This is a genomic window from Myroides sp. C4067 (genome assembly GCF_038039665.1).
Taxonomy (GTDB): Bacteria; Bacteroidota; Bacteroidia; order Flavobacteriales; family Flavobacteriaceae; genus Flavobacterium; species Flavobacterium odoratimimum.
In genome coordinates this window covers 1-57,671 of record NZ_JBBPHJ010000020.1, presented here as the reverse complement: position 1 = coordinate 57,671, position 57,671 = coordinate 1, and the positions used below count along the sequence as shown (strand labels likewise).

Annotated in this window: 57 protein-coding genes, 1 tRNA gene and 1 riboswitch (1 of these 59 running past the window's edge); of the genes, 36 read left to right on the top strand and 22 right to left on the bottom strand. The window is 34.0% G+C overall.

Annotation, left to right across the window (positions count from 1 at the left end):
* The 5 genes in view from AABL87_RS13515 to AABL87_RS13495 are tightly spaced (at most 20 nt apart) and all read left to right on the top strand, a layout consistent with a single transcriptional unit that may run on beyond the window.
* Nucleotides 1–2,552, top strand: partial view of a SusC/RagA family TonB-linked outer membrane protein gene (locus AABL87_RS13515; RefSeq protein ID WP_006265502.1) — the 3' portion only. 865 nt of this gene lie to the left of the window's left edge; only the last 2,552 of its 3,417 coding nucleotides appear in the window; its start codon lies off the left edge, out of view; it ends in the stop codon at nt 2,550–2,552.
* Nucleotides 2,553–2,562: 10 nt separating this feature from the next.
* Nucleotides 2,563–4,239 (top strand): RagB/SusD family nutrient uptake outer membrane protein, encoded by a 1,677-nt coding sequence (locus AABL87_RS13510; RefSeq protein ID WP_006265501.1) that lies wholly within the window; start codon nt 2,563–2,565, stop codon nt 4,237–4,239.
* A gap of 20 nt (nt 4,240–4,259) precedes the next feature.
* Nucleotides 4,260–5,498 (top strand): YdcF family protein, encoded by a 1,239-nt coding sequence (locus AABL87_RS13505; protein ID WP_286382619.1) that lies wholly within the window; start codon nt 4,260–4,262, stop codon nt 5,496–5,498.
* Nucleotide 5,499: 1 nt separating this feature from the next.
* Complete coding sequence (locus AABL87_RS13500; protein WP_006265499.1) at nt 5,500–7,530, top strand: glycoside hydrolase domain-containing protein; 2,031 nt, start codon at nt 5,500–5,502, stop codon at nt 7,528–7,530.
* Nucleotides 7,523–8,728, top strand: coding sequence for a Ca2+-dependent phosphoinositide-specific phospholipase C (locus AABL87_RS13495; RefSeq protein WP_006265498.1), 1,206 nt, complete (start codon nt 7,523–7,525; stop codon nt 8,726–8,728). The genes AABL87_RS13500 and AABL87_RS13495 overlap by 8 nt, the downstream gene beginning before the upstream one ends.
* A 68-nt stretch (nt 8,729–8,796) precedes the next feature.
* Here the strand turns inward: AABL87_RS13495 and AABL87_RS13490 are convergent, their stop codons facing one another.
* Together AABL87_RS13490 and AABL87_RS13485 are read right to left on the bottom strand one after the other, a co-directional pair.
* On the bottom strand, nt 8,797–9,978 hold the full coding sequence (locus tag AABL87_RS13490; RefSeq protein ID WP_006265496.1) for a multidrug effflux MFS transporter: 1,182 nt from the start codon (nt 9,976–9,978) through the stop codon (nt 8,797–8,799).
* Nucleotides 9,979–10,044: 66 nt separating this feature from the next.
* Nucleotides 10,045–10,884, bottom strand: a complete 840-nt coding sequence (locus tag AABL87_RS13485) for an AraC family transcriptional regulator (protein ID WP_006265495.1) — start codon at nt 10,882–10,884, stop codon at nt 10,045–10,047.
* Between the two features lie 235 nt (nt 10,885–11,119).
* Here AABL87_RS13485 and AABL87_RS13480 point away from each other — a divergent pair, with 235 nt between their 5' ends.
* Nucleotides 11,120–11,947 (top strand): HipA family kinase, encoded by an 828-nt coding sequence (locus AABL87_RS13480; RefSeq protein WP_006259972.1) that lies wholly within the window; start codon nt 11,120–11,122, stop codon nt 11,945–11,947.
* On the top strand, nt 11,944–12,816 hold the full coding sequence (locus AABL87_RS13475; protein WP_006259973.1) for a hypothetical protein: 873 nt from the start codon (nt 11,944–11,946) through the stop codon (nt 12,814–12,816). The genes AABL87_RS13480 and AABL87_RS13475 overlap by 4 nt, the downstream gene beginning before the upstream one ends.
* A 91-nt stretch (nt 12,817–12,907) precedes the next feature.
* Here the strand turns inward: AABL87_RS13475 and AABL87_RS13470 are convergent, their stop codons facing one another.
* The 8 genes from AABL87_RS13470 to AABL87_RS13435 form a co-directional block, all read right to left on the bottom strand.
* Nucleotides 12,908–13,642, bottom strand: a complete 735-nt coding sequence (locus tag AABL87_RS13470) for an acyl-[acyl-carrier-protein] thioesterase (RefSeq protein ID WP_006265493.1) — start codon at nt 13,640–13,642, stop codon at nt 12,908–12,910.
* Between the two features lie 82 nt (nt 13,643–13,724).
* Nucleotides 13,725–14,645 (bottom strand): tRNA (adenosine(37)-N6)-dimethylallyltransferase MiaA, encoded by a 921-nt coding sequence (miaA, locus tag AABL87_RS13465; RefSeq protein WP_006265492.1) that lies wholly within the window; start codon nt 14,643–14,645, stop codon nt 13,725–13,727.
* Entirely contained in the window at nt 14,629–15,480 is an 852-nt protein-coding gene (locus AABL87_RS13460; RefSeq protein ID WP_006265491.1) for an ion transporter, read from the bottom strand. Before AABL87_RS13460 ends, miaA begins: the two co-directional genes overlap by 17 nt.
* Before the next feature lie 11 nt (nt 15,481–15,491).
* Nucleotides 15,492–16,841 carry an exonuclease domain-containing protein gene (locus AABL87_RS13455; RefSeq protein WP_006265490.1) on the bottom strand — a complete coding sequence of 450 codons (1,350 nt, stop codon included), beginning with the start codon at nt 16,839–16,841 and terminating at the stop codon, nt 15,492–15,494.
* Nucleotides 16,842–16,858: 17 nt separating this feature from the next.
* Nucleotides 16,859–17,530, bottom strand: coding sequence for a YggS family pyridoxal phosphate-dependent enzyme (locus AABL87_RS13450; protein ID WP_341277490.1), 672 nt, complete (start codon nt 17,528–17,530; stop codon nt 16,859–16,861).
* A gap of 15 nt (nt 17,531–17,545) precedes the next feature.
* Nucleotides 17,546–18,763, bottom strand: a complete 1,218-nt coding sequence (locus AABL87_RS13445; RefSeq protein WP_006263757.1) for a DUF1015 domain-containing protein — start codon at nt 18,761–18,763, stop codon at nt 17,546–17,548.
* A gap of 92 nt (nt 18,764–18,855) precedes the next feature.
* Complete coding sequence (locus AABL87_RS13440; RefSeq protein ID WP_286419293.1) at nt 18,856–19,743, bottom strand: 3-hydroxyacyl-CoA dehydrogenase family protein; 888 nt, start codon at nt 19,741–19,743, stop codon at nt 18,856–18,858.
* Nucleotides 19,744–19,773: 30 nt separating this feature from the next.
* Nucleotides 19,774–20,742, bottom strand: coding sequence for a Gfo/Idh/MocA family protein (locus tag AABL87_RS13435; RefSeq protein ID WP_006259982.1), 969 nt, complete (start codon nt 20,740–20,742; stop codon nt 19,774–19,776).
* Between the two features lie 150 nt (nt 20,743–20,892).
* Here AABL87_RS13435 and AABL87_RS13430 point away from each other — a divergent pair, with 150 nt between their 5' ends.
* The 3 genes from AABL87_RS13430 (at nt 20,893) to AABL87_RS13420 (ending at nt 22,861) form a co-directional block, all read left to right on the top strand.
* Nucleotides 20,893–21,534 (top strand): protein-L-isoaspartate(D-aspartate) O-methyltransferase, encoded by a 642-nt coding sequence (locus AABL87_RS13430; RefSeq protein WP_025124812.1) that lies wholly within the window; start codon nt 20,893–20,895, stop codon nt 21,532–21,534.
* Nucleotides 21,535–21,638: 104 nt separating this feature from the next.
* A complete protein-coding gene (locus AABL87_RS13425; protein ID WP_006263753.1) occupies nt 21,639–21,938 on the top strand; it encodes a hypothetical protein in 300 nt (99 codons plus the stop codon).
* A gap of 500 nt (nt 21,939–22,438) precedes the next feature.
* Nucleotides 22,439–22,861 (top strand): hypothetical protein, encoded by a 423-nt coding sequence (locus tag AABL87_RS13420; RefSeq protein WP_016649293.1) that lies wholly within the window; start codon nt 22,439–22,441, stop codon nt 22,859–22,861.
* Between the two features lie 228 nt (nt 22,862–23,089).
* On the opposite strand, the gene smpB is transcribed toward AABL87_RS13420, so the two are convergent.
* Entirely contained in the window at nt 23,090–23,542 is a 453-nt protein-coding gene (smpB, locus tag AABL87_RS13415) for an SsrA-binding protein SmpB (RefSeq protein WP_006259985.1), read from the bottom strand.
* Nucleotides 23,543–23,642: 100 nt separating this feature from the next.
* Nucleotides 23,643–24,236, bottom strand: a complete 594-nt coding sequence (locus AABL87_RS13410) for a porin family protein (RefSeq protein ID WP_006265488.1) — start codon at nt 24,234–24,236, stop codon at nt 23,643–23,645.
* A 453-nt stretch (nt 24,237–24,689) separates the two neighbouring features.
* Here AABL87_RS13410 and AABL87_RS13405 point away from each other — a divergent pair, with 453 nt between their 5' ends.
* Complete coding sequence (locus tag AABL87_RS13405) at nt 24,690–25,544, top strand: GNAT family N-acetyltransferase (RefSeq protein WP_016649294.1); 855 nt, start codon at nt 24,690–24,692, stop codon at nt 25,542–25,544.
* 109 nt (nt 25,545–25,653) lie between these two features.
* Here the strand turns inward: AABL87_RS13405 and AABL87_RS13400 are convergent, their stop codons facing one another.
* Nucleotides 25,654–26,229, bottom strand: a complete 576-nt coding sequence (locus tag AABL87_RS13400; RefSeq protein WP_016649295.1) for a porin family protein — start codon at nt 26,227–26,229, stop codon at nt 25,654–25,656.
* A gap of 177 nt (nt 26,230–26,406) precedes the next feature.
* On the opposite strand from AABL87_RS13400, the gene AABL87_RS13395 reads away from it, so the two are divergent.
* The 6 genes from AABL87_RS13395 to AABL87_RS13370 all read left to right on the top strand — a co-directional run bounded on the left by AABL87_RS13395 (nt 26,407) and on the right by AABL87_RS13370 (nt 31,649).
* The gene (locus AABL87_RS13395) at nt 26,407–28,191 is read left to right on the top strand and encodes an ABC transporter ATP-binding protein (protein ID WP_016649296.1); all 1,785 of its coding nucleotides are present in this window, start codon (nt 26,407–26,409) and stop codon (nt 28,189–28,191) included.
* 407 nt (nt 28,192–28,598) lie between these two features.
* Complete coding sequence (locus AABL87_RS13390) at nt 28,599–28,820, top strand: DUF2798 domain-containing protein (protein ID WP_006259990.1); 222 nt, start codon at nt 28,599–28,601, stop codon at nt 28,818–28,820.
* A gap of 3 nt (nt 28,821–28,823) precedes the next feature.
* Nucleotides 28,824–29,480 (top strand): 3,4-dihydroxy-2-butanone-4-phosphate synthase, encoded by a 657-nt coding sequence (gene ribB, locus AABL87_RS13385; RefSeq protein WP_006263747.1) that lies wholly within the window; start codon nt 28,824–28,826, stop codon nt 29,478–29,480.
* A 6-nt stretch (nt 29,481–29,486) separates the two neighbouring features.
* Nucleotides 29,487–30,050: a Crp/Fnr family transcriptional regulator gene (locus AABL87_RS13380; RefSeq protein WP_006265484.1), complete on the top strand. Its 564-nt coding sequence runs from the start codon at nt 29,487–29,489 to the stop codon at nt 30,048–30,050.
* A 283-nt stretch (nt 30,051–30,333) separates the two neighbouring features.
* Complete coding sequence (locus tag AABL87_RS13375; protein WP_071307440.1) at nt 30,334–30,954, top strand: DUF4240 domain-containing protein; 621 nt, start codon at nt 30,334–30,336, stop codon at nt 30,952–30,954.
* Between the two features lie 95 nt (nt 30,955–31,049).
* Nucleotides 31,050–31,649 carry a hypothetical protein gene (locus AABL87_RS13370; RefSeq protein WP_341277489.1) on the top strand — a complete coding sequence of 200 codons (600 nt, stop codon included), beginning with the start codon at nt 31,050–31,052 and terminating at the stop codon, nt 31,647–31,649.
* 148 nt (nt 31,650–31,797) lie between these two features.
* Here the strand turns inward: AABL87_RS13370 and AABL87_RS13365 are convergent, their stop codons facing one another.
* Nucleotides 31,798–32,046 carry a hypothetical protein gene (locus AABL87_RS13365; protein WP_006259995.1) on the bottom strand — a complete coding sequence of 83 codons (249 nt, stop codon included), beginning with the start codon at nt 32,044–32,046 and terminating at the stop codon, nt 31,798–31,800.
* Between the two features lie 205 nt (nt 32,047–32,251).
* Here AABL87_RS13365 and AABL87_RS13360 point away from each other — a divergent pair, with 205 nt between their 5' ends.
* Together AABL87_RS13360 and AABL87_RS13355 are read left to right on the top strand one after the other, a co-directional pair.
* Nucleotides 32,252–32,740, top strand: a complete 489-nt coding sequence (locus AABL87_RS13360) for an RNA polymerase sigma factor (protein ID WP_006259996.1) — start codon at nt 32,252–32,254, stop codon at nt 32,738–32,740.
* Complete coding sequence (locus tag AABL87_RS13355) at nt 32,730–33,338, top strand: hypothetical protein (protein ID WP_341277488.1); 609 nt, start codon at nt 32,730–32,732, stop codon at nt 33,336–33,338. The genes AABL87_RS13360 and AABL87_RS13355 overlap by 11 nt, the downstream gene beginning before the upstream one ends.
* 65 nt (nt 33,339–33,403) lie before the next feature.
* On the opposite strand, the gene AABL87_RS13350 is transcribed toward AABL87_RS13355, so the two are convergent.
* Nucleotides 33,404–33,901 carry a hypothetical protein gene (locus tag AABL87_RS13350; protein ID WP_259638241.1) on the bottom strand — a complete coding sequence of 166 codons (498 nt, stop codon included), beginning with the start codon at nt 33,899–33,901 and terminating at the stop codon, nt 33,404–33,406.
* A gap of 359 nt (nt 33,902–34,260) precedes the next feature.
* Here AABL87_RS13350 and AABL87_RS13345 point away from each other — a divergent pair, with 359 nt between their 5' ends.
* Nucleotides 34,261–35,223: an NAD(P)H-dependent flavin oxidoreductase gene (locus AABL87_RS13345; RefSeq protein WP_341277487.1), complete on the top strand. Its 963-nt coding sequence runs from the start codon at nt 34,261–34,263 to the stop codon at nt 35,221–35,223.
* A 94-nt stretch (nt 35,224–35,317) separates the two neighbouring features.
* Here AABL87_RS13345 and AABL87_RS13340 read toward each other — a convergent pair whose 3' ends face one another.
* Entirely contained in the window at nt 35,318–37,468 is a 2,151-nt protein-coding gene (locus AABL87_RS13340; protein WP_341277486.1) for a TonB-dependent receptor, read from the bottom strand.
* A 338-nt stretch (nt 37,469–37,806) separates the two neighbouring features.
* A riboswitch (SAM-I-IV-variant riboswitch) is annotated at nt 37,807–37,914 on the top strand.
* A 61-nt stretch (nt 37,915–37,975) separates the two neighbouring features.
* Between AABL87_RS13340 and AABL87_RS13335 the strand changes: the two genes are divergently transcribed.
* From AABL87_RS13335 to AABL87_RS13300, 8 genes are all read left to right on the top strand, one after another.
* On the top strand, nt 37,976–39,277 hold the full coding sequence (locus tag AABL87_RS13335) for a Na+/H+ antiporter NhaC family protein (RefSeq protein ID WP_341277485.1): 1,302 nt from the start codon (nt 37,976–37,978) through the stop codon (nt 39,275–39,277).
* A gap of 68 nt (nt 39,278–39,345) precedes the next feature.
* Nucleotides 39,346–40,092, top strand: coding sequence for a 3-oxoacyl-[acyl-carrier-protein] reductase (gene fabG, locus AABL87_RS13330; RefSeq protein WP_006260004.1), 747 nt, complete (start codon nt 39,346–39,348; stop codon nt 40,090–40,092).
* A 415-nt stretch (nt 40,093–40,507) separates the two neighbouring features.
* Complete coding sequence (locus AABL87_RS13325) at nt 40,508–42,592, top strand: outer membrane beta-barrel protein (protein ID WP_341277484.1); 2,085 nt, start codon at nt 40,508–40,510, stop codon at nt 42,590–42,592.
* 193 nt (nt 42,593–42,785) lie between these two features.
* On the top strand, nt 42,786–43,040 hold the full coding sequence (locus tag AABL87_RS13320) for a toxin-antitoxin system HicB family antitoxin (protein WP_039329698.1): 255 nt from the start codon (nt 42,786–42,788) through the stop codon (nt 43,038–43,040).
* Between the two features lie 11 nt (nt 43,041–43,051).
* Nucleotides 43,052–43,339 (top strand): type II toxin-antitoxin system YafQ family toxin, encoded by a 288-nt coding sequence (locus AABL87_RS13315; protein ID WP_039329696.1) that lies wholly within the window; start codon nt 43,052–43,054, stop codon nt 43,337–43,339.
* Nucleotides 43,340–43,441: 102 nt separating this feature from the next.
* Nucleotides 43,442–44,110 carry a hypothetical protein gene (locus tag AABL87_RS13310; protein WP_006263734.1) on the top strand — a complete coding sequence of 223 codons (669 nt, stop codon included), beginning with the start codon at nt 43,442–43,444 and terminating at the stop codon, nt 44,108–44,110.
* Between the two features lie 6 nt (nt 44,111–44,116).
* The gene (locus tag AABL87_RS13305) at nt 44,117–44,836 is read left to right on the top strand and encodes a hypothetical protein (protein ID WP_039329692.1); all 720 of its coding nucleotides are present in this window, start codon (nt 44,117–44,119) and stop codon (nt 44,834–44,836) included.
* A gap of 38 nt (nt 44,837–44,874) precedes the next feature.
* Nucleotides 44,875–45,411: a GRAM domain-containing protein gene (locus AABL87_RS13300; RefSeq protein ID WP_006265476.1), complete on the top strand. Its 537-nt coding sequence runs from the start codon at nt 44,875–44,877 to the stop codon at nt 45,409–45,411.
* A gap of 6 nt (nt 45,412–45,417) precedes the next feature.
* Here the strand turns inward: AABL87_RS13300 and AABL87_RS13295 are convergent, their stop codons facing one another.
* The gene (locus AABL87_RS13295; protein ID WP_341277483.1) at nt 45,418–45,690 is read right to left on the bottom strand and encodes a hypothetical protein; all 273 of its coding nucleotides are present in this window, start codon (nt 45,688–45,690) and stop codon (nt 45,418–45,420) included.
* Nucleotides 45,691–45,911: 221 nt separating this feature from the next.
* On the opposite strand from AABL87_RS13295, the gene AABL87_RS13290 reads away from it, so the two are divergent.
* The 3 genes from AABL87_RS13290 to AABL87_RS13280 are packed head-to-tail and all read left to right on the top strand — an operon-like array spanning nt 45,912 to nt 47,748.
* Nucleotides 45,912–46,397 carry a 3'-5' exonuclease gene (locus AABL87_RS13290; RefSeq protein WP_006263731.1) on the top strand — a complete coding sequence of 162 codons (486 nt, stop codon included), beginning with the start codon at nt 45,912–45,914 and terminating at the stop codon, nt 46,395–46,397.
* 12 nt (nt 46,398–46,409) lie between these two features.
* Complete coding sequence (locus AABL87_RS13285) at nt 46,410–47,201, top strand: class I SAM-dependent methyltransferase (protein WP_341277482.1); 792 nt, start codon at nt 46,410–46,412, stop codon at nt 47,199–47,201.
* 1 nt (nt 47,202) lies between these two features.
* Nucleotides 47,203–47,748 (top strand): putative glycolipid-binding domain-containing protein, encoded by a 546-nt coding sequence (locus AABL87_RS13280; protein WP_006261372.1) that lies wholly within the window; start codon nt 47,203–47,205, stop codon nt 47,746–47,748.
* Between the two features lie 56 nt (nt 47,749–47,804).
* Here AABL87_RS13280 and AABL87_RS13275 read toward each other — a convergent pair whose 3' ends face one another.
* On the bottom strand, nt 47,805–48,677 hold the full coding sequence (locus tag AABL87_RS13275; protein ID WP_071307435.1) for a DUF6048 family protein: 873 nt from the start codon (nt 48,675–48,677) through the stop codon (nt 47,805–47,807).
* Entirely contained in the window at nt 48,631–49,149 is a 519-nt protein-coding gene (locus tag AABL87_RS13270) for a DUF6452 family protein (protein ID WP_006261370.1), read from the bottom strand. The genes AABL87_RS13275 and AABL87_RS13270 overlap by 47 nt, the downstream gene beginning before the upstream one ends.
* A gap of 253 nt (nt 49,150–49,402) precedes the next feature.
* Between AABL87_RS13270 and AABL87_RS13265 the strand changes: the two genes are divergently transcribed.
* Genes AABL87_RS13265 through AABL87_RS13250 form a run of 4 tightly spaced genes read left to right on the top strand, consistent with a single transcriptional unit; the run spans nt 49,403 to nt 53,657 of the window.
* Complete coding sequence (locus AABL87_RS13265; RefSeq protein WP_016649298.1) at nt 49,403–50,935, top strand: L-lactate permease; 1,533 nt, start codon at nt 49,403–49,405, stop codon at nt 50,933–50,935.
* A 19-nt stretch (nt 50,936–50,954) separates the two neighbouring features.
* Nucleotides 50,955–51,695, top strand: coding sequence for a (Fe-S)-binding protein (locus AABL87_RS13260; protein ID WP_006261368.1), 741 nt, complete (start codon nt 50,955–50,957; stop codon nt 51,693–51,695).
* Between the two features lie 2 nt (nt 51,696–51,697).
* Entirely contained in the window at nt 51,698–53,071 is a 1,374-nt protein-coding gene (locus AABL87_RS13255) for a lactate utilization protein B (protein WP_071307434.1), read from the top strand.
* A gap of 7 nt (nt 53,072–53,078) precedes the next feature.
* Entirely contained in the window at nt 53,079–53,657 is a 579-nt protein-coding gene (locus AABL87_RS13250; RefSeq protein WP_071307433.1) for a LutC/YkgG family protein, read from the top strand.
* Between the two features lie 290 nt (nt 53,658–53,947).
* Here the strand turns inward: AABL87_RS13250 and AABL87_RS13245 are convergent, their stop codons facing one another.
* Nucleotides 53,948–54,277, bottom strand: a complete 330-nt coding sequence (locus AABL87_RS13245; protein WP_006265470.1) for a DUF2185 domain-containing protein — start codon at nt 54,275–54,277, stop codon at nt 53,948–53,950.
* A gap of 65 nt (nt 54,278–54,342) precedes the next feature.
* Nucleotides 54,343–55,755: a 23S rRNA (uracil(1939)-C(5))-methyltransferase RlmD gene (rlmD, locus tag AABL87_RS13240; protein ID WP_006263723.1), complete on the bottom strand. Its 1,413-nt coding sequence runs from the start codon at nt 55,753–55,755 to the stop codon at nt 54,343–54,345.
* A 303-nt stretch (nt 55,756–56,058) separates the two neighbouring features.
* Between rlmD and AABL87_RS13235 the strand changes: the two genes are divergently transcribed.
* Nucleotides 56,059–57,180 carry an aspartyl protease family protein gene (locus tag AABL87_RS13235; protein ID WP_006263722.1) on the top strand — a complete coding sequence of 374 codons (1,122 nt, stop codon included), beginning with the start codon at nt 56,059–56,061 and terminating at the stop codon, nt 57,178–57,180.
* 312 nt (nt 57,181–57,492) lie between these two features.
* Here the strand turns inward: AABL87_RS13235 and AABL87_RS13230 are convergent.
* Nucleotides 57,493–57,573, bottom strand: a tRNA-Tyr gene (locus AABL87_RS13230).
* Nucleotides 57,574–57,671: the final 98 nt, after the last annotated feature.

The following is a 57,671-nucleotide window of genomic DNA, read 5'->3' as shown; positions in this document are numbered from 1 at the left end:
ATGGAGTACCTGTAGCTAATGGGTTGAATTCGATTAATAGTAATGATATAGCTTCAATGCAAGTATTAAAAGATGCTGCTTCATCTTCTATTTATGGTTCTAGAGCAGCTAATGGAGTGATTTTAATTACAACAAAGTCAGGAGGTAGAAGTGAAAAGATATCTATAGATGTAAGTAGTTTTACAGGTGTTCAAAGTGCTTTTAACCTACCTAAGATGCTTGATGCTCAGGAATATGGAGATATGTTATGGCAAGCTTATAAAAATGATGGTGTTGCTCCTAAACATGATATTTATGGAAATAATCCTACTGGGGCGACTATACCTCTTTATTTAAATAAAGATAAAACTATTAAAAGTGGTAATGTAGATTGGGTTAAAGAAATATTTAATCCTGCTACGATTCAATCTCACAATATATCATTAGCAAAAGGAGGGGAATACTCTAGTCAACTTTTTTCGTTAGGGTACTTTGATCAACAGGGAATAATAAAAGACACTTATTTTAAGAGATTCTCAGGCCGCTTTAATTCAGATTATAGATTCTTTGATGGGATCTTGACAATAGGGGAGAATCTTAATGCCTCATATACAGAAAATGTTGGTATCGGTACTAATGCCGCATTAGGGTCAATAGTATATAATGCATTTATGTATCCTTCTATAGTACCTGTTTATAATGAGTTAGGAGAGTTCTCAGGGAATCCATTAAATGATATTCAAAATCCTAGAGGACGTTTAGATCGAAATAAAAATAATAAAACAAAAGAGCTGAGACTATTAGGTAATTTATTCGGAGAGTTAAACCTAAGTGATTTTACCTTTAGGTCGTCTATAGGGCTTGATTATGTAAATATTAATGGAAGGAACTTTTCACCAAAGTTTAATGAAATATTAGTTATTAATCCAGTTAATTCACTTTCTACTAGAAATTCGTTTAATTATCAATTTACTTTTACTAATACACTTAGTTATAAAAAACAATTAGGCAATCATAATTTTGATGTATTATTAGGACAAGAAGCAGTTGAGTATTACTATGAAGGGTTCTCTGCTTCAAGACAGAACTTTATGTACGAAGATCCTAATTATTGGTTTTTAGATTATGGTACAGCCAATCAACTAAATGGAGGTAACGCTAATGGGTGGTCATTAAATTCCTTCTTTGGTAAAGTTCATTATAATTATGATGGAAAGTATATTGTATCTGCTACAATGCGTAGAGATGGAACTTCGCGATTAGCTAATCATAAATGGGATACTTTTCCTGCTGTTTCACTTGGTTGGAGGATAGATAAAGAAGAGTTTTTTGATTTAGGAGATACTTTTACTTCATTTTTACTTCGTGGTGGCTGGGGAGTTACAGGAAATCAGCAGGTACCCTCTTATTCTACTATAAAAAGTTATTCTAGTAATAGTTACAATTCAAATTATGATATTAATGGAGGACAGTCATCTGTTGAGACAGGTTTGATTCAATCTAGAGTACCTAATCCAGAATTAAAATGGGAAACTACTACACAGAGTTCTTTAGGAGTTGATTTAGGCTTTTTTAATGATAAACTAAATGTAACAGCAGATATCTATGACAAGAAAACAAAAGATATTTTGGTCTATAAATCTTTGCCTTTGACTTATGGTGGTACTAATGATGGACAATGGGTAAATGACGGAGAGATGACAAATAGAGGTTTAGAATTAAATCTATCTTATCAAGATAATATAAAGGATCTTCACTATAATATTAATTTCAATTTTACAACTTATAAAAATGAATTGACAGCATTAAACTCTGTTAATTATCTAGGTATACCTTCTTCATCTTTACACAGTGTAAATTTTGGACAAGAAATTTCTAGATCTGCTATAGGTCAACCAATAGGCTCATTCTTTGGTTATGTTAATGATGGAATATTTAAAAGTCAACAGCAGATCGATCAGTATAAATTACAACCTAATGCAAAACCAGGTGATTTAATCTTTAGAGATGTAAATAATGATGGTGTAATAGATGACAATGATAGAACATTTATAGGTTCTCCTCACCCTGATTTTATTCTTGGCTTTAATGTAGATTTAAAATATAAAGGGTTTGATTTAAGTATGTTTTTTAATGGAAGTTTTGGCAATAAGATTTATAACTTAACAAAATATAACTCTCATTTCTTTAATCAATCAGCTTATAATAAGTCTTCTGATGTATTAGGGGCATGGACACCTGACAATCCGAATGCTTCTATACCAAGATTATCATTAGATGATACTAATAACAATATACGCCCTTCATCTTATTATGTGGAGAATGGCTCATATTTCAAGTTAAATAATTTACAACTAGGTTACTCTTTTGGAGAAAAACTTCATAAAAAGCTGAAAATGAGAGTTTATCTACAAGCAACAAATGTATTTACGATTACTAACTATAGTGGATTAACTCCAGAAGTGGGACTACAAAGTTATTCTAAGAGTAATAAAAATTTAGATATAGGTATTGATCGTGGGCTTTATCCACCTGCACGTACTTTCTCTATGGGATTAAGTATTAATTATTAAAATACAAGTAATGAAAAGATATATTTCAAATAAAACATATAAGATACTATTTGTCACAACTATTATGGCAGGTGTAATGAGTTCATGTTCTAAAGACTTTTTAGACGAAACTACTTATGGAGAAGTATCACCAGACAAGATGACAGATCCTAAGAATGTGGAAAGAGTAATTATAGGGGCTTATAAGATGCTGAATGGACAGATGGATAATGCTTCAAATGCAATGAATTCTCCAGCGTCTAATTGGAGTTTTGGAGATGTGACTTCTGATGATGCATATAAAGGAGGTGGAGGTACTGGTGATCAAGGGCAAATCCACAGAATGGAGTTATACCAGACAGACCCAACAGTAATAGATATAGAAAGAAAGTGGAGTGCATTATATGAAGGTATTAAAAGGGTAAATGACGCTCTACGATTATTAAATCAATCAGTAGCATTTGATCCTGAACTAAAGAAGCAGAGACAGGGAGAATTATTCTTTCTTAGAGGACATTACTACTTTGAATTAAAGAAGATTTACAATAGAATTCCTTATATAGATGAAAAAGTTGTTAACGTAGAGGATTATAATCGATCAAATGTAGAGTTTACTTCTGAACAGTTATGGCAAAAAATAGCAACAGATTTTGATAATGCATCAAAAGTATTGCCTTCTAAGCAAGCACAAATAGGAAGACCTACTAGCATTGCTGCTAAAGCTTATCTGATGAAGACAATGATATATCAAAAGAAATGGCAAGAGGCTTATACAATCTCAGAAGAGGTGATGTCAAGTCAATATAAACTTCTGTCTAATTTTGAAGATGTGTTTTTACCAGAAAATGACAATAGTTCAGAAGTAATATTTGCAGTACAACATTCTATTAATGATGGTGATCCTAATAACTATAATGGAAGTATAGGAGATCGTCTTACAGCTCCAGGAGGCCCTTTTTATCCTCAGTATGGTTTTCATAGACCTTCTCAAAATCTAGTTAATGCTTTTAAGACAGATGCTAACGGATTACCTGTAAAAGATAATGTAGATGTAAACAGTCAAGATTTCGTAGATCCAAGATTAGATTATACCATAGGTAGACCAGGTATAACATATAAAGATTTAGGAGTGACATATGATGCATCTTGGGCAAGGGATGTAGCTACTTATGGAGTATATGCACCAAAGAAACGTATAGTTTCTGCTAAATCACCTTATTATGGCGCAACTTGGCCTTATGTTTCTGCGTTGAATTATTATATTATTCGTTATGCAGAAGTAATGTTATGGAAGGCGGAAGCAGCTGTAGAGTTAGGTAAATTAGAAGAAGCTCGAAGTATCGTAAATGCGATTAGAAATAGAGCAAAAGAGTCAAAGTATGTGATGGCTTTAGATGGTAAGTCATACGCTGCTAATTATAAAATAGGCTTGTATAATGATAGCTGGAGTGATGTAAACAAGGCTAGAGAGGCTGTACAATTAGAGAGTAGATTAGAGTTGGCGATGGAAGGAGAACGATTCTTTAATTTAGTGCGTTGGGGGATAGCAGATAAGGTCATTAATCAAGAGTATCTAGAAGCAGAGAAACATAAACGTTCATTTTTGACAAATGCTCATTTTACTAAAGGAAAGAATGAATATTTTCCTATTCCACAAAGATATGTAGATGGGGCTACTTCTAAAGTTGAACAAAATCCTAATTATTAATATTAAGTAATATAAAAAAAATGAGAAAAATAGTAGTAGGTTTTTTACTCGCTGTATGTACTTTTTCTTTCGGACAACGTGGTGATAATAAAAGTGTAACATTGTTAAGAAATAGTAATTTTTATTTTTTAGATCAGCTTTCTAAACAACCTAGTCTTGTTAAGTTGCTCAATGATAATAAGACTTTTACAGAAATAAAACATAATAGATTAGATCTAATAAGTAAGTTAGTAAATGGTGAAACTTTTCCTAAGAGCGAAGAATTGGTTCATTCTTATATTTTTACAGACGATCAGATAAAAAGTATCTCTGATGAGTTAGTTGCTTTAAATAATAAGGAGAAGAAAGTAGAAACTTTTTTTGAAGAATTAAAGCAGTCTAAAAAATACATTAATTACAATGAGATGAATCAGAAAGATTTTATCTCTAATGTAGTGAAGTTAAACTTTAGTGGATTAAATCATACCTTAAAAGTATATGGATTAGGAGAGAAGCCTTTTTATCCAAACATTGATTCAGTATCTTATGATAAGAATTCACGCTATTTTAAAAGTGCTATTTTATTTTGGGCAAAGCATTTAGCAAATGAATCAGATTATTCTAAGGCGAGCTTCTTTGAACCAATGTTGGATTATGGACTGTATTTGATGTATATGAACCACAGGGATGAAGGTATTAGATATGAGCCTCTAGTTGCATTGTATAATAAGAGCGCTATAGAATATGTTAAACGCATTGATTTTAAAAAGTATGAATACAATGCATTAATCGTCTTAGGGGATGGACCAGAGAATTATAGAGATCCTTTGGGGGCGTTAGGAAAATTGAATCTAAAATTAGCAGTAGAACAGTATAGACAGGGTAAGGCGCCTTTTATTATTGTTTCAGGTGGACACGTACACCCAAATCGTACAGAGACTTGTGAAGCTATAGAAATGAAAAAAGAATTAATAGGGTTATATAATATCCCGGAAGAGGTAATTATTGTAGAACCTTATGCTAGACATACGACTACTAATCTTAGAAATGCTACTCGTTTAATGATAGAGTACGGTTTTGATATTAAACAAAAAAGTATGATTGTCTCTTATGAGTTACACACAAAATCAATAGCAGATAAGAAGTTCTTAGAACGTTTTATGCGTGAATTAGGTTATTTACCAGGAAAAATAGTTAAGCAGAAAAAAGGAGAGTTATTAGACTTTTATCCATCGGAATTACTATTACAAATAAATCCTTTAGAGCCGTTAGATCCATAAGATGAGGAAGTTTCTTATTTTATTGCTTATAGCAACTCAATGTGGTTATGGACAAAAAAGTAAATTACGTGATAAAGTGAATGTTTTTTTAGGAACTTCAGGGGATTATGGACAGTTATCTCCTGGAGCTTCTTTTCCATTTAGTATGCTATGTATTTCTCCAGAGACATATCCTTATAATCATACAGGATATGATAATAGAGCAAAACAATTTGAAGGTGTAACTCATACTAGACTTCAGGGAGTGGGATGTAAGGGAAGTGGAGGTAATATTCTGATCAAACCAATTATAGGAAGTAATATTGGAACGGAGTTAATCAAAGAGAGAGAAAAGGGAATGCCTGGTTACTACAAGGTGGAATTTATAAACAACATTAAGGCTGATTTTACTGTAGGGCATAATTATGGAGTGCATCGATATTCCTTCCCTAATAATGGGCAACTATTTGTGGATTTATCTAGTGCTACTAATGATGCTTTTATCAGTGCTGAATATGAAGTATCTAATCAGGTTATTCAGGGAAAGATTAGTTCTAAAACAACATGCTCTGCTGGGATATATCATTTTTATTTTAGTATAGATTTAGGAAATGGAGCCATCTTAAGAAAGGTAGGAGAATATCAATTTATCGTTGATTTTCCCTCTTCTAAAGTCGAATTACAGATTGGTTTTTCATCTGTTTCAGAACACTATGCAAAGAGCAGAATAGCAATGGGGCAAAGTTTTGATTTAACAAGAACTTTAGCTACAGAGCGATGGAATGAATTATTATCTGTTGTTGAGGTTAGTGATAAGGATGATGAGAGGGTAAAGCTTTTTTATTCTTTGCTTTACAGGACTCTTCAGGCGCCTTATCTGATATCTGAAGCAGATGGGACTTATAGAACAATTAGTGGTGAGGTGAAAAAAGCTGATTTTAATGTATATCATGGTTGGGCGCTATGGGATAATTATAGAGAAGTTATTCCTATGTATTCTATATTATATCCTGAAGTGTATAAAGATGTAGTTCACTCTATTGCTAATATGTATCCATACGGCAAAAAAGACTTCTCTACACTCAATGAACCTGGTCCTACAGTGAGGACAGAGCACGCTTTAGTTGTTTTGGCTGATGCAGTGAATAAAGGATATCAGTTACCTATAGATTCCATTAAGGAGTACCTTGTTAAGGAAGCTGAGCAACTTGATTTTTCTTCTCCTGATAAGACATTAGAATCATCTTATGATTATTGGGCATTGAGTGAAATATTTAAAAGTATTCAAGATACTGTATCTGCAAACTATTATTTAGAAAAAGCAAAAGAGTATAAGAAATATTGGCTAAAGGATTTTAAGGATATTCAGATTCACGATGTGGATAAAATGCAAGCAAGAGGATTATATCAAGGAACTATCTGGCAATATAGATGGTTAGTACCTTATGATATAAAAGGCTTAATTAGTCTTATAGGTTCTGAAAAAGAGTTTGAAGACCAATTAGATACCTTTTTTGAAGGTCATTATTATAATCACGCCAATCAGCCAGATCTTCAGGTGTCTAGTTTGTACAATGCTACTAGAAGTGTTCATAAGAGTCAGAAATTGATCCATGATTTACTACTAGGAGAGAGTATTCAGTTCTACTTTAACGATAATAGTAAAGGAATTGATCCTTACATCGGGAGGATTTATAAGAATGCATCTCAAGCTTTTTTACGGACTATGGATGATGATTTAGGGACAATGTCAGCATGGTTTGTTTTAAGGAGTTTAGGATTCAGCGCTGCTAATGTGGGGTCGGATACTTTTTATCTCAATGCTCCTATTTTTGAAAAAACAATCATACGCAATAATTTGGTAATTAGTAATAAAGAAAGAAGCTCTTATATACAAGAGGTAGCGTATAATAATAAGGATTATCAAAGGAACTATATTACTTATAAAGAATTTTTGAAGGCATCAAAAATCATATTCAAAACAAGTGATGAACCTAATAAACAATGGCCGTCAGAACCATTGTGGATTTCAAATATAAAAGAAGATGAATAGAAATATAAAGTTAAGTAGTATTCTGTTAGGTATACTATTACCTATAGTGATGTATGGGCAAATAAATTTACCTAGTGATTTACGCATTAATCAGATTCAAGTTTTAGGTACACATAATAGTTATGCAGAACCAGTAGATCCTAATCTCCTTGATTATGTATCTAAAATTGTAGATCAGTCAAAAGGGAAGTTATTAGAGGGAATGAGTAAAGAGCAGTTAGACTTTTTTAAAGAGTATCACCCTAATGAAATTAGTTTTAAGGAGAGTTTGTTTTATGAGCACCCAAGCTTTGAGATTCAGTTAGACAGTGGATTGAGAAGTTTGGAACTAGATGTGTATTATGATTCAACAGGCAATAGATATACAAATCCAGCAGGCTATGAATATTTAAAAACAGTAGGAGTGAAGCAGCTAGCAAAGCATAACATAACAGATTTAGATAAGCCTGGATTTAAAGTTTTGCATATGGCAGATGTAGATTTTAGGTCTAAATATCCAACGTTAAAATTAGCATTACAAAGTATAAAAAAATGGTCTGATCAGCATGTAGATCACATCCCTTTATTTATCATGATTGAAGCAAAAGATTCAAATTGGCCTTTGTTTAAGAATCCAACAGAAGTATTGAAATATGATGAATATGCATTTGACCTATTAGATCAAGAGATTGTTGATATTATAGGTAGAGAGAAGTTGATTACACCTGATGATTTAAGAGGAAATTATAAAACGCTTAAAGAGGCTGTGGCTAATCATAACTGGCCACTAGTATCTCAGTCTAAAGGGAAACTGTTGTTTATGTTATTACCTTCTACAGGAGGGGTAAATCAAGGTGAGTCCGCTTATGTACACAATCGTCCAAATTTAGAAGGTAGAATAATGTTTGTACAGTCTAAACCAACGGATACTTATGGTGTGTTTTTACTCTTAGATAATGCTATTGTACGCCAAGAGGATATAAAAGAATACGTGACTAAAGGTTATCTTGTGAGAACTAGATCAGATATAGATACGTATGAAGCGAAAGTCAATGATCATACTCGTGCCAAAGCTGCTTTTTCTAGTGGTGCTCAAGTTATATCAACAGACTTCTTCTCTAAAGTTTACAACCCTTATCGATCAGGATATTTTGTAGAGCTGCCAGATAATCTTAAGCAGATTAGGATAAACCCAGTAAATTATAAAAAAAGTAATTAGTATAATATAATTTTAATACAAAAAGCCTTGTAACTTACAGTCACAAGGCTTTTTGTATTAAAATTATATTATTCAGCTTGTTTCTCTTTAATCAGATAACACCCTAAATACAATACATGACAGGCAAGTAATGAATAGGCTGTTAATGTCATGATATCTGCAGGAATTAGATTCGTTACTGCTGATATAATAAAGGTTAGCAACAACTGTAATGTACCTAATAGAGCTGACGCAGATCCACTATTAGTAGTGAACGGTGCTAAGGCTAATTTAGTAGTTGTAGGGAATAGTACTCCAAGAGTTAGTACAATGAAGAACAACGGAACTAATAAGGCCTCAATAGGTTCTTTTAGTACACACATTACTAAGAAGGCTATTGTCCAAGCAATACCAAAATAGACAGTGTATTTTACGACTTGTTCTACAGTCCACCAACGTGACAATACAGAGTTAGCCAGCCACGCACCAAGGATTAATCCAATGGCATTAAAAGCAAATATACCACTAAACATATCTGAAGACATTCCTCCATACTCCATAATAAGGTAAGGGGCATTGGCTAGGTAGATCATTAAGATACTATAGGTTAAACTTCCGATTAATGTATATTTGACAAAGACATTATTTTGTACTATTTCTTTAAAGTCTGCCATAAGGTTAACATCTCTTTTCTCAGTTACAATACGCGTTTCAGGCAAGAAGAAGATAACAGCTAATAGGCAGATGATACCTAATATCACTAAGGTAACGAAAGTAGATTGCCATACGAAATGACTAATCAGAAAGTTACCAGCGATAGGACCTACGATAGGTGCTACTCCTGCTATGATAGCTAGTAGAGAGAAGACATTCATACTTTGGTCAGCAGAGTAGTATTCATTCACTACGGCACGAGCGATAACTACCCCTGCACACCCTGCAAAAGCTTGAAAGAATCGAGCTGCCCAGAACTGTTCTATGGTCTCTGCATAGATACAGGCTACTGATGCTAGAATAAAGATGATTAAAGAGGCAATAGTCGGAAGTTTACGACCATAGCGATCAGAGATAATTCCCCAAAATAGCTGTCCTGCTGCGAATCCTCCTAAAAAGAAAGAAAGGGACAACTGTACATTTTTTAGATCTGTATTAAAGGTCTGTGAGATTTTTAAGAAACCAGGTAAGTACAGATCTATACTAAAAGGTTCGATAGCAGATAGTAATGATAAAATAATCACGACTATAAACTGAGCTTTTGTTAACTTATTCATATTGATATTTTGATGGGGCAAAAGTAAACCTGTTGATTCACTTAGACCTTGGCAAAACAAGTACTCTTATTGGACTTTTTTCACATTTTCTCTAAAAGCTAATGGAGCCAAACCTGTACTTTTTTTAAAGAAGCGGTTAAAATAGTTGACCTCACTAAAGCCTAATTCGGCTGAAATCTCTTGGATATTCAAGTCAGCATATCCTATTAGCCTCTTTGCTTCTAGAAGTATTCTGTTGTGAATATGTTGATTAAGGGTATAGTCAGTAGCCTTTATTACCAGTTCATTCATTCGTTTTACAGACAGAGCTATTTTATCTGCATAAAAGGAAGTAGGGTAGTGTGCTGTATAGTGTTCTTCTACCAGTTCAAGCAGTTTTAATACACGTGTATCCATTAGAGGATTGTCCTGTGATAGCTCTTTTAAGCCTTGAATATGGGAAATATAGATATTGAGGTACTTCTCTAGTATATAAGTTCGTTTCTGTGTATCCCATTCTTGTTGGAATAAAAACATGATTGCTTTAAAGACTTCTTTTTTATCTTCTGATAACTCAAACCATAAGGGAGGATTAAATCTAAACTTGTGCTCGTTAAATTCTTTGGCGAGAATGCGGTTAAAGAAATCCTTATTGACAGAGATAAAATATCCCTTTACCCCGTCGGGATTAATATTGTGCATTTGCCCGGGATAGATGACCCATATCTGATCATCAGAGATAGGGTAGGACTCAAAGTCAACTTTCTGTGTTGTCTCCTTGGTTTGGGTAAACCAGTAGATCTGATAGAAGTTACATTGATAGTGGTAATCAAAGTTGAATAGATGACTATTGTCTTCTAGCATAAAGAATTCAATAGGTACATCTTGATCAAATTGTTTGGCTTTAATTACCTTGTGTGTAGACATCTTAGATTAATTAGGGCGTAAAGGTAGTTTATTTTGCCTAGTTGTAATTTAAAAGTGTTTTAAGAATGTGTTTATATTGTATAAACAGTTGATTGTAAAGAGACATTCTTTAAAAAATATAATATATACATCTGTTTTTTGGGTAAGTATCTGTTTTATAGGTTATATTTACATATAAGCGGTGTATTAAGTGGTATAAATAAGGCTAGTAAAACGAAATAAATACTGAATTGATATGGAGGTAATTGGCGCTATACAGATTCTCGAGATATTAGAAACTAATAGTATTCCAATAAAAATATTAGGAGCTGATACTGATATCTATTATGCAAAAACTATTTTTAAAACCCATCCTCCTTTGGAAGATATCATTAATGAATTGATCGGAAATGAGGTTTATAAAAGTTGGGGAATAAGAGTGCCAGATATCAAGATAATAAAGATTGAGAATAAGTTACTTCAAGAGTTTTTGATCGCCAATAATATCATATCTAAATACAGTCAGTTTGATATTGAAGAGTTGTTTATTATTGGCTCCAAAGAGATTCATAATCAAACAGAACTTGACTATCATAACTTAGTTCTATCTAATAAGAATGATTTTAATCAATACTTAGATCCTTATAAATTTTTAGATATAGCCTTTTGTGATGTATGGTTAGCTAATAGAGATCGTCGAATCAACAATCCTAATCTTTTGTTAGTTGAGGATCAAGGAAAAATAGACTTTGTTGCTATTGATCATACACAACTTTTTGGTAATCAAACTAACTATAAAGGGTTGAAAATTAATGTAATGGATGTCAGTCTTGTAAATATGTTAATTGCTTCAAAATTCACCAAAAAGATTTGTAATTTTGCTGAGAATGAAGTACTTTCAAAATTCAATAGTAGAATTATTGAAAAAATTAACACAACACTAGTGGTCTTGCCAGAGGTGTTAGATAGCCTTCCGTCAAAAGTAGGACTGAGTAAGGCAGGTAAGCTTAAAATAATAGAGATACTTAGTAATCAAGAACGAAATACTAGAATTTCCAACATATTAAACAAACTATTAAAATGAAATCGTATTACAGTTTAATTAGATACTTTAATAACTCCTTGTCTAGGGAGAATATTGTTATTGGACTAATAGCGGTTTCTTCAACCAATAATGTGTTTTATAAGTTTTCTGAATCAAAGATTAGTTTTATTACTAGATTCTATGACAATAAGAGTAAGTTATTAAATTTCAATATAAAGAAGATTAGTGAAGTTTTGGAACTAAATGCTAAGGAAGATTTATTTATTGAAGAGAATACTAATATTTTAAAGAAGTACTTAGATCGTTTAGCAGTTTATAATAACGGAATAATTCAATTTGACAAACCAGTTGAATTAAATATGAATATAGATGCAGCTTTCTTTAGTAAATTCTATGAGAAATATATAGGTGACTTGAGGACAAGTACTAAGAGTAACAAAAAAGATGAGGTGTTTTATAATCGTATTAATAGTCACTTTAGAGAACCTCTAGAAGACATCATAGATATTGATTATAAGATTGAAAAGAAGGTAATTCCTTCCTTGTTTTTTGATTATAAATTAAATGGGATAGGAGGAAATGGATCTATTTATAGTGTAAAGTGTATTGATATTAATTCGAATAGAACAATAGATACTATTCAGAAAGATATATCTGAATTAGAAAGCTTAAACTTTAGATTAAATGATTTTTCTAAGCAATTAGTAGAATATCCTGAACAGAATAAGTATTATCTAGTTATAGATCAGTATAAAGGTATTGATGAGAAGTATCTAGAATTATATGATACATTAAGTAACCAAGAAAATGAACTATATCGATTGATTAATTCAAATCAACTAGAAGAAGTAACTGCTGATATTCTTAGAACAGGAGCATCTAAATTCTCTGAACTGATTTTGCGATAATATTATTAAGAACTAAATAATAAAACAAAGGCTAGTACATCTCGATGTATTAGCCTTTGTTATTTATGATAATAAGTATGTTCTCTTCTATCTACTCTATCACACATTGGAAGTTAAGGTCTCCTTCATTAGATTTGATTACAAAGTGGTTGTTATTAGCAACACATTGTTCTATGGTATACTCCTGATTAAAACGAAGTTCTTTATTAAAGTGCATATCAACTACAGAAATGTCTTTAGAAGTGTTTTCCGATACTTTTAAGGCATTAATAACCCATTCAAGGTATTTGATATTAGTCACATGATTTACCATGTCTAAATCAGAGTATCTTACCTTGTCAGTAATTAAATGAGTCGTTTCAGGTTTCTTCTGAAAAGTAGTGAACTCTCCTTTAATACTTTTTTTGTCCTTGTGTTTAGTAAAGTGGTCATGAGGGATAGCCATCATCTCAGGACGACGTCTTACCGTATTCATAATCACCCACATCGAGCTAGCACTTGCGACAAGTTCTCCGTTACAGTGTACCTCAAAGTTGCGCACAGAGCGAATACCATCTAGTGTCTCTATCCAAGTAGACACCTCAATGCGGTCTTGCCACTTAGGCATTTTGTCTATCTCAACTCTAAACTTATAAACTACCCATGATTGGTTTGCTTCTTGCAGATCCCAAAAGCTTATTCCTCCTAAGACTGCATGATTAGAAGAAGCCATCTGTATCATCTTACATAAATCTACTGTTTTTAACTGAGCATTGATATCGCAATCAAAGTAATCAACATCGAAGCTTTGTGTAAATATAGATGTAAAGTTGGGTGATATTGGCATGGTTTGTTTTTTTGTGAATTTGTTTTTTTGTGAATTTGTGAAATCGTTGTTTTCAGTTCCCCGTTCTCGGTTTTCTGTTTCCTTAAAACTGTATTTTATCTTCTACAGCTTTTAAGATTTGTTCTGGTGCAGTAAGATAGTCAAACCACATAACATCAGGAGTACGTTTAAACCAAGTAATCTGACGTTTAGCAAAGCGGCGTGTATTCTTTTTGATTTCCTCAATAGCAAACTCTAATGTGAATTCGTTGTCAAAGTACGCAAATAATTCTCGATAGCCAACGGTTTGTAACGCATTGTTATCGCGATACGGATATAATTCTTGAGCTTCCTTTAGAAGACCATTGTCTAGCATGATATCCACACGTTTATTAATGCGCTCATACATCTTCTCTCTATCAGCTTCAAGTCCTATTACGATAGGAGTGAAGTTGCGAGTGTGTTGTTTTATATTTAAGAAACTAGAGTAGGGCTTACCAGTACCTATACAGATCTCTAATGCTCGAGTTACTCTTTGAGGATTGTCTATCGCTACTTTTTCATAGTGAATAGGATCCAATTCCTTTAGCATATTTTGCAAATAAGGAAGGCCTTTTTCTGCTAAGTCTTGATTTAATTGTTCTCTGACACTTGGTTCTACATCAGGGAAATCATCAAGCCCGTTTAGGATTGCATTGACAAAGAGCCCCGATCCACCTACCATAACTTGTACAGGGTTATCTGTAAAGAGCTCATCTAGCTTAGCCAGTGCCTCTCTTTCAAAATCTCCTACAGAGTAAGTATCGTGAATGCTGATATTCTGAATAAAGTGATGTGGAGCAGCAGCTAGTTCTTCCTTAGAAGGCACAGCTGTTCCTATCGCCATTTCCTTATAGAATTGGCGGCTATCACATGATATTATATTGGTATTAAAATGTTGTGCAAGTTTGATTCCTAAAGCTGTTTTTCCAATCGCTGTAGGTCCAATGACAACAATAAGATAATTGTTATTTTTCGTAGACATCTCCTAATTTTTGACCGCAGTTATAGCAGTAATTTGCATCATCATCGTAGATTGTAGTAGTACATGTAGAGCAGTTTCTTCTTCTCTTCGCATCTAATCTGTTGCGTTTAATATTAGAGAACTCTGCTGTCACAATACCTGTAGGAACGGCGATAATACCGTAACCCATAATCATGATAAAAGATGCTATCATCTGACCTAGTGGGGTCTGTGGAGCGATATCTCCATATCCCACTGTAGTAAGCGTTACGATACACCAATAGATACTTCTAGGTATACTCGTAAAGCCACTTTCTTTACTCTCAATAACATACATTAGCGAACCTAATAAGATCGACATCACAAGCACAAAGTATACGAATACAATAATTTTCGTTCTACTAGACTTAAGAGCTAGCTTTAAGTGTGACTGTTGTCCAATGTATGGAACAAGGTTTAAGATACCAAATAAACGTAGTAAACGCAGTGCTCTTACAACAGTAAGTGCTCTAGAACCAGGAATAAAGAACGATAAATACATCGGTAGGATAGAGATAAGATCTACTATTCCATAAAAACTAAAGATGTACTTAAGCGGTTTTTTATTACAAAGAATCCTAAGGATATACTCTATGGTAAAAAACACAGTGATAATCCACTCACAGACTACTAGACCTGTGTGGTGCTTCATATCATAGCTCTCTATCGATTCAAGCATCACTAGAAGTACACTCATCAGAATAACCGCTAGTAGTGCAATATCAAATAATTTACCTGCAAAAGTATTTGAACCATAAATAATGATGTAAATCTTCTGCTGTAGGATATCCCATTTGTTTTTTAATCTGCGTCTCACAAAAACTGTTTTTAGTAGTGAATTAATTTGTAACCGATCTTCTTATTTAGATAATTAAGAATGATATTTCTGTTGTTTCTATTAAATAAAATTGGCGTTAAATTGGCTGCTATTCGTTCTGGGGCGTTGATTTGGTGGTTTAAGTTATAGAAGCAATATCCGTTTAGCTTCCCTTTTTCTAAAGCGACAGCACTCTTCTCATCTACTTTACGGCCTTTGTCTAAGATTAGAACATGGTCTTTATCTATATCATAAGGTTTAAATAGTTCAAGTATATTAGCATTGAACTCTTCTCTTGTCGAGGTAAAGTTGGTGAAGAAATTATCAGCTGTTATTTTAGTTGATTTTTTCTCATATATAAACTCTACATAAGGTAACTCCTGTTGACCTTGGAATATCTTATGTAAGAATTTTCTAGCTTCGTTAGGCGATGTAAACGCCATTAGATTTCTCTTTCTACCATCTGTCTTTTCGATAGATAGGTATAAGTATCCCTCTAGATTAGTTTTTAAATAAATAGAGTAGGGGAATACACTTTTCTTACTGACCTTATTGTACTTTGGTTTATTGGTATTGATTTCTTCAGCCTCTTTTAGAAGCGCGATGAGTTCAGTACCTGTTTTTTCGAAAGTGACAGTATAGGTTTCTTGTTGTATTTTCTTGAATATAGGCGAATTACTTGTAAAGTGCTGTAAGACTTTCTTTCTAATATTCTTGCTCTTACCGATGAAGATAATATTACCTTCTTTGTCCAAGATATAATAAATACCTACAGTAGAAGGCAAAGTGTCTACGATATCCAAAAACTTAGGACTAATCCCCGTTTTGATATCCGACTTAATCATAGAGGTTAAGATGGTCTTCTCTTTATCTTTTGATAGAAGTAATTTGAATAGCTTTTCTGTAGCCATAGCATCTCCATTAGCGCGATGTCTATCTGCGATGGGAATACCAAGTGATCGCACTAGTTTACCTAAGCTATAAGAAGGCATATCAGGCAGTAACTTCTGTGATAGTTCTACTGTACACAGTGTATTGCGACTGTATTCATAACCTAGTCGTTTAAACTCATTGCGCAGTACTCGATAATCAAATTCAGCATTATGAGCTACGATGACACAGTTGTCCGTTATTTCTATGATGCGCTTAGCTATCTCGTAGAACTTCGGAGCTAGCCGTAGCATAGCATTATTGATTCCCGTAAGTTTCACTACGAAAGGTTGTATTTCCATCTCTGGATTAACTAAGCTAATAAACTGATCTACGATCTGATTACCATCAAATCGATATATAGCAATTTCGGTGATTCCTTCTTCATTAAACTGCCCACCAGTTGTTTCTATATCTAAAACTGCGTACAACTTGTCCTTTTAATAAATTAATAATTACGACTACCGAAGATATTACTACCTATTCTAACCATCGTACTTCCACATTCTATTGCTAGTGGATAATCGTTACTCATCCCCATAGAGACAATGTTTAGGTCTAGGTTATCCTTCGTGCCGTATTTCTCTTTACACATTGCAAATATATTACTTAGTTGTGTAAATTCTTTCTTTACTTGTATTTGATTATCGGTAAAAGTAGCCATACCCATAAGTCCAACTACTTTAATATTCTTAAGTCCAGCAAATTCCTCACTCGAAAGAATTTCTAACAATTCTGTCTCATCTAAGCCGAACTTTGTATCTTCTTCTGCGATGAACATTTGCAACAAGCATTCTATAACACGGTTATTACGCTTCGCTTGTTTATCGATCTCTTGTAAGAGTCTGAAGCTATCCACTCCATGGATAAGTGATACAAAGGGAGCCATATACTTCACTTTATTGCGCTGTACATGTCCGATCATGTGCCACTTAATATCTTTAGGAAGAGTTTCATATTTATCAGTCATTTCCTGAATCTTATTCTCACCGAATACACGTTGTCCTGCTTCATATGCTTCTAGAATATCCTCATTGGGTTTCGTTTTAGAAACAGCAACAAGGGTAACATGAGCAGGTAATGTGTTCTTAACGTGTTTTAAATTCTCTGTAATAGACATAATTTTTATCTTTTTTTAAATTTCGTATATAAAGAGACCATTCATAAACTTAGGCTCTATATATGTGCTTTTTGGAGGCATGATAAGGTCGTTGTCTGCCACTTGTTTGATCTCACTTACATTTGTAGGATAAAGCATAAATCCTACTTCGTATTCACCATCATCTACTAGTTCTTTGATCGTAACGATAGACTCATTACCAGGAACATAGTCTATACGAGCATCATTTCTCAAGTCATCTAATCCTAATATAGGATGTAGTACTTCATCGTATAGTATTTGCGCATCTAATTGTTGTAAGATGCAGTCTGTTTGTTTGATGTCTTTTAGCGTTAAGGCATAGAAGTCACCGTCTAAGTACATTCCGAATTCCATCTTCTTAGTAGGTTTCCAAAGTTGTTGTTCTTTATTGACAACGTGAAACTTCTCTTTTAGAAGGTTTAAGAATTCTCCTTTGCTATGGTTGTTTAAATCGTGTATAATACGATTAAACTCATAGATTTTAATATTGTTTTCAGCGATTAAATACGTCATCACTGTATTGTTATGAGCAGGAGTTCCGTTAGAATGTTCTGCTTGTAACAGTTCTGCAGAAGCAAAACGGTGATGTCCATCTGCGATATACAGTTCTTTAATATCTGCAAATTGTTCTGTTAACCACTTGATATCGGTATCCTCATCTATCTTCCAGATCGTATGTCTTTCTCTAGTTACAGTACTAAAGTCATACAGGGGTTTCTCATGTTTCTTCGTGATAATCCACTTTTCTATATCTTCCTGATCAGGATACATCATTAGTACGGGTTCAGTATTGAACTTACTGTGATATAAGTATTCCTTAAATAATCTTACGCGAAACTCTAAGGTGTCTTCATGTTTTTTGATCACATTACTTTGGTAGTCATCTATAGAAGTTCCTGCCACTATCCCTGTAAAACTCCAACTTTTTGTACTGATCTGATACAGATAATAAATCGGTTTATCTTCTGTAATCAGAATACCTTCTTTCTTAAAGTCGTTTAACTTGGCTGCAACCATTTTATAACGTTTATCATACGTTACTTTTGAAGGGTTTACATAAGCAGGATTTAATACGTGCAAAAAAGAGAAGGGGTTGTAGTCTAAAAGATAAGCAATCTCAACAGCATTGTAGTCTTCGAATGATCTACAGCTTACTAAGCTTACTTTATCTCGGGTAGGGCGCAAGCCTTTAAAAGGAATTATTTTAGCCATTATAAGTATGGTTTCAAAAATATCAAAGACAACCAAACTAAACTTTGGTTGTCTTTTATTAGTATTTACTAGTTTACAATAACAGTGGAGGGTTAAGCGAACATTTTCGCTACTTTCTCAGCTTTTTTGCTTTCGCTATAGTCGTAGAATCCTTCTCCAGATTTAACTCCTAATTTACCAGCCATTACCATATTTACTAATAGTGGGCATGGAGCATATTTAGGGTTTTTAAATCCGTCATACATTACATTAAGGATAGAAAGACATACATCTAATCCGATAAAGTCAGCTAGCTGTAATGGTCCCATAGGATGAGCCATACCTAACTTCATCACAGTATCGATTTCTTCTACACCAGCTACACCGTTGTATAATGTTTCGATAGCTTCATTGATCATCGGCATTAAGATACGGTTCGCTACGAATCCAGGGTAGTCATTTACCTCTGTAGGAACCTTATCTAATGTTTTAGACATATCCATGATTGCTTTAGTCACTTCATCACTTGTGTTGTATCCTCTGATGATTTCTACTAACTTCATGATAGGCACAGGGTTCATAAAGTGCATACCGATTACGCGCTCAGGGTTCTTCACCACAGAAGCGATTTTCGTAATAGAGATAGAAGAAGTATTCGATGCTAAGATTACATTCTCATCACATACTTCGCTCAGTTGTCTAAAGATATTTAGTTTTAACTCTACATTCTCAGTAGCAGCTTCTACTACTAAATCAGCATTCGCTACACCATCTTTAATATCAGTATAGGTAACGATGTTTTCGATAGTTGCTTTTTTGTCCGCTTCAGTGATGCTTCCTTTCGCGATCATACGATCTAAATTCTTAATAATCGTAGTCATTCCTCTTTCGATAGCAGCTTCTGATATATCAATTAAAAGAACTGTAAAACCTTTTTGAGCAAATGTATGTGCAATACCATTTCCCATCGTTCCAGCTCCGATAACAGCAATTTTTTTCATAATGGTTAATTTATATTTTTTGATGTTAATTTATTTTTTCTCCATTGCCTCGATGATTTGGTAAGCTAAGCGCAATGCTTTAGTACCATCATCTAGCGTCACGATAGGCGTAGTTTTATTCACTATCGCGTCATGGAATGTCTCTAACTCGTCTAAGATAGCATTATTCGCTAATACTTCAGGATTGTCGTAATAAATTTGTTTTTTAACCCCTTCAGCATTTTGAAGGATTAGGTCAAAGTCACCTGGTACTTCAGGAGCTTCTTTCATCTTCACTACTTCACACGTCTTCTCTAAGTAATCCACAGAGATATAAGCATCGCGTTGGAAGAAGCGCGATTTACGCATATTCTTCATTGAGATACGGCTAGCAGTGATATTAGCCACACATCCGTTTTCAAACTCTACACGAGCATTAGAGATATCTGGAGATTCGCTTAGTACAGCTACGCCACTAGCGCTTACATGCTTTACAGGAGATTTAACCACACTTAAGATAGCATCTAGATCGTGGATCATTAAGTCTAATACTACAGGTACATCAGTTCCTCTAGGATTAAACTCAGCTAGGCGGTGAGTCTCGATAAACATAGGGTTTTCTATTTTTGGACGTACTGCGATAAACGCTGGGTTAAAACGCTCTACGTGACCTACTTGTCCTAGTACATTATATTTAGCAGCTAATGCGATGATTGCTTCAGCTTCTTCAATAGTCGTTGTAATCGGTTTTTCTAAGAACACATGCTTACCAGCTTCGATAGCTTGTTTAGCACAGTCAAAGTGAGAAAGGGTAGGAGTAACGATATCTACTACATCTACTGCCTGAATTAATTCCTCTATAGTGTCAAATTTTCTATAGCCAAATTCTGCTGCTACTTTTTCAGCATTCTCTTTAAAAGGATCGTAAAATCCTACTAGTTCATATTTTTCAGATTGGTTAAGCAAGCGTAGGTGAATTTTACCTAGGTGGCCTGCTCCCAATACTCCAACTTTAAGCATAAAACTATATTTTGAAAACAAAAATATAATTTATTTATCTAAACTTTCAATAAACCTGCTTAAAGTTTTGTTCAATTATATTCTCAGGGCTTATACGGATTGCTTTTGTTAGAAAATATTAGTTATTTTGTGGGAAATAATAATTTAATAGTGAAAGATTCTGCAAAACATCAAGGTCTTAGAAACCAGTTGGTTGAAGTACTTAAGCAAAAAGGGATTGTTGATACCAATGTTTTAGATGCTATCAAGAGGGTACCACGTCATTTATTCTTAGATTCAAGTTTCGAGGATTTTGCATACCAAGATAAGGCTTTTCCTATCGGAGCTGGCCAGACTATTTCGCAACCTTATACTGTAGCTTTTCAATCTCAGCTACTTCAAGTCAAAAAAGAAGATAAAATCTTAGAAATCGGTACGGGTAGTGGATATCAGACTGCTGTACTAGTAGCTATGGGAGCTAGAGTGTACAGTATCGAGAGACAAAACGAATTGTATAAGAAGACTTCAGCGTTATTGCCAAAGTTAGGGATCAGACCTAAGCTTACTACTTTTGGTGATGGGTATAAGGGATTACCTAATTATGCTCCTTTTGATTCTATTATTGTGACAGCAGGTGCTCCTTTTATCCCGCAAGCTTTATTAGGACAAATAAAAGTAGGAGGTAGGCTGATCATTCCTATTGGTGAGGAGAAACAAATCATGACAGAGTTGATCCGTATCAACGAAAAACAGTTTGAAAAATACGAACATGGAGACTTTAAGTTCGTACCCATGTTGGAGAATAAGAATTAGGAATTTAGATTGATTTTAGGATACTAACTATATCTTTTATTATGGTATTTTGATTATCATATTTTTTTATTATGTTTATATAACCAATTAAAACATAATAAATTATGAAGAAATTATTTTTCGTAGCAATTGCCTTTGCTACATTTTCAGGAAGTGCATTAGCCTCAGATGTTAATGCTTTGTTTACGATAAAGTCTAGTACTCATTTATCGTTAGATCAAGACCCTAATGCAGGACTTGTTTATGCTTATTTAGTTAGACTTGCTGATGGTTGGGAAGTATATGTACAAGGTTATGAATGTGCCGTAGAATTTGCTCAACAACGTGGTGGCACAATTGTAGGAGGAAAATATATGAAGGGGCATCAAGCAATGATGTGTCTTACAGGACCAGAGGAATTATAATTAAAATTAGATAAAAGCTGCTGTCTTTAGATAACAGCTTTTTTTAATAGAAATTAATTCTGGTAAATATCGTTTGTATATAACCAAGACAAAAAATACTTTCTTTTTAATAATCTCAATTAGAGGTTATTTACTTATAGTGAGATTGTTAACATTTCAGACTTTTTTTGCAGTGCTAAATAATATTCAAACCCTGTATTTTCAAGTGTTTACAACGTTTTTTGTTAGTCTTGTTTGGGGATTGTTCCAAATAAGGCTAGTCTAAGACCTTATGAATAGTGGGTTTAGATGAAAAAGGATGCGTTAAAAAGAGTGTTGAAATTTGAAATGAAGATTTTACAGATTGACTTTTTTACTGTAATAATGCTGAAGAAAACAACATTGAATATTGGTTCAATTTGTGTGTTTTAAGAAGTAGCACCTAGAACCTATAGGGTTGATATATACGTAAATATATATAAAAAATTCTTTAATTTGTTAGAGGTTTTTACAATATAAAGATGAACACATTATTTAATAAGATTACCTTGTTATTCTTTGTAGGGATAGCTACTTTATTATGCGTAAACATTGCATTTGGAACAAGTGATATAACTGACTTAAAAGTAGAAAAAATACAGACAAGCAAAAAGAAGAAGATCTTTTTAAGTAAAGAACTCGATTCTATAGAAAAAGGAAGTAATATCATCAGATACTCTACTAAGAGATTTTCCTTAAGATATATTATGAAAGGAAAAAGAATGGTTCTACAACAGTATTTCTATGACAATCATTACGATAAGGACACTGTTAATTATTCCAAAATTAAAGAAATTACTTGGGTGAAGTCAAAAGACTCTTTACAGACAGATTGGTATCTAGCGAAGGGAAAGAAATGGGAACTTATAGGACAATATCCTTTTAAAAAAGGAGTTGATTATTAGGTTTACTCGAAAGTCGGGAGACTTTGCTACTGACGTGTTATTGTGAAGATGTTTTGTCAGTATATATTCTCGCAACGCATATGCGCAATTTACTAAGGTAGAGATGCAATATTTTACATGTCACCCAAACCTTATCAAGTAATCAAAAGTCAGGAGGCTTTGTAGGGAATAAAAGAGGAATGTAAACAAAAAAGCATCCAATAAAGGATGCTTTGATAAGTGTATGTGTTAATACGATTTTTTAAGTCTATCTAGGTCGCGTTTATTATCGCGATCTTTAATTGTTTCTCTCTTGTCATAGTTCTTTTTACCACGAGCTAGAGCAATATCAAGCTTGGCTCTACCTTTATCGTTTAAGAATAGTCTAAGCGGGATGATAGTCAGACCTTTATTTTGAACATCTTTTAGTAGAGATTTTAATTCTTTTTTGTTTAAAAGAAGTTTTCTCTCTGTTTTTGCTTTGTGATTAAAGTGCTTACTATATGCGTATTCTTCTATCTGACTATTGATAACGAATAATTCGTGTCCTTGAAACTCACAAAAGCTTTCAGCGATATTTGCTTTACCTAAACGTATAGACTTAATTTCAGTTCCAGTTAATACGATACCAGCAGTATACTTATCTAGTATTTCGTATTCGAACTTAGCCCTTTTGTTTAAAATGTTTATTGTCTTTTGCATGGGACAAAAATAACAAATTTTTAAAGTGTTTCTACTTTTATGATATAAAAAAAGAGCTACCTCTAGAGATAGCTCTTAAATAGTATGTTTTATAGACCTATTATAGGAAGAAGTATCCTAATGATACCATCCAAGTATTAGGTCTTGCTCCGATTTCTTTGTTTGTTTTGCTGAAGCTTCCGTCATAAGAAACATCAAGAGTGAATGTCAATACATCAACACCAACACCTAAGCGATATCCGATATTGTTTTTATCAAAGTTTTTGAATTGTACTGCATCGTTGATTTTGCTTCCAGATAATTTGTCATCAATAGTATTTGTGTACACTCCTCCAGCAAATCCTCTAAGGCTAACCATTGGTAGTTTTAAGAATTTGTGACCGATAACCACTGGTATTTCAAGTTGTTTAGAAGTACTAGTAGTACTTTCTCCTAAGTTATTTTCGAATTTAGACTTTTTCTCAGCATATAATAGTTCAGCTTGGATATATGTCTTTTTGATATCAATTCTAGTCATTGCTCCAATACCAAATCCTGTAGATGCTTTACTGCTGTAATCTTTTAAGTCAGTAGAAATATTTGTGAAGTTAGCACCAGCTTTAATACCAAAGTGAATTGGAGAAGGTGTTTGCGCAAATGCAGTTGCTCCAACTAACATAAGAGCACAAGTAAGTGATTGCATGATTTTTTTCATTGTCATTTTTTTTATATTGAAAGACAAAATTAAATAAAAAGTTAATTATTTGAAATGTTTTCTTTGTAGATATTGACGGATTTACATAATATATACACAAAGGGCTGTATTTTTATGATAAACGGTTGTGTTGTTTTTCTATAGAAATCAAATTTTCAGTTTATAGCTAATATTATGAGATTGTATTTGATTAGGGTTATTAATAGACTTGCTGATTTACTGTTTTTTAAGAATCTTGATAACTCTGAATATTTTAAAGATAGCCCATTATTAGTTAGATTGGTTTTAGGCTGAGTTAAAAAAATAAGATTCCCTTTTTTACAGTAATATAAGTATCTGATTTGTAGTGATTGGTGTTGGATAAATAGAGGTTTTTATAGTAAATAAACTAGGATAAACGGAATTTTAAAGTCATAAATAGTACATTTGGCTATATTATAACAACTACTATAAATGACTATTTTATACCAAAATGCTACGGTGGCTGATTGTGAATTACTTACAGAGACAGCTTTAGCTTCCAAGAGATATTGGGGGTATAGAGAGGAATATATCTCTATGTGGACAGATGATCTAACCATCACAGATATCAATTTTAGAAAAACTGAACTTATCAAATGTTTTTATGCAGGTGATTATATTGGTTTTTTTGCATTAGAAAATAAGGGACCTTACTTATGTATAGACCACTTCTGGTTATTACCAGCTTATATCAATAAAGGATATGGCCGTGTGATCATGTCTCATATTAAAGCAATAGCTAAGTCTAGAGAGTTTAAATACATAGAGGTGTATGCAGAACCAAATACAAATATCTTTTATGAAAAAATGGGAGGTGTATGTGTGAAACAAGTTTTGACTAATGTCCCTGGGCGAATGATGAAGGTATATCACTTGCCTGTCATAGAAGAAGACTGGGTAGACCTGAATACAGCAGGGCTAGTTGTAGTAAAGGATGGTAAATTACTGCTGGCCTATAGCAATAATAAGATGGCTTGGTATCTACCTGGAGGAAAGATAGACGATGGAGAGGGGAGTAGATCTGCTCTAATTCGAGAGATAAAAGAGGAACTAAACCTAGTGCTACACGTAGATAGACTGAGTTTCTTACATCATATCACTGCTCCTGCCTACGGGGAGAAGCTTAATATCATGATGCAACAAGACTGTTATTCGTATGAATTAAATGGAGAAACTATAGAAGCTACTAATGAAATAGGAGCTGTGAAGTACTTTAGCTTAGAAGAATATAAGAAAGAAGAAGTACAAGTACCAGGAGTACTAATGGTATTTGATATTCTATCATAAGTTAACTAAGATCTAAACAATGTTTAGGTCTTTTTTTTGTGATATTTATAAAAAATAAGAGGCTCTTACTGGATGATAAGAGCCTCTATAGTTATATTATGTATCTGTATTAGAATTTATATCCTACAGATAATTGGAATACTCCGTTTTTAGCATCACCACCGTTTTTTCCTACTTTAGTAAGACCTACATTGTAACGAGCGTCAAAAAATACACCTAGAGGTAATTCATATCCAGCACCAAAGTTTACGCCAAAGTCAAATGATTTAATATCATCTTTAACGTCTACACTAGCAAGTTTAGAATTAACATTAAAAGCGAATTGTGGTCCAGCTTGTACATTTAGTCCATTTACAATATAATACTTAGCCATCACAGGTATAGTGATATAGTCTAATTTCAAAGTTTCTTTACTAAAGTTAAAACCACCTTCATCAAAACTTAAAGCATCAGCTTTTGCTCCTAGTGCTGAATAAAGTAACTCTGGTTGAATTGAGAATTTTTCATTAACAAAAATCTCAACTACAGCTCCGACATGCATACTAGTACGAGAAGACGCATCAGAATTAGTAAGGTTAGAAACGTTTAAACCAGCTTTTGCTCCGATTTTTACATCTGGAGTCTGTGCATTTGCAGAAAAACCTATTGCTAGGGCTGCAACTAATGATAAAGTAATTTTTCTCATATCTTTAATTTATTGTTAAATTTAACGTAAAACTAGTACGAATTTTTTATAAAAACAAGGAGTATAAAGCATTTATATGACAAAATGAGAATAGGTGATTGTGTAATAGATTGAAAACTAGTGAATTTATTGACTTAAATCAAAGCTTTTTATTTAGAACAATTCTATCTTTGCAGTATGAGTTTGATAAAAATACTTAAACAGATAAAGCCTTTTGTAATGCCCTATAAAAGGTTAATCATAGGGACATTGGTATTAACAGCCGTTGGGTCCTTCGCAGTGCAGGTAAATGCGCTTATTATTCGCTTTATGGTGGATACGTTAAATGATGTAGTAAGTGGAGTGAAGGATTTGGCTTGGGGGTATAAGATGCTTGTTTTTAGTACTGTTGTTCTTATTGTAAAAGAAATTTTAAATGCTTTTATACAGTTTGGACAGAAGTTTTTTGGAGAGAAACTGCGTATTTATGTTTCTAGAGATATTTCACAGTTAGTGGTTACGAAGATATTAACCTACCGAATGGCTTTCTATACCTCTGATGAGAATGATAGTGGTAAGCTACAGACTCGTATAGATCAGGGAGTAGGGAGTATTACTCGACTGATTCAGAACTTTTTTATCGATATCTTGCCTTTGTTTGCTAATGCTATAGTAGCTTTAGTGTTTATTTATACAGCTAATGTGTATGTAGGTATAGTTAGTACAGCGATGATTCCTTTATACTTCTATGTGAGTCAGCTTCAGGCTAGCAAATTAAAAGGTTTTAGAAGAAAAATGCGTAGTTATAGAGAGAATAAAAACAATGGTATTATCTCTCTGATTAATTCTATTACTGTGATTAAGTCTTTTGTGAGAGAGCCTTTAGAAGCGGAGAAGCATGAAGAGATTCAATACGATATGACAGAGAATCAATTACAGACTAGACGTATGAGTTTTGTATTTGATGCTGTAAAGGGATTTATTGAGCAGTTTGGACTTGTAGTGATTATCTTGATGACAGCTTACTTTGTTCTCAAAGGAGAGATGACGGTAGGAGCTATTATGTTTCACGTCTTATTATTTAATAACGTTACGGCCCCTATTAGACAGCTTCACCGTATCTATGATGATGTAAATGATGCGATGATATACTCAGAGACTTTCTTTGAGATCATTAATGCTGATCACGAAGTAGAAACAACAGGTACTTATGTTCCTACCGAAATTAAAGGAAAAATAGAGATTAAGGATGTTTCTTTTGATTATCCTAATGGGACAAGCGCTTTAAAAGAAGTGTCTATGACGATAGAACCTAATCAAACTACTGCTCTTGTAGGGCTGAGTGGAGCAGGTAAGAGTACAGTGATTAATTTATTAGATAAGTTCTATGCTCCTACTTCTGGACAAATACTATTAGATGGTGTAGATCTAAGAGAATACGATACTAAAGAACTTCGTAAGCACATAGGCCTTGTACTTCAGAAGAATCACATATTCCAAGGTAGTATAGCAGAGAATATACGTTATGGTAATCCTGATGCAACTATAGAGGAAGTAGAGTTGGCAGCTAAAAAGGCATACATACACGAGCAGATCATAGATCTTCCTCAAGGGTATGAGTCTGATGCTCGCCTGCTATCAGGGGGACAACAACAGCGTATTGCTATAGCGAGGTTGTTCTTAAAAGATCCTGCTATTATTTTCTTAGATGAGCCAACAGCTAGCTTAGATGCTATCGCTACGGAGCAGATCAAGAAGAGTCTTGATGCGATTAAGGAGAATAGAACAGTTATTATTGTTTCGCATAGTATCTCTCAGATTATAGATGCTCATGATATCGTAGTGATGGAAAAAGGAAGGGTAGTGGAGAATGGTAAACATGAGGAGCTGTATGAAAATAAGAATACCTATTATGAGATCTTCTCTGCTATGGCAAATAGCCTGAACCTAGAGAAAATATCACAAACGTTACATCAAGATTAAGAATAAACATTTATAAATTAGGTTGTGTAATAGAGCCACTGCGTATGCGGTGGCTTTATTTTTAATGGTTTTTATTGACTTATGTCAATGTTTTAGGGTTGTAGACAGTTGATATTTGCTGAACCAAAAGATCAAAAATTATTAGTGTCTCTCAAGAGATAAAGTCGGAAAGGCTAATAATTATAGTTCAAAAAAGATACCGCCAACCTGATATAAGATTATACATATTATGTGATTTAGACTCTCACAAGTATAGGTTGTGTAATAAAGCCACTGCTTAGGCGGTGGCTTTATTTTTTTGAGTGTCTACTAAGGTTTTTTGAATGTGTTTATTTTTTGATTTACGTCAATGTTTTTCGAGGTTAGGAAGAAGAACTTTGTCTTGTCAATAAATAAAAAATAAAAGAATGAAAACGAAGTATTATAAGTATGTAAATACGCTATTTGTGGTTATTCCGATGACCCTTATTATGGCCTTTGTAGGGTTGATTAGAAATTATGGTTTTGGAGATGGGTGGTTCTTTATGTTTTTAAAAGCATGGAGTGTAATGTTGCCAGTGGCCTATGCTTCTGCCTTTCTAATTATTCCTCGAGCGCGCAAATATGCAGAGAGACTAATAAAAGAGTAAAATATGAATACATTAGAAAATGCCCTTAACCAATTTGGTTGGGATAGTCAAGAAAGAGTTAATCAAGCGTTGAGTTTTTTAAAGAGCGGTAAAGGTGTTCTTTTATTAGACGATCAAGATAGAGAGAATGAAGGAGATATCATCTTCTCAGCACATTTAATGTCAGAACAGGATATGGCGATGATGATTCGTTACTGTAGTGGGGTGGTGTGTTTATGTCTAACAAATGATAAAGCAGACGAACTAGAGCTGCCTTATATGGTGACAGAGAATAGTTCTAGATTTCAAACACCTTTCACGGTAACTATAGAAGCTGCAGAAGGGGTAACTACAGGATTATCTGCTGCAGACCGATTAACTACCGTAAGAGCAGCAAGTGATAAGAATGCTAAACCAGCTGATCTAGCACGTCCAGGACATATATTTCCATTAAGAGCAAAAAATGGAGGAGTATTAGAGCGTAATGGACATACTGAAGGAGCGATTGACTTAATGAAGTTAGCTGGTCTACCTCCTCAAGCAGTATTATGTGAATTAATGAATGACGATGGTACAATGGCTAGATTACCAGAGGTAGTGGAGTTTGCAAAAGAGCACAAAATGATGGTGTTAAGTATAGCAGACTTAGTATATTACCGTACTTTTGTCACAGAAAAATAATAAGTAATGAAGCAACTAATAGATTATATACAAGATAGAGTTGACTTAAATGATCAGGAGCTAGATGTGATACTTTCTTTCTTTCACTATGAGAAACTAAAAAAGGGAGAACAGCTTACATCAGCAGGGGCGAGTGCGCAGAAGCTTTATTTTGTGTGTAAAGGGTGTTTGCGTATATTTTATATCAATGAGGCAGGGCAAGATGCTACGAGATTCTTTGCTTTTGAAAATCAGTTTGCTACAGCCTTAGTGAGCTTTATCAATAGTTCTACATCATCCGAATATTTACAAGCACTAGAGATAAGCGAAGTATATTCTATTACGCACGCTGATTTTTACAATTTATTAGAGTTAGTCCCGAAGTGGGAGAAGTTCTACAGGCAGTATTTAGAATTCGCTTATATCAATAATACTAATAGATTACACGCTATGGTCACCATGGATGCGGCAGAGCGATATAATGAGCTACTCAAATTAAATCCCCTTATCGTACAGCGACTACCCAATAAGATAGTTGCTTCTTACTTAAATATATCTCAGGAAACGCTGAGTAGAATAAAATCTAAATAAGTCGGATTATTTATTTTAACCCAAAATAGGTGATAGACATATAAACGAAAAGTAATTATACAAAGTAGGTCTGAATTAGCGATACAAGTATACTGTAGTGTGGTTTTAGAGCTAATGAAAGAGATATAAAGTAGAATTACTTTGTGGTATGTGGCTAACGAATATTTTGGCTTTAACCCTCTTGACAGTGTGTGCTGTTGAGAGGGTTTTTTATTTCATTGATTTAAGCAATATAAGATGAATAAGCTGTATCTTAGTGATACTGACATAAGCATATAAAACAATGAATATAGATTTAAACGAACAGTTCTTTTGGGAATTAATAGAACAGTCTAATACTAGTGATAGTTGGCAGACTTATGATATAGATGAACATATAGATGAACTAACTGCTCTCTTAACAGAGTTGTCTTCAGATGAGATGATTCTTTTTGAAATGACATTGAGAAAAAAAATTAATGAATTAGATAAAGTAGAGATAGGGGAGTTAGGTATTATTTTAGAAAATAGTTTTCAAGAAGAGGATGGGATTTATAACTTTGATGATTATATCTCTACAGACGGATTTATCTACTTTAGGTGTTGGCTTATTTTACGAGGAAAAGAGTTTTTCTACGATATCATAAAGGATATTAATGCTTTTATTAGCGGCAAGTATTCTTTTGATATAGGAGATACATGGGGCGAAGGCTTATTGTATGTGAGTGATTTAGCCTATGATGCTAAGTATGGGACAGAGGATTCTAGTTTTGTAACAGATGCTGTAAATGAATTGTATCAGGATATAGAACATTATGATGTTATAGATACACAATGGACTCGACCACCTTATACAGGTACAGCGTTACAAGTACACTACCCTGCATTAGTGAAAGAAATAGGAGAGCTGAGGAGAGAGGAGTAGTTTGTATAGAGATAAAATATATCATAAAACTAGAATTATAAATTCTAAAACTTATTTTTGTGTATAGAATTACAGGATAGTCTATTTTATTAATAATGAGTTACACAAAATTAACTAAAGAGATAGAGAAGCATTATAAACAACTTGGTCTCCAATATCATTATAATGCTTTAGAGATTACGCTAGAAGAAGAGCATAAAAGATTAACGAGGTATAATGAGGTGCGTGATACTATAATCGCGCAGTGGAAAGAGGCTAAGCGATATAAGGAGCTTATCTCTTGTGCTCATGGAGGCTGGTATAGTTATGAGGAGTTTAATGAACCTCTAGCATTATACTTTGTACAGCAAGAAGAACTTTTAGCGCTTAAGGTATTATGTGAGCGGGGTATTCGTTTCAGAGTGAAGGATGTATTGAGTACGCTAATAAGGGCAGAAGAAGACTTTCCTAATATTACCAAGGAGGAAATGGTCAAGTTTAATCTAGAGCTATATTTAAAGAGTCAGGTATATCATCCTGTAGGAGAAGTAGTAAAATGGCGAAGTAAAGCGCTAACCCTAATTGATCACTTGATTCGATATATAGAACAAACTAGCGAATCAGAATATTTGAGACAATTAAATATACTTAGAGATAAAGTATATTCATTAGAAGTGAAGAAATCAGATTTAAAATATTTTAAGCATAGGTTGTAAGTAATCTATGCTTTTTTATTCATTCTTTAACCCAGAATACGCGATAGACCTATTAACGAGAGTAAATTATACAAAACAGCTCTGAATTTATGAAAAAAGCATACTATAGTATGGTTTTAGAAGAAATGAAAGAGATGTAAAGTAGAATTTATTCGTAGTATTGGGCGAATGCGGAATCTGGGTTTAACTGAGCTAACATTTCGAAGGCATCTACGAATTCTGTTGAATTCTCTATGCGATCAAGTACAATGCTTTGTTGCCATTGAGGGATGTTAGATGATTCTTCTTCTGTTAGATAATCAATAAACAAGTCAACTTCTCTAAGTAAGTTCTCAGGTAAATTCTCAAGTTTATAGTTAACTCTCTTTAGCCTTTCTGATTTGTTATTATTGCCCATTTTGTCAGTTTGTATTTGGTTAACTTGTTGTTAATTAGTGTGGTACTTCAAATTTACACTTTTTTTGTTACCGTTGTATATCTGAATTAAATTTATACAATAGAAGATTTCTTTGTTAAGAACCAATTATAAAATGATTAATACTTAATCCTCTTGTAACATATTCCCATGTAACGTATCTAAACTATAAAACCAATCAAAACACATGAGTAAGTATAAAGAAACATTTGAGTCGCTCTATGAACAATATTGGCAACGAATTTATCGATTGGCTCTAGGGTATGTTAACGATACGGATTGGGCTAAAGATATAGCACAAGAGACTTTCGTTAATGTGTGGAATCAGTTGCCCAAGTTTAGAGCTGATTCAGGCTATGGTACGTGGATATACCGGATCGCTGTAAATATCTGTTTAAGGCAAATAGAACGGAGTAAAAAAGTCATGCCTGATGAAAACAAGATAAGGCAGAGCAAAAGTGTAGAGGAGGAGTACAAAGAAACCAATACTCAAAAACTCTATCAAGCCATTAGTGAACTCACAGAGATTAACAGGATTATTATTTCGCTGACTCTAGAGGGGGTGGATCAAAAACAGATTGCTGATGTGACAGGACTTACACATGCTAATGTGCGTACTAGAGTACATCGTATTAAAGAAGAACTATATCAAAAACTCAATAACTATGGAAAGTAATCAAGTAAATTTAGAACAGCTTTGGGCTATTCCGAGAGTAGAACACAGCGACATTAAGGAAGTTTATCAGTCTATAGATACCTATCGTTTAAAGAAAGTAAAGATGAATTGGGCTCTGGCTATAATAGGTGTGTTTACTATAGGATGGATTATCGGAATTAATGTATTATTAAAAGGAACAGTGTTCTATGGATCTATTTGGGTGGTATTAGGAAGTGTAATTTGTGTTATAGCAATCACAATGTTTATGACGAGTTATTATCGCTTAAATGGTTTAATACCAAGCTCTATATTGACACAGACAACAAGTGATTATATTGTGTTGTTGACAAAAGAAAAGAAACAACAATTACAATTGTCTAAAGTATGGATGAATGTATATATTTTGCTTTTTATAGTTGGGATAGCTATATATTCTTATCCTTTTATAGACATGGTAGATACTGCAATATCAGCAGGGTATTATGTTGTATTAGTAGGATATTATGCTGTATTAGGGATTTGGGCTGGAGTGAATATGTATTGGAATAAAAAGATAAATTCAAAAAAGATAGTGAAGTTAGAGCAAATGATTAAAGCTCTCCAAGCTATTCAATAAGAAAAGTAAAGCCACCTCATGGGTGGCTTTGTATTTTAAATCGTTTTCAGGTGCAAAAAAAGTAATTAGAATTTGTAACGTACTGCAATACCGAAGTCTGCATAGATACCATCGCGGTAACTGTCATTTAAGTAGATTTCTGGGCGTAAGTCTAAAGCTACTTGTATTGGAAATTCAGGGAAAGTGTATTCTATCCCTACAGTACCTGTGATTAGTCCGAATGCTCCACTGTCAGAGTGTTTTCTTTTTCCTTCGTAGTAGCTAGAGTTCCATGTACCTACTGCAGCACCTACACCAGCATACCAGTCGAAGTTTCCTTCAATATTCCAAACCCATTGGTAAATACCTGTAAGTTTTACAGCATCAAAATCGTTGTTGTTTCTCCAACCAAGATCTAATTCTAAACGGTTGTTTTTAGATAGGTCTCTCTGGTAAGAGATCTCTGTACCTAAACCGTGGTTTCCTCCAAAACGCAAACCTAATGCGTTTTTTGGTCCTTTTTGTGCTTGAGCAGTAAAAGCTACCGCTACAACAAGAGCAGCTGAAAGCAATAATTTTTTCATTGTAATGTTTTGTTTTTTTGCATTTCAAAAGTAGTACAAAATGTGTGTGAATTCAAACTAAATAAGCAGGAGTGCCTTGTTATGGCACTAAAGACAGCTGTTCAGAAGGCTTAAATGTTTAATAAGAATAAGTTAGTTGTTTTTAAAAAAGAAATAAAAAAATGTAGACTTAACAGTTTGTAGTAGAATTATGAGAGGATTAAGTCCTAATTTGTAAAATATTGAAAAAAAAATGTGATAAGTCTTACAATTGATATTATTCTATAGAGAGAGCAAAATTACTTTTCTACAATCAATTATTTGACTTATCTTACGTTAGTACTTTATAGTGTCTATTATCTAACTAAATATATTATTATATGACTATACAAGAATTTAAAAATAGCCTAACATTACCGATTGTAGTATCTCCGATGTTTATCGTTTCTGGAACGAAACTAGTAATCGAGTGTTGTAAAAATGGTATTGTAGGTACATTCCCTGCTTTGAATGGAAGAAGTTCAGAGGATTTTGAGAAGATGTTAGTTGAGGTAACAACAGAATTAGCAGCCTTTGAGAAAGAGACGGGGATTAAGCCTGCTCCATTTGGGGTAAACTTAATCGTGAATAAAACCAACCCAAGAGTGATGCCTGATTTACAACTGTGTGTTAAGTATAAAGTGCCTTTAGTGATTACATCACTGGGTGCAGTGAAGGATCTTGTAGATGCAGTACATAGTTATGGTGGATTAGTATTCCATGATATTGTGAAGAAAAGACATGCTGAGAAAGCAGCAGAAGCGGGTGTAGATGGATTAATATGTGTAGCTGCAGGAGCAGGAGGTCATGCGGGTACTGCGAGTCCTTTTGCCTTATTAGCTGAGGTAAAGAGCTTCTTTAAAGGAGCTGTATTATTAGCAGGAAGTATAGATACTGGAAGTGATGTATTAGCAGCGCAGACTATGGGAGCTGATATGGCCTATATGGGAACTCGTTTTATAGCAACTAATGAATGTTTAGCTGTAGACGAATATAAAAAGATGATCGTTGACTCTGGGATAGATGATATTATGTATACAGATGGAGTATCTGGTGTGAATGCTAACTTTTTAAAACCTAGTATAGAGAAGGCTGGAATAGATCTATCAGAGAAGAAAGAAGAGGACTTCTCTAAATTAACAGGAGAGCACGCGAAGGCATGGAAAGATATCTGGTCTGCTGGGCATGGTACAGCAGGTATTGATAGAGTACTCAGCGTTAAAGACCTTGTTAGTCAGTTAAAAGCAGAATATAAAAATGCACTGAATAAGAATGCTGATATTCAGAAGAATATTAAGTTTTAAGACCATATCATTTGATGAATATACAAAAAGAACAGCTCCTTTTAGGAGCTGTTCTTTTTGTACTAATTATATAGTTGTATGATCATTTTAGAATTTAGTATCTAAATGATAACCCTAGTGTGTAGTATCTACCATTCCCTCTTGCATATTCTGCATCTCTAGCTACTATCATAGAAGAGGATGTATAATACGATTTGTTAAATAGGTTTTCTACTCCTAATGTTAACTGTATAGATTTGTTGTATTGATAGGTAGCATTGAAGTTAAAAAGGTCAATAGGAGATACTTTACCTTCTCCTTCATTATAAACTAATACTCCTAACTTATTAGGTTGAGGTTCGAATCTATCTCGTTTAGAGGTATGTGTATAGTATAAGTTTAACCATAAATGATCAATAGGAGTGACTGTTGTAAATAAGCTCAGTTTAGGCGCAGCAATATTTAGACCACTCATATAAGTATCATAACTACTACTGTTGTTAGATTTCATTTTTCCTTCATAACTCGAAAAACTTCCTCCTATAGTTGCCCAGCTGATAGGTTTACCATCTAGGGCGATCTCAATACCATTGATTCTTTGTGGACTTCTTACTACTTTCCAGAAACCTCCTTCACCTGCCTGAAGATCACTACCTAGTTTAGCGATAGACCAGAAATAAGCTATTCTAAAGTTCCAATTATTTGCTATCTGTGAAGTGAATCCTACTTCATAGTTATTCGTTACTACAGGATCTGTTTCTATTTTAGAGACAACATCACTTTTAGCATCTCTAAGTATACGACCTAAATCATAAATTGATAATCCTTGAGAAAATGAAACATAAGGAGTGAATTCTTCTATTACTTTGTATTGTAATGCAGCATTAAATAGTGCTTTATCATAATCTAAGTTTCCTCCTTTTATCGCTAGCCACTGTTGCCCTTTTCTTAAAGGAATTGTTTTATAGTCAGGTACCTTTACGTGAATATTATCATATCTCACCCCAGCTTTAAGAGTTAGGTTTTCATAAAATACAGTACGAGTTTGTAAATATCCGGCACTGTTATATGCCTTTAATTCAGGAACCCATAATCTCCCATCGACAAGGGGCTGGCTAGTTTTGTCAATTAAGAAATCACCCCCTATAATATAGTTTGTTCTGATATTATCAGTGAAGTTTAGTTTAGAGACAATACTTAATCTAGCCCCTATTTTCTCTGCTTTAATAGTTGCTTGCCCACCTGTTTCTTCCCATCGTGGAGATTTAGGATTATGTTCTCTGTAGTCAAATAAAGTATATAGTTTTTGCCCAAATACCGAAGCCTCTAAATCAACATTCTCCAAGATATTTTTGCTTGAGAACTTTAGATATCCATTGTGATTGTACTTAGTACCTTCATTTTCTGCTAATGGGTTTTTAGTACCGATAACCCCTTGTTGTGGAGATACGAGATATTTTCCTCCCTTTGCGATTAGATCTGTGTTCTGTAATGCACTGTAGTAGTTATACATTGCTTCTAATCGATTGTTATCATTAAAGTCATAACCTATCTTAGCTAATAGATTTTGTGTTGTTACTTCTCCTAATCCATAGCGAGGAGAGATATAATCTCCTTCACCATCTATCGCTCGTCCAGATTTAATGATGTTACCATTGACTAAGTAATCGATTTGTTTTAGTCTACCAGAGAACTGTTGGTTTAATTGATACCCATGTGTATTGTTGTTTTTAGTAGAAGTAGCATCAGATAAGGCTATAGAAGTGCTTCCGCTAAAAGTTTTGTTTTGATTCGCTTTTTTTGTGATGAAGTTCACAATACCTCCAGCACCTCCATTGCCATAAAGAGAAGTGGCTCCTTCTATTACCTCAATGCGTTCGATCGCATAAGGGCTTATAGTACGAAGATCTCTGTCTGTGTTGCGCAGTGGAGTACTCTGTGGTACACCATCTATTAAGACTAGTATCTGTCTACCACGGATAGTTTGACTTCTATTACTAGTAGTATTAGAGCTCAATCCTATAGAAGGCACGGCAAGACCTAGTATAACTGACATATCAGGATTTAATTGAGCATAACTTTCTATTTCTTTTTGAGTAATGACAATAACAGAACTTGAGCTATTGCGTTTTATCTCTGGTAATCTTGTTGTAGATACGATAATTTCTTCTAGCTGCTCATCGCTTTTTTTTGTTTCTTGTTCTTGCGCTAGTATTGTAGAACCGGTTAGAAGTAGAGTGAGTAGTGTAATTTTTTTTACATTCATTTTTTTATGTATTAATTAGAATGTAAAGGTATATATATAGTATTGTTTAGAATCAATCTAAATAGTTTTTTGTAAAATATTGAATAGCTAAGAGGTTATATGTGTGATATTTGCGAATAATCTTTTTGTTTTTTTATGGATGTATTTTTTTTATCCATTTGTAGTGCAAAATATTTAATAGACTCAGTTTATATGAATCAAATATTTAATTTTTAAAGGCTGTAATTTTAAATGAATATTATTATAATTGATAAGATGATTGAGTCTGTAATAGCTGCTTTTAGAGTCGAGTATACTTATCTAATTTGCAATTCTTCAAAAAACGATTATCTTTGTGCCTTAATTATCAAGAATTTTTCGAGAGTATCCTTTTGAAAAATAGCAACCTGCAACAACAAGCAAGGTGCTGCAATCGATAAGCCAGAAATGGAAAAAATGTTGTTTACTTCCTTAGTAAGTTTTATTTCTACCAATCTGGCAAATTATTTGTAATAACATTATTATTAAATGAAAGCTATGTCAGATAACAAGTTTTACACTTTTATTCCTTTTTTTATTTTTATTGCCATCTTTTTAGGCTCAGGTATACTATTAGGTGATTTTTATAAAATGCCATCTCCTATAGCAATATCTGTCGGAGTGGTATCTGCATTTTTACTATTTTATAAAACACCAATGCAAGAGAAGGTTATTTCTCTTATCCATGGATGTGGAGATAGTAAGATTATCACGATGTGTATCATCTATTTATTAGCAGGAGCCTTTGCTACAGTGACTAAAGCAATAGGAGGAGTAGATACGATGGTGAATATGGGACTTAGTGTAGTGCCAATAGAATATCTAGCCATTGGAATCTTTGTAATTGCTTGTTTCCTTTCTTTAGCGATTGGTACCTCTGTTGGAACTATTGTAGCCTTAGGACCTATTGTAGTAGGATTAGCTGAGAAATCAGGGACTTCTATGGGGCTGTTATGTGGTACTCTATTAGGAGGGGCGATGTTTGGGGATAACCTTTCTATTATATCAGATACAACGATTACAGCTACACAAACGGTGGGGTGTGAAATGAAAGATAAGTTTAGAGCTAACTTTAAATTAGCATTACCTGCGGCTTTAATTACGATAGTAGGCTTATTCTTTATGAGTGGAGGAGCTACAGATGTAGCTTTAGAGCTAGGTGATACAAGTAATTTCTGGGTGATTATTCCTTATATCTTGATTATTGTATTAGCCTTAGTAGGGGTACAAGTATTCGTAGCTTTATTTATCAGTATTTTGGTAGCGGGAATTATTGGACTTATTCAAGCAGATTTTGATGTATTAGGATTTGCTAATCTGACTTATGAGGGCTTCGTTTCTATGAATGAGATATTCTTATTATCTATGTTGACAGGAGGATTGGCGAAGATGGTTGAAGATCAAGGAGGGATTCAATGGCTGTTAAAACAAATGAAGAAATTGATGAAATCTCCTAAAGGAGCAGAGTTTGGTGTTGCTGGATTGGTGTCATCTATAGGTGTATGTTTAGCTAATAATACAGTCTCTATCTTAGTGGCGGGTAATTTGGCTAGAGATATTGCTACAGAGTATGAATTAGACAGACCTCGTGTTGCCTCTATATTAGATATTTTTGCTTGTATTATTCAAGGAATCTTACCTTATGGAGCACAGATATTGATCTTACTAAGTTTTACTAATGGGCAGATAGATTATCTAGATTTGATGAAATATTCGTATTACTTTGTTGCTCTGTTGATTATCACGCTAACTTATATGATTTTTTTGAGAAAAAGTACACAAACAGCATAAAAGGGGCGTGAGAAAATACAAATTGTTTATATTTGTCCTCGGTTCAAATACAAAAATTGGATTTACACATGAAATTATTAGAAGGTAAAATCGCTATTATCACTGGTGCTACAAGAGGAATCGGTAGAGGAGTAGCTTTAGCATATGCTCAACAAGGAGCAAGTGTTGCATTCACATATAGTTCTTCTGCTCAGGCAGCTGTAGAATTAGAGCAAGAATTAACAGCTTTAGGTGTTAAAGCAAAAGGATATCAATCAAATGCAGCTGAATATACAGCAGCAGAACAATTGGTAGAAGAGATTTTAAAAGAATTCGGAAACATTGATATTTTAGTTAATAATGCTGGTATTACTAAAGATAACTTATTAATGAGAATGTCTGAAGCAGATTTTGATGCTGTAATTGAAGTGAACTTGAAGTCTGTATTTAATATGACGAAAGCTGTTCAACGCACAATGCTTAAAAACAGAAAAGGGTCTATTATCAATATGAGTTCTGTAGTAGGAGTAAAAGGAAACGCTGGACAAGCAAACTATGCTGCTTCTAAAGCTGGAGTTATCGGATTCTCTAAATCTATCGCATTAGAGTTAGGTTCTCGTAATATCCGTTGTAACGTTGTTGCTCCTGGATTTATCGAAACAGAGATGACTGGTAAACTTCCTGAAGATGTAGTAAAAGGATGGAGAGATGCTATTCCATTAAAACGTGGAGGTACTCCAGAAGATATCGCAAATACTTGTGTATTCTTAGGTTCTGATATGTCTGCTTATATCACTGGTCAAGTGATTAATGTAGATGGTGGAATGCTTACTTAAGAGTGAACACATAACCATATATAAAGGCTATCTGAGTAATCAGGTAGCCTTTTTTAGTTTGTGAAGAGTTTTACAGCAGTGTTTTAGGAGCTTGCTTTTGAATGAGTCCGTTTTGAGTCCGATATGAGTCCGTTTTGAGTCCGTTAAATGGTATAAAATAACGGAGTGAATATGGATTGATGTCTCAATTACTTATTTATTATACCAAATGAATTATAAACTAAGCATTTACATGTTTGCATAAAGGGAGGGTGACTGTTCGTTTTCATAAAATAACTGTCCGATAATGAACATATGTAATATAACTTTTTTTGTAAATAGTTGTGATACTGGTGTTTATGAATAATAGGTTATTTGGTATGTAATTAGTATTAGAGTGTTTAGATACTTGCAAATAAAATTACATTATAAAGATATGAATAAGAAATACATTAGTTTATTGGTGATGTACTTCAGTTGTTTAATTGCTCAAGCTCAGATACAAGAAGTAGTTCAAGATACTTTAGATGCAAATATAGAATTACAAGAAGTACTTATCCAGAGTCTACACAAGAAACAGTATGTAGACAAATCAGTTTATACATTTGATCAAGATGCTTTAGACAAAGCTAGATATGCTAAAGATCTTTTAACGACACTTCCTACATTGACTTTAGATCCAGTCACGAATACTGTTCAAAGTATAAAAGGTGGAAAAACATTGTTTTTAATTAACGGAATAGAGGTTAGTGATAATCAGATGCGTACTATCGAACCTAAGAGCGTAGTCCGTGTAGAATACTATGATATGCCCCCTACTAGATGGGCGAATAGAGCTAATCAAGTAGTGAATATCATTACTCGTAATCCTGATAATGGATATGTATATGGAGCAGAAGCACTTACTGCAGTAGATACAGGGTTTATTAATGGATCAGCTTATTCTAGTATTACTAGAGGTAAGAATAACTTTGCAGTAGATTACTCGATTAGTTTGCGCGATTATAATAACCGAGAGAATACGAACTCTACTGCTTATACCCTTAATGGAATAGATTATCGTTCAGAAGAATTGCGCAAGGATAAGTTTGGATATACAGATCAGAACATTGCCCTTCGATACACTAATGTAGATACTGATAAATATACCTTTCAAGCTAAAGTAGATATTGCCTTAATGGATCAGTTTAACTATACAGATGGAAAGAGTGTGTTTTCTAAGAATCAAGATAAAGAAAATCATAAGATCTATAGACATAGTAATGCAAAATACACTATGCCTTCTTTGGATTTATATTATTCTCAGAAAATAACAGAGAAGGATGAACTAATATTTAATGCAGTAGGAACCTACTATACAACAGAATCCTTTAAGTTAGATAAAGAGTGGATAACTAATACAACACAGGATGTATATAATAACGAGACTGTTTTAGATAATAAACAAAGTGGCTTTGTAGGTGAGATAGGGCATAGTCACAATTTTGGAGCTTCTAAATTAAACTCAGGGTATCGTTTTAGTTTTGATCAAGTTGAATATGATTTGACTAATCTAGAAGGGTATTCTAATTATACTACAACGTTTACTCAACAGTATTTCTATACAGAGTTAGTCGGTAAGAAGAACAGTTGGATGTATCGTCTAGGAGCGAGTTTAAACAATTTGCGCAACTCTAATCCAGAGCACACTCAAGACACTTGGGTGTTCACTCCCAGGGTAGTGGTGGGATACGAGATTAATAACAATCAGAGCATTCGACTATCGAGCACATATAGACCTAGGGCACTGACAAGTGATCAGATTAGTACGAATGTGATTCAATTGCAACCCAATATTGTACAGACAGGAAATCCATATCTAAAGGTTCAGCGTTCATTTATTAACTCATTGAACTATTCGTTTAACTCCAAGTATGTTGATTTGAATGCTTCATTTTCTTATGATTACTTAAATGATTTTGTAAATAGCCGTTATCTATTACAAGAGAATAGGTACGCTCTTACTTATGTAAACGAGGCAAATATGCAGGAATATTCGCTGGGAATGTATGGTTCTATTAAGCCTTTTGGGTCACAAGTACTAGTGTTTAAAGTTAATCTATATCCGACATGGGAGAGTATTAAGACTATAGAAGGAGAGAAGTTGACGAATAACTATATAGGAAATAGTTTTACAATCTCTTCTTCGTATAAGAACTTGTTTTTGTCTTACTCATTTAATCTGCCTGTTTATTCTCTATCGGGTGAATGGCTTAGCACGAATGAGAATGCGAGTAATTTATTTGCACGTTATAAATTAAGTAATTGGTCTTTCACTGCGGGGCTATTGTTTATAGGGATGCCTTCAGAGTATAAGAGTAAATCACTCCCAGAGAGCCTAGTACAAAAAAGAAGCCATACGCAGATTTGGAATAATAAAAATATGTTTATTGCAGGGATAAGCTATGATTTCTCACTGGGAAAACAGACTAAGGTAGATCGAAGTATACAAAACTATACAAAGGGTGCAGCAACATTCTAATACTTGTAACGTAACAACCAACTAAATAAAATAAACAATATATAAGGGCTATCTGAGTAATCAGGTAGCCTTTTTTAGTTAAGAGTATAGGCTATCGGAGTTCTGTTATTTTTTAGCAGGAATGGTTAATGTGTTAAAATACTGCTGTTTATAAAGTATTAATGATTACTTTTGTATGTAAATAGATAGTAGTATGAATACATTGAATTTTAAAAAAGCAACTTCTTTACGCCTTGATAATGATTTATACAATTATATTGAAATGTTAGCTAAAAAAGAAAATAGAAGCATTAATAACTTTATAGAGAAAACATTAGCCGAAGCTACACATTTTCATGAACTTAATGAAGAAACGATTCAAGCTATAGAGGATGCACAGAAAGAAAAAATGTCATCAAAACGTTTTGACAATACTCATGATTTGTTAAATGATTTAATGAGAGATTAATTTAGTTAGTAATGAGTGCTTATCAATTGACATATTCCAGTAAGTTTAAAAAAGACTTTAAGAAGATTCAAAACAATGCTAAAGCACTTGAAAAAACGACAATGGTATTTAAATACCTTTTAGAAGGAGGTGTTTCTTTAGTACCAAAGAAGATGAGACCTCATCTTCTGATAGGTAATTATAAAGATCACTGGGAATGTCATATATTACCTGACTTACTTTTAATTTGGCAACAAGATGAACTAAATAAAGAAATTATATTAGTTCGGATAGGTTCTCATGCCGAGTTATTCAAATAACATTATATATAAAGGCTATCTGTGTAATCAGATAGTCTTTTTAGTTTCGGCACTAATTATTTTTTGTCTTTTAGGGAATACTCAGTACTTTTAAATAAAAAAATGAAGAAGGTATTAGATAAAGGAGTAGCAGTAGGAAAACAAGGCCTTAAGTCATTTAGAATCGTGTTGATATGTTTGATTCGATGGCTAGGCATGATGGCGGTAGGTGTATTTTTGTCTCTTTGGATTTTTTTCTATTCAATGAGCAAGATTTATCAGTTGAGAAAAGGAAGTGAGGCACAAGGTTTTTGGGATAACTTCACAGCTTTTTTTAGTGATATAAACTATTCTGTGATTGTCATCTTTCTCTTACAAGTCGTGATGATTATCGCCTATTTCTATGTAGCTAATAAATATGCTATTCAGAAAGCGATATCCTTATTATGGGAGAAGCAAGGAAGTGTATTTATTACCAATTATGTGGCTCAGTTGATGGAATATCTACATCAGAAAAAACCTACACTGTTTGGAAGCCAACCTGATAAAGAAGCGATACAGAGAGAGCTAATAGCGCTTAATGAAGATAATCATGTAGCGGGTATGGTACAACGAAAAACGACAAACTACGTCCTTTCAAATGCTAAATTAGGTAATGGGCCTTCTACCTTGTTACAACAATTGACAACACTTCGTTTTAATCCTTTAGCGTTACTTCCTGGACTATGGATGTTTTATGCCTTAGTAGGGATACAAATCTTGTTTATATTGTATATTTACTATAGATATTAAAGACTTATGGATGATTATTTCTCAAAAGGTCCTTTAAGTATAGAGGATAGATGGTTTATAGATGATTGGGGTACGATAGTAGGGGAAAAGAATATTAAGATAATTGATACTGAAGGACAGGAGATAATAAAGGAGTACGAAGTTCATTACCCTAGATTATTAGATGAAGCTTATGTGGTATGGATGGATGAGGAGAGTAACTTTGCTGGAGTTTATGTTACAGGGATATTAAAGGAAAAAGTATTTGTATTATCACATGATGACCTAACATTAACACCTACTCATAGAAGTATAGCTAGTTTTTATGAAGCTGTTAAGAATGGCGAATTGACTGATTTATTTGCCCCACAGACAGCTTTTATGAATAGTATGCAAAGGCTGTATGATTATCCTTCTAGAGTAAGGACTGAAATAGAAATACAAGAAGACAAGAAATGTACATTAAACTTACTGAAAAGACTAGAGTCTAGTATTGATGTAGAGGAAAAGAATGATATATTAAGACTTATCACTCAGATAATCTCTCCTGATCAGTTAAATCTATTAGAACCTTATTTAGAAGAACCAGTAAATCTAAATACAATCTTATCTATCTATGTGTATTATGGTTATAATGAGAATAGAGAGTTACTGTTTAGTATAGGTAAGCAACATAAAAATACCCGCAGTATACTTAAGAAGTTAGGTGTTATACCACGACGATTTTTAGGTATTGAACGTTGGTAAAGGGATATTCAGTATCTTTATAGTACAATAAATAAGTTATGAAAATAGGAAATGATACAATAGGTATAAGTAACAGTGATAAGATAACAATACTAGTTTTTTTCTTTACAGTATATGTGTTGATTATGCTTCTTTTCGATTGGTTATTCGATGGAGCTATTAAAAGTTGGGAAAACTATCTTTTAAAAGGGTTGGTGTATAGTATTGTACTTTCTGTATTGATGTATTACGCTATTAAGACCTTGACCAAAAGAGTGGAACTAAAGCTACAAATACCATTAGCAGAAGGAGAAGAGCTAGAAGTATACGGAGTAGCTAATATGTTTTTAGGTAAAGAAGCCTTAGGAGGTAAGTTAGGCTTGACAGAAGACACTTTGGTGTTTCACTCTCATAAGTTTAATATACAGAAGAGTACGGTGCGTATTCCCTTTGAAGATATTAAGACGATCAAGCCTTGTAGAGTGATGTGGTTGCTTAATAATGGAATAGAAGTACAGACTGCCACAGACCGATGTGTTTTTGTGGTCAATGATAGAAAAACGTGGTTAGAGGTTATTCAGAAAAAGATAAAGTAGCACGAGTTAATCTTTAAGTAAATGTGCTGTTGCTGCATGCGTAAGCTTTTCAAAATCAGCAAAACAGCAAGAGAAGTCTACTTGGTTGCCATGATGATCTCTTAGTTTAAGAGAGGTGTATAGTCCTAAGTCAAAATAATTAATCTCTTTTATAGACGCACTATGTGTGGAAATAAACTGATTAATAAATGTTTGATTCTGAGTCTTTTTGTAAATAGAAAAAATACTTAGACCAATGATACTAAATAGAATTGCATAGGTGATAAAGTGTTTATTCATGATAGTAAGTGATTTAATAAGAGTAAGATACAATAAATATTTTGATAGAGAACGACTATATACATTTTAGTCGTTTTTTTATGCCTATATGTGAACTATAATAGAATAGATTAACCCCAAAAGATTAGCTAAAAAAATTAGCAAAGTGATGTTTTTTGTAAGTATACTAATGGTTTATCATCAAAAAAGACTACCTTAGCTATTATGATTACAATACTTCGATGAATAAATTTACAGCTATAGATTTCGAAACAGCTCAACCACAACGCAATAGTATTTGCCAAGTTGGTTTAGTTGTGTTTGAGAACGGACTAATAGTAGATTCCTTAAACATTCTTGTACAACCTCCTCAGAATGTTTATTGGAGTAAATTTATTGACGTACACGGTATCACACCAGAAGATACACAGTATGCGCCTACATTCGAAGAAGTTTGGCATAAGATATTACCCTTTATACAATTTCAGAATGTAGTAGCACATAATGGCTTTGGCTTTGACTTCCCAGTCTTAGAGAAGACATTAGAGTATTATAACTTGGCTGTGCCTGAATACGAGAAGCATTGTACTTATAGATTGTATAAAAAAGGGTTGGCTTCTTTGGCTGAGAAGTATAATCTTGCATTAAATCACCACGATGCTCTTAGTGATGCTAAAGTATGCGGAATATTGTTTGATCAATATTTAAAGCAAGGAGGTCTAATTTAATAATAGCAAATTATGACGAAGAGTAAAGAGTATTTAGAACACAATAAGAAGTCTTGGGATAAACAGGCTTTAGCTAATCAGCAATGGTCTATGCCTGTAAGTGCAGAGACAGTAGCAAAAGCTAAAGAAGGAGAGTGGGAACTATATGTATTACCAACTCCAATAGACAAGAATTGGTTAGGCGAAGTAAAAGGAAAACGTGTGTTATGTCTAGCATCTGCTGGAGGGCAACAAGCACCTATTTTAGCGGCTATAGGAGGTAAGGTGACTGTGTTAGACCTATCTACTGAGCAACTTAATAAAGATAAGCAAGTGGCGCTAAGAGATAATTTAGATTTGACAACTGTAGAAGGAGATATGACGAATCTAGAGATGTTCGCGGATAATAGTTTTGACATTATTGTTCATCCCATCTCTAATCACTATGTAAGTGATGTAACGAAGATCTGGAGAGAGTGTTATCGCGTATTAGACAAGGGAGGAAGACTAATCAGTAGTTTCTATAATCCAGTGATATTTATACACGATAGAGATCCTAAGTATGCAGCAGAAGGAGTTGTGAAGCCTATGTATAAGATTCCTTATGCAGACTTGACAGATATGACTCCAGATCAGGTAGAAGAAAAAAGAAATAAAGAGGAGGCTTTCGTCTTTGGACATAGTCTTCAAGATTTGATAGGAGGACAGCTACAAGCAGGTTTTTTAATTAAAGAATATGAAGAGGCATTTCAGCCACATCCTCGCTTTGTAGTAGATCATTATTTACCAACTTTTATAGGTACAGTAGCAATTAAACTTCAATAGTATGGAGAAAAATATAGTCTGGACAGGTGTCGATAATTTATCGATTGAAAAATGTGTCCTGATTGATAAAGGAGAAACCATTCACAGTAAAGGTGAGTTAGTAGGGAATAAGAATAATCAGGTGTATGGTGCCGAATATCAAGTAGTAGTAGATCAGAGATGGGAGACTAGATTCTTTGATATTACTTGTAAAGTGGGGCATAAGCACTATACTATACATGGGTATAAACTAAATAATCAGTGGATTATAGATGAACAAGAGCATCCAGAGTTACACGATTGTTTAGATATAGATATTTCTGTGACACCTTTTACTAATGCATTGCCTATTAATAGACTTAACTTAGCGATAGGAGAGTCTAAGGAAATAGCAGTGTTGTATATTAATCCTATAGAAGAGCGTTTTACTAGAGTAGTACAGCGTTATGAGAGACTATCTGAAACCACTTATCACTATAAAAACTTGTGGAGTGATTTCGAGTCTACGATAGAAGTAGGTGCAGATGGCTTAGTGACTAATTATCCGAAGTTATTCAATAGACTATAAAAAATACAAAGCCCCGATAGAGATCGGGGCTTTTTTATATATTGTTCAGAAGAAGATTACTTCTTTTTCTTTTTATTGTTTTCAATCATTTTTAAATCCTCAGCTTGTTCTATTGCGTTTCCTTCTAAGTCAAACTTAGTTTCTTCTTCAGTAGGGACAACAAACTTATCTTTCTTAGATTTGTATAGTGGGAATAAGTAAGAGATGGTATAATTAAATCCTACTCCTATATTACCACTGTGTTTTTTGTTATAGCCAGGAATATATAGGTTTTCAAAATCATCAGGTTGCGTCTGAGACACTAGCCCATTTAGTCTCATGGTGAATCCCATAAAGACATTGCTAAATACTCTTGTTTTAATACCTGCTACAAATTCTACCCAGTGTGCACTAAGTCCACTTTGTTTTTTATCTATCTCTATTCTTTCTTTAGGGAAATATGGATCTGTAGTATAAGATTGGTACCAATTAAGAGTTTGAGAGAAGGTCGCAAAACCATATCTAAAACCTACGTAGATCATATCTTCTCTATCTAGCCAGTTTTCGTATAGGTTATAGTTACCTCCTATGCGAATGTAGTTACCATTGGTTGTAAAGCCATAACTACTTTCGTCTCTATCCATTTTATCATGACCTATCTCTGCTGCTGCATACCAATTTTTAGTAAGACGATAATCCCCAACTACTTCAAAACCTTGATAAGTATTGTCATAGAATGAACGCGTGATTCTAAATAAATCAACCCCTACACGTAACCCATATCTCTGTGGGTAGTAATGAGGTGATTCTTCTGCAGCATCAGTAAGTGGAGCAGGAGTCTTTAGTTCTGTAGGATTATTCTCTTGTGCAAATGAAGAGAAAGCTAATAGTAGTAAACCACAATTAATAATAAATCTTGAAGTGTGCTTGTTTGCTATCTTGAATTTCATTTGTTTCAGTTGTATAATATTTAATCCAGTTACCACTCGTTTGTTGAGATTCTCCGTTTAACATAGGAAAAGTACCATCTTGATTTAAGGAGAATGTAGATACATATCCACAGGCTTTATTAAGATACTTGGTATTGATTTTATATTTAAAAGTCAATGTATCATAAAGTGTGTCTGTCTGATTCTGAGTTCTTCTTATTGATTTAAGTATCCATTCAGATTCTTGATTATCTAAGCGAAGCGGTATTAGTAATTTGTTTGCTTTGCTTTTGATAACATCTTTTTCTCTACCCGCAACAAAAGCTTCAACTAAGTCATTCTTAGCGATTCCTTGATCCTCAAAATTGTAGAATTCAATTAGAAAGTTAGGCGTAGTAGGCTCATCCGCACCACAAATATCATCTTTCTCACAAGCGCTAAAAATAAAACTTCCTAAGCTTAGAAATACTGCTGCCAATATTAGTTTTTTCATATAGATTTTTTATCTCTGTATATAAGTTGTCAAAAATACTAAAACTAATTCAGAACTCTTTAAAAAAGTTCGAAGTGAACTTCTATACTTTTAGAGTATAAATGTTTTAGAATAAATGTGGAGAAAATGATTCGTTTTTGCTTTAAAGATTCTAAATAGTGGCGTTTGTTGTATTTTTATGACTGTAATTAACATAGTAATTGTAAATGACGCCTTATATTTAAAGTTCTAAGATAAGTAAAGATTAAGTAAAATGTTAGAAACTGTTTCAGGTTTGCAGGTAATATTAGCAGTTACCCCTGTTATATTGTTAATTGTATTATTAGGTTTTTTAAAGTTACCAGGTGAGAAAAGTGCCAGTATTACTTTAGTTGTTACAGCATTAATAGCGTTATTTGGTTTTAATCTCTCTTTGATAGATACTTCTTTATCAGTAGTATATGGGATAGTGAAAGCTATTTTTCCTATCTTGATTATTATCTTAATGGCTATTTATAGTTATAATGTACAAGTAGAGTCTCAGAAAATAGAGATTATTAAACAACAGTTCTCGGCTATTTCAACAGATAAATCTATTCAAGTATTACTACTGACTTGGGGATTTGGGGGACTGTTAGAAGGAATGGCAGGTTTTGGTACAGCAGTAGCTATTCCTGCAGCTATTTTGATTAGTTTAGGTTTTAAGCCCATGTTCTCAGCCGTTGTTAGTTTGATTGCTAATAGTGTGCCTACAGCCTTTGGAGCAGTTGGTATTCCGGTTATTGTTTTGGCTAGAGAAGTAGAGATGGTAGAGCAGATTACTACGATTAGTGCTCATGTAGTTTGGCAGTTAGCAGTATTGATGTTTTTAGTTCCTTTTTTAATTGTAACATTAGCAGATAAATCTGTAAAAGCTATCCCAAAGAACATTATTTTAAGTCTTCTGGTAGGAGGTGTTACCTTAGCTGTTCAGTATTATGCAGCGGTATATATAGGAGCAGAGACTCCTGCTATTTTAGGAAGTATTGCCTCAGTGATTACTATTATCCTATTTGGAAAAATCACGGCAAAGAAAGAAGATAAAATAGAGAAGCAGAGCTTTAGCCTTCTAAGTATCTTTCAGGCATGGAGTGTATATGGACTGATCTTATTACTCGTTTTATTGACTAGTCCTCTGTTTCCTTTTGCAACGATGATGAAATCTAATTTGGAAATATTCCAAACGAATTTTTCCTTTTCTATCGCAGGAGGTATTCGCAGTGTGGGAATATATTGGTTGACAGATACAGGCGTGTTAATTTTTATAAGCTCATTAGTAGGAGGATTGATTCAAGGAGTTTCTCTAAGTGGCTTGTTTGCTTTATTAGGTAAAACTGCAGTACAATTAAAAAAGACGGTTATTACAGTATGTTGCTTAATCGCTTTGTCTACGTTAATGGACTTCTCAGGTATGATTACAGTTCTAGGATTAGCCTTAGCGACGACTACAGGGACGTTCTATCCTTTCTTTGCTCCAGCGATAGGAGCCTTAGGAACATTCTTAACAGGTAGTGATACATCCTCTAATATTTTATTCGGGAAGTTACAAGCTACAGTTGCAGATAAGATTGGAGCAGATAAAGGTTGGTTGGCAGCAGCGAATACAACAGGTGCTACAGGAGGAAAGATTATTTCTCCACAGAGTATTGCTGTAGCTACAACAGCTTGTGGAGAACAAGGTAAAGAAGGTATTATCCTTAAAAAAGCTGTCGGTTTTGCATTGTTATATATTTTAATAGCAGGCTTGATAGTATATATTGGAAGTTAAGAATTAAATAGATAGATATATGAGAGTTGGGTTGTTTATTCCTTGCTATGTGAACGCAGTTTATCCTGAGGCGGCATTAGCAAGTTATAAAATATTGACACATTTTGGGGTAGAAGTAGATTACCCCGTAGATCAGACTTGTTGCGGTCAACCTATGGCTAACGCAGGTTTCGAGAATAAAGCTTTGCCTTTAGCGAAGCAGTTTAATAATTTATTTGAAGAGTTTGACTATATAGTTGCTCCTTCGGGTAGTTGTGTTGGGTTTGTAAAAGATACTTACCCGAGATTAATGGAGAAGGAAGGCTGTACGAGTAAAGTAAGTGGTAAGGTGTATGATATCTGTGAATTCTTACACGATATCCTGAAGATTGACAAATTGCCAGGTAAGTTTCCTCATAAAGTAAGCCTTCACAACAGTTGCCATGGATTAAGAGAATTAAAGCTAGGAGCAGCTAGTGAATTAAATATAAAACCTTATTCTAAGGTAAAAGCCTTGCTTAGTCTTGTAGAAGGTGTAGAAGTAGTAGAACCTACTCGAGTAGATGAGTGTTGTGGCTTTGGAGGGATGTTTTCTATAGAAGAACCAGCTATTTCTATCCGAATGGGGAATGATAAGGTGAGTTGTCATGTGGCTACTGGTGCAGAGTATATAACAGGACCAGATAGTTCATGTCTAATGCATATGGGAGGGATCATAGATAAGAATAAGATGCCTATCAAGATGATTCATGTTGTAGAAATTCTAGCTTCAGGTTTATAATTATGAGTAGTACAAAACATGCACAGAATGCTGACGCGTTTCAGCAGAATAAAGAGAAAGCTACTTGGCATGATAATGCACTGTGGTTTGTAAGAGAGAAAAGAGATAGAATGTCTAAGACGCTTCCTGAGTGGGAAGCCCTTAGAGCAATGGGTGAGAAGATAAAACTACATAGCGTTAGTAATCTAGCGATGTACCTTGAGCAGTTTGAAGCAAATGCTATAGCTAATGGAGTGATAGTACACTGGGCTAAAGATGCAGAAGAGCACAATGCTATCATGGCAGAGATCTTAAATAAGCACAATGCAAAAAAAGTAGTGAAAAGCAAGTCTATGCTGACAGAAGAATGTGATCTTAATCATTACTTAGAGACCAAGGGTATTGATGTTGTAGAAAGTGATTTAGGTGAGCGTATCTTACAGTTAAATGGGACTGCGCCTTCACATATCGTACTTCCTGCTATCCACATGAAGAGAGAAGAAGTAGGAGAGTTATTTGCCGAAAAACTAAATACAGAGAAAGGCAATAGTGATCCAACTTATCTTACTCGGGCAGCAAGAGCTTCTTTGCGCAATGATTTTCTTACTGCTGATGCAGCAATTACAGGAGTGAACTTCGGTATAGCAGCCACAGGAGAGATTGTTGTTTGTACCAATGAAGGAAATGCCGATATGGGAACTTCATTGTCTAAACTACACATTGCCTCTATGGGGTTAGAGAAATTAATACCAGATTATGAGAGTTTAAGTGTGTTTACTAGATTATTAGCCCGCTCTGCAACAGGACAACCAACTACTACGTATACTTCTCATTTTAGAAAACCAATCGAAGGAGGGGAGTTTCACATCATCTTAGTCGATAATGGAAGAAGTGAAATATTGAGCAATGAAGAACATATCAAATCTCTTAATTGTATTCGCTGTGGAGCATGTATGAATACTTGCCCTGTGTACAGACGTAGTGGAGGATATTCTTATACTTACTTTATCCCTGGGCCAATAGGAATTAACTTAGGAATGCTTAAGGATCCTGTTAAACACAGTGAGAATCTATCTGCTTGTTCTCTATGTTATTCTTGTAATAATGTATGTCCAGTGAAAATAGACTTAGCTGATCAAATCTATAAATGGCGTCAAGATTTAGATTCTTTAGGCAAGGCTAATTCATCTAAAAAACTAATATCAACAGGAATGCAATTTTTATTTACTCATCCTGCTTTGTTTAGAACGAGTTTGAAGTTTAGTTCATTGGCAAAATATGCACCGCGTTCTCTGACTTTTGGGTTAAAAGAATGGGAAGACGGGCGTAACCTACCGAATTTTGCAAAAGAGTCGTTTACAGAAATGTGGAAAAAAGGAAAAGTAAAGAAACAATAGGGGAGTTATGAGTAGTAGAGATCAAATATTAAATAATATAAGACGCAATACAAAACAGGTCTTTGACAAACCGCAAATGAATCTGTCTGCAATTGAGTTTGACGATAAATTAACTCAATTCATAGAAGTGTCTAAAGCAGTTGGAGGTGATGCTATAATCTTAAAAGAGGGTGAAGATATCAATGAAGTGATTCGCGCTCTTTATCCAGAGGCAAAAGAAATTGCTTCAGTGGTAAATGGTATTCATTTGACAACTTTAGATCCTGATAGTGTAGAAAGCCCTAATGACTTAAATAATGTGGATTTAGCTATTGTAGAAGGAGCCTTTGGAGTATGTGAGAATGGGTGTATATGGCTTCCACAGCAACTTAAGCACAAAGCTCTATACTTCATCACACAGTATTTAGTTATTGTCTTAGATCGTTCTAAATTAGTGAATAATATGCATGAAGGATATAAACTGATTACACCTAGTGAGAAAGGTTTTGGAGTGTATATATCAGGACCTTCTAAAACTGCAGATATTGAACAGGCTTTAGTAGTAGGAGCACACGGACCAAAGGGTCTGACTGTGATTCTAAAGTAGATAAACGATAAGAGAGAGGCTAGCCTCTCTCTTATCGTTTATAAAAGGATTTTAATCCGAAATATGTATTAGCTAGCTAAACGTTACAAAGCAATTCTACTGCTTCGTTCTTTCATTTGTTCTATAATTATGTTATAGTAGCTGTATCAGTAACTCATCTTTAGCTTGTATAAACCTTTTTGTTTATACCTCTATTGTGTGTTTTGGGGTAAGTTAGTTTTCGATTAGTAGTAAATAAAAAATAACTACCTCATGGAGATAGCTATTTCTGTATACATATTGTATAGAAATTAATCTAACACTTCGAACTCATCTGTTCCTTCTACACGACCTAGTTCACTTCCTACAGGCGCGTTTAGATAAGGGATAATAGCCTTGTCATTATGAGCTACAGCATTCACACTATAGATATCTGTATTGTCAGGATTATCTAAGTATGCTTCATCTTCTGTATTGCTTAAGAATCTCCATCCACTATCAGTATCAGAGTTTGGTTCTTCTCGGTACATATAGTCTACTTTCTCGCCTTCGATCATGATTTTAGCAGACACTAGACAGAAGCCGATATCTCCTACAAGATTCTTTAAAGCTTCGGCAGGAATATTATTATCTTGGTTCATCGTTATCGTTTTATAAGATAAAAGGCAACCAAGATGATTGCCTTTTGTTGTTAGTTTATTATTTGTTATCTCAGTTCTAATAGAACTACGTTTTCTACGTGATGCGTCTGAGGGAACATATCCACAGGACGTACTTTGATCACTTTATATTTGTGATCCATAAGAGCTAAGTCACGTGCTTGTGTAGCAGAGTTACAGCTTACGTATACGATGCGTTTTGCACCTACTTTTAATAGCATTTCTACTACATCTTTATGCATTCCATCACGAGGAGGATCAGTAATGATAACGTCTGGATGTCCATGTGTCGCTATGAACTCATCGTTAAATACATTCTTCATATCTCCTACAAAGAAGTCACAGTTCGTAATATTATTGCGTTCAGCATTCAGTTTAGCATCTTCTATTGCTTCTGGTACAGCTTCAACACCGACTACTTTACCTGCCTTTTTAGAAACGAACTGAGCGATAGTACCTGTACCTGTGTATAAGTCATATACTAATTCGTTACCTGTAAGACCAGCATAGTCTCTTGTGATTTTGTATAGTTCGTATGCTTGCTCAGAATTAGTTTGGTAGAACGACTTAGCATTGATGCTAAATTTAAGTCCTTCCATTTCTTCTAAGATATAATCACGTCCTTTATAAAGTACTACATCTTGATCATAGATAGTATCATTCGCTTTACCATTGACTACATACTGTAATGATGTAATCATAGGGAAGCGCTCTGCTAAGAAGTCTAATAATAACTCGCGTTCTTCTTTGTTGTCATAGAAGAATTGAATCATCACCATTACTTCACCTGTAGAAGCAGTTCTGATCATCAAGGTACGCAATAAGCCTTCTTGCTCACGTGGATTAAAGAAAGTTAAATTATGCTCGTTAGCGAATCTTCTGATTTCATTTCTGATTTCATTAGAAGGATCTTGTTGTAAGTGACATTTTTTGATGTCTAAGATCTTGTCCCACATTTTAGGGATGTGGAATCCTAATGCATTTTCTTTACCCATTTCTTCTCCACTTGCTACTTCTTCTGGTGTTAACCAGCGAGCATTAGAGAAAGAGAACTCCATCTTGTTTCTGTAGAACAATGTTTCTTCAGACCCTAAGATAGGTTCGAATTCAGGTAATTCAATTTTACCTATGCGCTTTAAGTTATTAAAAACCTCTTGGTTTTTATAGAATAACTGTTGTGCATAGTTCATGTTTTGCCATTTACATCCACCACAAGCTCCGAAGTGTTCACATACTGGCTCTATTCTATGTTCAGAAAATTTGTGGAATTTCACAGCTTTCCCTTCATAATACGCTTTGCGTTTTTTGAAAGTCTGCACATCTACCACATCTCCCGGAACTACGTTAGGAATAAAGATTACTTTCCCATCTGGAGCTTTAGCTACCGAAACGCCTTTTGCACCTGCATCAAGGACTTCTACGTTTTCGAATACGATTCTTTCTGTTCTTTTTCTACTCATGCCGCAAAAATAAGTTTAATTTCATTTGATAAGTATACTTAATGCTTATTCATAATGAGTTTATATAAGGCGTTTTTGTTATTTAAGTGTTTGATTAGTAGTTGGATGTGTGTGCTCTAAAAATTGTGATATTAAAGACACTCATACATATAAGTAAAGAGTAGTCTTGACAAATAGAAAGTTTTTGTGATCTGTGGCTATCTCTACCTTGCTCTGTTTGTTAAAAAGTAGGTATGTTAATCATAATTATAGAAAAGAGATAGATAAAATATCTAACTTAGGGTATTAATCAATTTATATTATATGAAAGCTTTAAAACTGATTTTGTTCTTCTTTTTAGTGTCTATGGTGGGCTACGCACAGACTATTCGTTTGCCTTATGACGATGAGTCTGGATGGATGCTCGTAGATTTAAAGGTTAATGATAAGCCGATGAAGTTCTTATTTGACACAGGGTGGGATGGATTGTCTATTAGAAGCAGTTTGCTTTCAGAATTCTATCATGGAGAACATGTAGCAGCAGTCGATGCTAATAATGTTGTACAAGCAGTTCAGACCATATATGTAGATAGTCTAAAGGTAGGAAATCATACTTTTCGCCATTTGCCATTTACAGACTTTGAGAGTTTTCCGATGATTAATGATCCTATCTTTAGTTGTTATAAAATCGATGGTATCCTAGGGAATGTTATCTATAAGGATAAGATATTAGAGATAGATCCTGTTAAAAAGGAAATTGTATTACACGATTTTTCACCAGAGCTAGTGAATACTATATTGACTAATAATTTTACCCCTGTCGATACTTATCCTACGGAGCAAAAAAGTAGAATTATGGTTCCCGTAGAAATGGGTGGTAGTGTGAAAAGACTATTCTTATTAGATACAGGAGATAATGGATACTTAACCATGACAGCAGATAGAGGTGTGATCGCTTACTTGAGAACCTTAAAGTTTAATTCGTATATCAGTGTAGGTAGTATAGGAGCCTTCGGTATGAATGAAATGGTGAATCGTACACTGATCACGCAAGAAGCCAAGATCAAATTGGGAAAAATAGCCTTGAATAATGAAGAGGTTACATTTAATATGAATGACAATACCTATCAGATGGGAGTGGAGTTTATAAAACAGTTTCACTTGTACTATTTACCTTCTTTAAATCTAGTTTATTTTAAAAAGGTAAAGGAAAGTAATGTAGTTTCTAATTTAGAGAAGATAGGATACGGTATTGCTTATATAGATGGGCAGTATATGGTAGCAGCCATTCATGAGCGTGAGAATGTAGTGCGATTAGGAGACGTAGTACTATCGATAGATGGTATTCCTATGGAGAAGTTATGTCACTATAGAAAGTATCTTCAACAGCACAAAGGGCAACCGAAGTTAGAAGTAATGAGAGAAGGTAAGAAGATTACTTTATAGGTAATTATAGTATAAACAAAAGCGATAATAGGTTATGTCTCTATTATCGCTTTTTTTATGCCTATAGATTAGAGAATATAGAAAGTGTAATGGGTGTCTCCTATTTAATTATGGAGTGTATAAGTAAGATGCTAGAGGAATGCTAGGGGTGTTCTAGCACATTCCTTCGAGAAAACACCTTTCTAGGCTAGGAAACTCCAAGCAAAGTGCAAGTAATCTGCAAGAATCAGCAAGGTACACGATAAAGGGATAAATAGAGTAGGGAAGGTATATAAACAAAAAAAGCGACCTATTGGTCGCTTTTTTAACTAGTGGGGAGAGCAGGATTCGAACCTGCGAAGGTTACCCAACGGATTTACAGTCCGTCCTCGTTGGCCGCTTGAGTATCTCCCCTCCTAAGAGGTAACCTAGATAATGTATTGTATAAAAAGTCTTCGTGGGGAGAGCAGGATTCGAACCTGCGAAGGTTTCCCAACGGATTTACAGTCCGT

What these genes read in the sequence shown, in the direction of transcription:
- AABL87_RS13510 (WP_006265501.1), top strand. Translation starts at nt 2,563, where the DNA reads ATGAAAAGATATATTTCAAATAAAACATATAAGATACTATTTGTCACA.
- AABL87_RS13505 (WP_286382619.1), top strand. Translation starts at nt 4,260, where the DNA reads ATGAGAAAAATAGTAGTAGGTTTTTTACTCGCTGTATGTACTTTTTCT.
- AABL87_RS13500 (WP_006265499.1), top strand. Translation starts at nt 5,500, where the DNA reads ATGAGGAAGTTTCTTATTTTATTGCTTATAGCAACTCAATGTGGTTAT.
- AABL87_RS13495 (WP_006265498.1), top strand. Translation starts at nt 7,523, where the DNA reads ATGAATAGAAATATAAAGTTAAGTAGTATTCTGTTAGGTATACTATTA.
- AABL87_RS13490 (WP_006265496.1), bottom strand. Translation starts at nt 9,978, where the DNA reads ATGAATAAGTTAACAAAAGCTCAGTTTATAGTCGTGATTATTTTATCA.
- AABL87_RS13485 (WP_006265495.1), bottom strand. Translation starts at nt 10,884, where the DNA reads ATGTCTACACACAAGGTAATTAAAGCCAAACAATTTGATCAAGATGTA.
- AABL87_RS13480 (WP_006259972.1), top strand. Translation starts at nt 11,120, where the DNA reads ATGGAGGTAATTGGCGCTATACAGATTCTCGAGATATTAGAAACTAAT.
- AABL87_RS13475 (WP_006259973.1), top strand. Translation starts at nt 11,944, where the DNA reads ATGAAATCGTATTACAGTTTAATTAGATACTTTAATAACTCCTTGTCT.
- AABL87_RS13470 (WP_006265493.1), bottom strand. Translation starts at nt 13,642, where the DNA reads ATGCCAATATCACCCAACTTTACATCTATATTTACACAAAGCTTCGAT.
- miaA (WP_006265492.1), bottom strand. Translation starts at nt 14,645, where the DNA reads ATGTCTACGAAAAATAACAATTATCTTATTGTTGTCATTGGACCTACA.
- AABL87_RS13450 (WP_341277490.1), bottom strand. Translation starts at nt 17,530, where the DNA reads ATGTCTATTACAGAGAATTTAAAACACGTTAAGAACACATTACCTGCT.
- AABL87_RS13445 (WP_006263757.1), bottom strand. Translation starts at nt 18,763, where the DNA reads ATGGCTAAAATAATTCCTTTTAAAGGCTTGCGCCCTACCCGAGATAAA.
- AABL87_RS13440 (WP_286419293.1), bottom strand. Translation starts at nt 19,743, where the DNA reads ATGAAAAAAATTGCTGTTATCGGAGCTGGAACGATGGGAAATGGTATT.
- AABL87_RS13435 (WP_006259982.1), bottom strand. Translation starts at nt 20,742, where the DNA reads ATGCTTAAAGTTGGAGTATTGGGAGCAGGCCACCTAGGTAAAATTCAC.
- AABL87_RS13425 (WP_006263753.1), top strand. Translation starts at nt 21,639, where the DNA reads ATGAAGAAATTATTTTTCGTAGCAATTGCCTTTGCTACATTTTCAGGA.
- AABL87_RS13420 (WP_016649293.1), top strand. Translation starts at nt 22,439, where the DNA reads ATGAACACATTATTTAATAAGATTACCTTGTTATTCTTTGTAGGGATA.
- smpB (WP_006259985.1), bottom strand. Translation starts at nt 23,542, where the DNA reads ATGCAAAAGACAATAAACATTTTAAACAAAAGGGCTAAGTTCGAATAC.
- AABL87_RS13410 (WP_006265488.1), bottom strand. Translation starts at nt 24,236, where the DNA reads ATGAAAAAAATCATGCAATCACTTACTTGTGCTCTTATGTTAGTTGGA.
- AABL87_RS13405 (WP_016649294.1), top strand. Translation starts at nt 24,690, where the DNA reads ATGACTATTTTATACCAAAATGCTACGGTGGCTGATTGTGAATTACTT.
- AABL87_RS13400 (WP_016649295.1), bottom strand. Translation starts at nt 26,229, where the DNA reads ATGAGAAAAATTACTTTATCATTAGTTGCAGCCCTAGCAATAGGTTTT.
- AABL87_RS13395 (WP_016649296.1), top strand. Translation starts at nt 26,407, where the DNA reads ATGAGTTTGATAAAAATACTTAAACAGATAAAGCCTTTTGTAATGCCC.
- AABL87_RS13390 (WP_006259990.1), top strand. Translation starts at nt 28,599, where the DNA reads ATGAAAACGAAGTATTATAAGTATGTAAATACGCTATTTGTGGTTATT.
- ribB (WP_006263747.1), top strand. Translation starts at nt 28,824, where the DNA reads ATGAATACATTAGAAAATGCCCTTAACCAATTTGGTTGGGATAGTCAA.
- AABL87_RS13380 (WP_006265484.1), top strand. Translation starts at nt 29,487, where the DNA reads ATGAAGCAACTAATAGATTATATACAAGATAGAGTTGACTTAAATGAT.
- AABL87_RS13375 (WP_071307440.1), top strand. Translation starts at nt 30,334, where the DNA reads ATGAATATAGATTTAAACGAACAGTTCTTTTGGGAATTAATAGAACAG.
- AABL87_RS13370 (WP_341277489.1), top strand. Translation starts at nt 31,050, where the DNA reads ATGAGTTACACAAAATTAACTAAAGAGATAGAGAAGCATTATAAACAA.
- AABL87_RS13365 (WP_006259995.1), bottom strand. Translation starts at nt 32,046, where the DNA reads ATGGGCAATAATAACAAATCAGAAAGGCTAAAGAGAGTTAACTATAAA.
- AABL87_RS13360 (WP_006259996.1), top strand. Translation starts at nt 32,252, where the DNA reads ATGAGTAAGTATAAAGAAACATTTGAGTCGCTCTATGAACAATATTGG.
- AABL87_RS13355 (WP_341277488.1), top strand. Translation starts at nt 32,730, where the DNA reads ATGGAAAGTAATCAAGTAAATTTAGAACAGCTTTGGGCTATTCCGAGA.
- AABL87_RS13350 (WP_259638241.1), bottom strand. Translation starts at nt 33,901, where the DNA reads ATGAAAAAATTATTGCTTTCAGCTGCTCTTGTTGTAGCGGTAGCTTTT.
- AABL87_RS13345 (WP_341277487.1), top strand. Translation starts at nt 34,261, where the DNA reads ATGACTATACAAGAATTTAAAAATAGCCTAACATTACCGATTGTAGTA.
- AABL87_RS13340 (WP_341277486.1), bottom strand. Translation starts at nt 37,468, where the DNA reads ATGAATGTAAAAAAAATTACACTACTCACTCTACTTCTAACCGGTTCT.
- AABL87_RS13335 (WP_341277485.1), top strand. Translation starts at nt 37,976, where the DNA reads ATGAAAGCTATGTCAGATAACAAGTTTTACACTTTTATTCCTTTTTTT.
- fabG (WP_006260004.1), top strand. Translation starts at nt 39,346, where the DNA reads ATGAAATTATTAGAAGGTAAAATCGCTATTATCACTGGTGCTACAAGA.
- AABL87_RS13325 (WP_341277484.1), top strand. Translation starts at nt 40,508, where the DNA reads ATGAATAAGAAATACATTAGTTTATTGGTGATGTACTTCAGTTGTTTA.
- AABL87_RS13320 (WP_039329698.1), top strand. Translation starts at nt 42,786, where the DNA reads ATGAATACATTGAATTTTAAAAAAGCAACTTCTTTACGCCTTGATAAT.
- AABL87_RS13315 (WP_039329696.1), top strand. Translation starts at nt 43,052, where the DNA reads ATGAGTGCTTATCAATTGACATATTCCAGTAAGTTTAAAAAAGACTTT.
- AABL87_RS13310 (WP_006263734.1), top strand. Translation starts at nt 43,442, where the DNA reads ATGAAGAAGGTATTAGATAAAGGAGTAGCAGTAGGAAAACAAGGCCTT.
- AABL87_RS13305 (WP_039329692.1), top strand. Translation starts at nt 44,117, where the DNA reads ATGGATGATTATTTCTCAAAAGGTCCTTTAAGTATAGAGGATAGATGG.
- AABL87_RS13300 (WP_006265476.1), top strand. Translation starts at nt 44,875, where the DNA reads ATGAAAATAGGAAATGATACAATAGGTATAAGTAACAGTGATAAGATA.
- AABL87_RS13295 (WP_341277483.1), bottom strand. Translation starts at nt 45,690, where the DNA reads ATGAATAAACACTTTATCACCTATGCAATTCTATTTAGTATCATTGGT.
- AABL87_RS13290 (WP_006263731.1), top strand. Translation starts at nt 45,912, where the DNA reads ATGAATAAATTTACAGCTATAGATTTCGAAACAGCTCAACCACAACGC.
- AABL87_RS13285 (WP_341277482.1), top strand. Translation starts at nt 46,410, where the DNA reads ATGACGAAGAGTAAAGAGTATTTAGAACACAATAAGAAGTCTTGGGAT.
- AABL87_RS13280 (WP_006261372.1), top strand. Translation starts at nt 47,203, where the DNA reads ATGGAGAAAAATATAGTCTGGACAGGTGTCGATAATTTATCGATTGAA.
- AABL87_RS13275 (WP_071307435.1), bottom strand. Translation starts at nt 48,677, where the DNA reads ATGAAATTCAAGATAGCAAACAAGCACACTTCAAGATTTATTATTAAT.
- AABL87_RS13270 (WP_006261370.1), bottom strand. Translation starts at nt 49,149, where the DNA reads ATGAAAAAACTAATATTGGCAGCAGTATTTCTAAGCTTAGGAAGTTTT.
- AABL87_RS13265 (WP_016649298.1), top strand. Translation starts at nt 49,403, where the DNA reads ATGTTAGAAACTGTTTCAGGTTTGCAGGTAATATTAGCAGTTACCCCT.
- AABL87_RS13260 (WP_006261368.1), top strand. Translation starts at nt 50,955, where the DNA reads ATGAGAGTTGGGTTGTTTATTCCTTGCTATGTGAACGCAGTTTATCCT.
- AABL87_RS13255 (WP_071307434.1), top strand. Translation starts at nt 51,698, where the DNA reads ATGAGTAGTACAAAACATGCACAGAATGCTGACGCGTTTCAGCAGAAT.
- AABL87_RS13250 (WP_071307433.1), top strand. Translation starts at nt 53,079, where the DNA reads ATGAGTAGTAGAGATCAAATATTAAATAATATAAGACGCAATACAAAA.
- AABL87_RS13245 (WP_006265470.1), bottom strand. Translation starts at nt 54,277, where the DNA reads ATGAACCAAGATAATAATATTCCTGCCGAAGCTTTAAAGAATCTTGTA.
- rlmD (WP_006263723.1), bottom strand. Translation starts at nt 55,755, where the DNA reads ATGAGTAGAAAAAGAACAGAAAGAATCGTATTCGAAAACGTAGAAGTC.
- AABL87_RS13235 (WP_006263722.1), top strand. Translation starts at nt 56,059, where the DNA reads ATGAAAGCTTTAAAACTGATTTTGTTCTTCTTTTTAGTGTCTATGGTG.